Origin of the sequence: Streptomyces sp. PR69, assembly GCF_026420845.1 — a bacterium.
Taxonomy (GTDB): domain Bacteria; phylum Actinomycetota; class Actinomycetes; order Streptomycetales; family Streptomycetaceae; genus Streptomyces.
In genome coordinates this window covers 57,672-112,415 of record NZ_JAOWCB010000014.1, presented here as the reverse complement: position 1 = coordinate 112,415, position 54,744 = coordinate 57,672, and the positions used below count along the sequence as shown (strand labels likewise).

The window sequence follows — 54,744 nt, the reverse complement described above, 5'->3', positions numbered from 1 at the left end:
CCTGCAGGGCTTCGCGCTGCTCGGGAGACATCATGCCGAAGAAGGCGACAAGAGCGGCCGCGGCGTTGTCGCTCTGGGACCATGCTTCGTTCATCAGTGCGGCGGAGTAGGCGGCACGGGTGGAGACGGCGGTATATCGATAGGCGCGGCCCTCGACTTCCCTGCGCAGCCAGCCCTTCTGATGGAGATTGTCCATTACGGTCATGACCGTGGTGTAGGCGATGGACCGTTCCTGCTGAAGGTCTTCCAGGACTTCCCGGACGGTGACCGGACGGTTCCATTGCCAGATCCGCGTCATGACGGCGTCTTCAAGGTCTCCCAATTGACGGGGCACATCGCCACCATAGTGGGAGATGTCGGAATGTCAGGCCATTGACCTAACAGTCATGACAAATGGGACAAAAAGGATGTACGGCCGAGTGTCGGCCGTACATCCTGGGCTGCTCGGACGCCCGCGGGCGGGCCAGCGGCAGCTCAGTCGGCGCCGCCGGGCTGACGGGCGGACTCGGCGCGGGCGAGCGCCGCGTCCACGGCCGCGTCTTCCTTGGCCTTGTTGGGGCCGCCCTGGCTCTTGACGATCGTCACGACCAGCGCGGTGAAGAAGACGGCCATCACCACGGGCGGCAGGAGCGCGGATACGTAGTCCATGGCTCCCAGAGTAGCTATCCGGCGGCGCGCTGCGCGGGCGGGGGCGTGGGACGGCGGCGCGGCGGAAACACCTCGGACGGCTTGGGGACCGGGCGCTCGCCGGGCTGCGGCGTGGGTTTGGGGCGGGGCTGGGTCTGCGGCTGCGGCTTGGGCTTCTTGTCCCCGGCGGCCGCGCGTCCGCCGGGAAGCGCGAGCAGATGCGCGCGGCGGTCGGGGCGGGCGGCCGGGGCGGTGGCGGTGGCGGCGGTGGTGGCCGCGACCGCGGGCGCGATGGCGGCGGCAGCCGTGGCCTGGGCCGTGCGATGCGCCAGACGGGCCCGTACGGACTGCTCGGCGAGCGCCTGGCAGAGGTCCAGGAGAGCCGCCGCGGACGGCCGGCCGGCCAGGCCGCGCAGCCCGGCCAGATCCTCGGGGCGAGGGTCGTATCCGGCGGCCAGCGCGTCCTGGAGGAGCTCCAGATAGCCGGCCGCGGAGCCGGGGAGGGCCGCGCGGTAGCGGGCGAGGTCGGCGAGGAGGAAGTCACGCATCCTGCCGGCCTCGCGGACCGCCTCGTCCACGGATTCGGCCAGCCGCAGACAGTCCTGCACGTCCTCGTCGTCGAGGGAGACGGGATGGAGGGCGATGGCGAGGGCGCGTCGGAGCACACGTAGCTCGTCGGAGCCGAAGGCCATGCCGCCGCGGGATCCGTATGGCGTGGGCATGAACCGACGATACGAGCTAATCAGACAAAATCCGCTTAATTGGCGCGGCCGGGCGTGCCGGGCTCCTGTTGACCGGGGGCTCCGCCCCCGGTCAGAGGCGGGAGACGTTGCGGGCGTAGACCAGGCGGAGGCCGATCAGGGTGAGCCAGGGCTCGTGTTCGTCGATGGCGGAGGACTCGCCGAGGACCATCGGCGCCAGCCCGCCCGTGGCGATGACCGTCACGTCGTCGGGGTCCGCGGCCAGCTCCCGGCGCATACGGCCGACGACGCCGTCGACCTGGCCCGCGAAGCCGTAGACGATGCCCGCCTGCATCGCCTCGACCGTGTTCTTGCCGATCACGCTGCGCGGGCGGGCCAGCTCGATCTTGCGGAGCTGGGCGCCCTTGACGCCGAGGGCCTCGACCGAGATCTCGATGCCGGGGGCGATCACCCCGCCCGCGTACTCGCCTCGCGCGCTCACGGCGTCGAACGTCGTGGCCGTCCCGAAGTCGACGACGATCGCGGGCCCCCCGTACAGCTCCACCGCCGCGACCGCGTTGATGATGCGGTCCGCGCCGACCTCCTTGGGGTTGTCCATCAGAATCGGCACACCGGTCTTGATGCCGGGCTCGACGAGGACCGCCGGGACGTCGCCGTAGTAGCGGCGGGTGACCTCGCGCAGTTCGTGCAGCACCGAGGGAACGGTGGAGCAGATCGCGATGCCCTCGATGCCGTCGCCCAGCTCTTCGCCGAGCAACGGGTGCATGCCCATCAGGCCCTGCAGCAGCACGGCGAGTTCGTCGGCGGTGCGGCGGGAGTCGGTGGAGATGCGCCAGTGCTCGACGATGTCGTCGCCGTCGAAGAGGCCGAGCACCGTGTGGGTGTTGCCGACATCGATGGTGAGCAGCATCAGCGGTCAGCCTCACGCAGGTCGAGGCCGATGTCGAGGATCGGCGAGGAGTGGGTGAGGGCGCCGACCGCCAGATAGTCGACGCCGGTCTCCGCGTACGCGCGCGCGTTGTCGAGGGTGAGGCGGCCGGAGGACTCCAGCGCGGCGCGCCCGTGGTTGAGGGCCACGGCCTCGGCGGTCTCGGCGGGGGTGAAGTTGTCCAGCAGGATCAGATCCGCGCCCGCGTCCAGCACCTCGCGGAACTGGTGCAGCGTGTCCACCTCGACCTCGATGGGGACGTCCGGGAACCGCTCGCGCACCGCCTTGAACGCCTGCGCGACCCCGCCCGCCGCGACCACGTGGTTGTCCTTGACCAGCGCCGCGTCGGCCAGCGACATACGGTGGTTGACGCCGCCCCCGCAGCGCACCGCGTACTTCTCCAGGGCGCGCAGGCCCGGCGTGGTCTTGCGGGTGTCGCGCACCCGCGCCCCGGTGCCCTCCAGCAGATCCGCCCACGCGCGCGTGGCGGTCGCGATGCCGGACAGGCGGCACAGGATGTTGAGGGCGCTGCGCTCGCCGGTGAGCAGATCGCGGGTGCGCGCGGTGACGGACAGCAGCTTCCGGCCCGCCTCGACGCGCTCGCCGTCCTCGGCGTGCCGCTCCACCTCGAAGGACTCGGTGCACACGATGGACAGCACGGCCTCGGCGATGCGCAGCCCGGCGACGGTCCCGGCCTCGCGGGCGGTGAAGTCGGCGGTGGCGACGGCGTCCTCGGGAACGGTGGAGACGGTGGTGACGTCGACGCCGCCGTCCAGGTCCTCGGCGATGGCGAGATGTGCGATGTCCTCGACCTGGACGGGGTCGAGCCCGGCGTCCGCCAGGAGCTGGGCCAGGGCGGGGTCGAGCCCGCACTCGTACAGCTCGGAACCGGCGTCCCCGGACGCGCAGCCGCAGCCGTCGCCGCATCCGCCGCCGGCCTCGCCGGGGTCGGCGGCGGCGCCGATGTGGATCAGGGGTACGTCCACCGGCTCCGGGTGCGGACGTTCTTCCGGCGTCGGCGTACTGCTGCTGCTCACGGCTATCGCTCCCTGGGGGCTGGGGTGACGGTGGGGGCTGCGGGGACGGTCGGGGGGAAGGCGGTGCCCTCGGTGCGGGTGACGACCAGGCTGCGGTCGGGAGCGAGGCGTACGACGAGGTGGCGGCGCCAGGTCTCGTCGTCCCGCCCGGGGCGGTCGTCCCGCCAGTGGCAGCCGCGTGTCTCGGCGCGCTCCAGCGCGGCGGTCGCCAGCACCCGCGCCACGCACAGCAGATTGGACGTCTCCCAGGATTCGACGCCGGGCTCGGCGGACTTGCCGCCGAGGGCGCCGGCGCCGCTCGGAGCGCCCTGCTGCGCCAGCACGGCGTTCGTGTGGACGGCCTCCAGCTCCCGCACCGCCCCGGCCAGGCTCGCGGCGGAGCGCAGCACGCCCGCGCCGTGGGACATGATGCGCTGGATCTCGGCGCGGACCTCGGGCGCGATCAGGGGCAGCAGAGACGGTTCGGCGATCTCGGCAGGCCAGCGCCGTACGGGCCGTACGGGCCGTACGGCGGGTGTCGCAGCGGGTGTCGCGGCGGGTGCCACGGCGGGTGTCGCGGCGCGCTCCGCGGCGATGGACTCCGCGATCCGCTCGGCGAAGACCAGGCCTTCGAGGAGGGAGTTGGAGGCGAGGCGGTTCGCGCCGTGCACGCCGGTGCAGGCGACCTCCCCGCACGCGTACAGGCCGGGCACGGTGGTCCGGCCGTGCAGATCGGTGCGCACCCCGCCGGAGGCGTAGTGGGCGGCCGGGGCGACGGGAATCGGCTCGGTGACCGGGTCGACGCCATGGCCGCGGCAGGCGGCCAGGATCGTGGGGAAGCGCTGTTCCCACATCGCTGCGCCGAAGTGGCGTGCGTCCAGGTACATATGCGTCGCGCCCTGTTCCCGCATGCGGCGCATGATGCCCTTGGCGACGATGTCGCGGGGGGCCAGCTCGGCCAGTTCATGCTGCCCTGCCATGAAGCGGACGCCGTCGGCGTCGACAAGGTGCGCGCCCTCGCCGCGTACCGCCTCCGACACCAGCGGCTGCTGGCCCTCGGAGTCCGGCCCCAGGTAGAGGACGGTCGGGTGGAACTGGACGAACTCCAGATCGGAGATCTCCGCCCCGGCGCGCAGCGCGAGCGCCACACCGTCGCCGGTGGAGACGGCGGGGTTGGTGGTGGCGGAGAAGACCTGGCCCATGCCGCCGGTGGCCAGGACGACGTACGGGGCGTGCACCGCGCCCACGCCGTCGTGCTGGCCCTCGCCCATGACGTGGAGGGTGATGCCCGCGGTGCGGCCCTCCGCGTCCAGCAGCAGATCCAGCACCAGGGCGTTCTCGACCGTGCGGAGGCCCGCGTCGCGCACCGCGTCGACGAGGGCGCGGGAGATCTCCGCGCCGGTCGCGTCGCCGCCCGCATGGGCGATGCGGCGGCGGTGGTGGCCGCCCTCGCGGGTGAGCTCTATCTCGCCGGAGGCGGAGGTGTCGAAGCGCGCGCCGGAGGCGATCAGCCGGCGGACGGCGTCGGGCCCCTCGGTGACCAGCGTGCGCACCGCTTCCTCGTCGCACAGGCCAGCGCCCGCGACGAGGGTGTCGTCGAGGTGCTGCTCGGGGGTGTCGCCCTCGCCGAGGGCGGCCGCGATGCCGCCCTGCGCCCATCGGGTCGAACCGTCGTCGAGCCGGGCCTTGGTGACCACGACCGTGCTCAGCCCGGCCGCCGCGCAGCGCAGCGCGGCCGTCAGGCCCGCGACGCCGGAGCCCACGACGACGACGTCGGCCTCGATGGCCCAGCCGGGAGCGGGGGCGTTCAGCCGTATTCCGGTCACTGGAGGGCTCCAGGGGTCGAGGGGCCTTGGGGGTGCGGGGCGGCGAAAGAGAGGGGGATGTTGTCGATGAGGCGCGTGGTGCCGACCTTGGCGGCGACCGCGAGGATCGCCTCCCCCTCGTGGCCGTCGGGGACCTCCGTGAAGTCGGCCGGGTCGACGAGGGCCAGATAGTCCAGCACGAGCGGAGGGGTGGCTTTGGCGGCCTCGTCCAGGACGGACCGGGCGGCGGCGCGCACGGCGTCGGCCCCGCCGGGCGGGACCGCGTACGCCACCGCGTGCGCGTCGGCCGCCGCGCGCACCTCGCCGATCGCGGACAGCGCGGCCGCCCGGGCGGGCGCGGCCGGGACGGCCTCCGCGCGCGCGTGCAGAGCCTGCTGGGCGGCGAGCCGGTCGCGGGCCGCGAACAGGGCGCGGGACAGCGCGAGGGCGGTGCGGCGCTCGGCGGCCGAGAGATAGCGGTTGCGGCTGGAGAGCGCGAGGCCGTCGGCCTCGCGGACGGTCGGCGCGCCGACGATCTCCACGGGGAAGTTCAGATCGCGCACCATGCGGCGGATGAGCGCCAGCTGCTGGGCGTCCTTCTGCCCGAAGAACGCCACGTCCGGGCGGGTGAGGTGGAGGAGTTTGGCGACGACGGTCAGCATGCCGTCGAAGTGGCCGGGCCGGGACGCCCCTTCGAGGCGCTCGCCCATCGGGCCTGCCGCGATCCGCACCTGCGGCTCCCCGCCGGGGTAGACCTCGTCGACCGCGGGGGCGAACACGATGTCCGCGCCCGCCTCCTCGGCGGTGCGCAGGTCGGCGTCGAGAGTACGGGGGTAGCGGTCGAGGTCCTCTCCCGCGCCGAACTGGAGCGGGTTGACGAAGACGGTGACGGTCACCGAGCCGTCCGGCCCGACGCGGTCGCGCGCGGCGCGGACGAGGGCAGCGTGGCCTTCGTGGAGGGCGCCCATGGTCATGACGACGGCACGGCCCGCCGCCGTCCCGGACTCCGGCAGCCCGTGCCGGGCCCGCCGGGCGTGCGCGTCTTGCAGCGTGTGCAGGTCGCGCACGGTGCGGACGAGCGCGGGTCCCGCCCCGGACGGGCGGGGGCCTGCCTGACCGGCCCTGGCGGCGGGCTCAACTGCCGAAGACCCGGCGGCAGCGGACCCGGCGACCGCGGACTCGGCGGCAGCCGACGAGGCCGCCCCGGACGGGTGCGCCCCGGAACCGGCAGCCGCGGACTCGGCCGCCCCAGACCGGTCCGCCCCGGAACCAGCAACCGCAGACCCGGCGACGCCGGACTCGGCCGCCGAAGGCCCCGCAGCCGCGGACTCGGCCGCCCCGGGACCGGCGACCTCGCACCCGGCTGTCGAAGACCGGTGTGCCCTCGCTCCGGCATTCGCCGACTGCGCCCCGGACTCGGCGGCCGCGGGCCCGTTCGGCTCGGGTCGGCTTGACTCCGGTCGGCTCATGACGGGTCCCCTTCGGCGAGCACGCCGAGGAGGTCCTCGGCCAGCTCCGGCTTGAGCAGTCCATGGGCGAGCGCGCGGTCGGCGGTCGTACGGGCCATGGCGAGGTATCCGGCGACCGCTCCGGGCGCGTGCCTGCGCAGCTCCGCGACGTGCGCGGCGACCGTCCCCGCGTCGCCGCGGGCCACCGGCCCGGTGAGGGCCGCGTCACCGGAGCGCAGGGCGTTGTCCAGCGCCGCGCCGAGGAGCGGGCCGAGCATCCGGTCCGGCGCCCCCACCCCGGCGGTGCGCAGCAGCTCCATGGACTGGGCGACCAGGGTGACGAGGTGGTTCGCGCCGAGGGCGAGGGCCGCGTGGTAGAGCGGACGGGCCTCCTCCGCGATCCACTCCGGCTCCCCGCCCATCTCGATGACCAGCGCTTCGGCGGCGAGCCGCAGCTCCTCGGGCGCGGTCACGCCGAAGGAGCAGCCCGCCAGCCGCTGGACGTCGACGCTGGTGCCGGTGAAGGTCATGGCGGGATGCAGCGCGAGCGGCAGCGCCCCCGCGCGCGTGGCAGGGTCCAGCACCTTGGCCCCGTACCGCCCGGAGGTATGGACCAGGAGCTGTCCTGGGCGCACCGCCCCGGTCTCGACGAGCCCCTCGACGAGGCCCGGCAGCGCGTCGTCGGGGACGGTCAGCAGCACCAGCTCGGCCCGCGCGAGCACCTCCGCGGGCGGCACCAGCGGCACCTCGGGCAGCAGGGCGGCGGCGCGGCGCACGGAGGCGTCGGACACGCCGGAGACGGCGACCGGCCGGTGCCCGGCCAGCCGCAGCGACGCGGCGAGCACGGGCCCGACGCGACCGGCGCCGACGACCCCCACGGTGAGCCGTGCGGGCCGGTCCCGTGGGTCGAGCGGTTCCTGTGATGCTGTGGGGTTCACGCGGCGGGGCCTTCCGTTCCAGTCCGCGGCGGGTACCGGACGATTCCCCGTCATGCTACGCCAGCGTTTCCCCTGCCCCTTGCGTTGTCCACAGGCCGTGACGGCGCACGGGATTCCACAGCCTGTGGATACCGAAACCGCCGGTGCGCATCAGTCGAAGCGGATGTGCCGCACCCCTGTCCACGCCTTGCGCAGCCGGTGCCGCAGCGGGCTGTCGTCGTTCGGCAGCAGCCGCAGGCCGGCCGTCGCCGCGATGCGGTCCGCGACCTGGGGGACGCCGATCCGGTCGGTGTGGATATGGTGCGCGAACCGGGGCCCGTGCAGGCGCTCCAGGCAGTGGTCGAGCCGCCGCACCGCGAAACTGTCCCGCTTCAGCCCGCGGCCCCAGCCGCGCTCCGTCAGCCGCCGCAGCACCGTCTCGCGCTCCGCGAGCAGCGCGAAGTGGTGCACCACATGGCCGCTGTCGCGCAGCCCGCCGACGATCTCGTCAAAGTATCCGGGCTCCGTCAGCGTCATGGGCGCGATGACCACGCCCTCGTACTGCCGCAGCGTCAGATCCAGCACCTCGTACACGCCCTGCCGCCACGACGCCAGATCCTGGAAGTCCTCCCGCAGCTCGGGCGGCATCATGCGGTGCAGGCCGAAGCCGACATGCTCCGGGTCGCAGACCACGCTGCCGGGCAGCCTCCGCCGCAGCTCGTACGCGGTCTGGGTCTTGCCGCCCCCGAAGGGGCCGTTGATCCACAGCAGCGTCGCGTCGGACAGCCTGGTCATCGCCTCAGGCCGCCCCTCCGCCACCCGCCCGTACGAGGCCCGTCTCATAGGCGAGCACCACCACCTGCACCCGGTCCCTGAGGTCCAGCTTGGTGAGAATGCGGCCCACATGGGTCTTGACCGTCGCCTCGGAGAGCACCAGCCGGGCGGCGATCTCGCCGTTCGACAGCCCCTGGGCGACCAGCATCATCACCTCGCGCTCCCGGTCGGTGAGCTTCTGCAGCTCCTTGCGCGGCGGCTCCTTGCCGGTGCTGGGCAGCATGGGCGAGAAGCGGTCGAGCAGGCGGCGGGTGGTGGACGGCGCCACGACCGCGTCGCCGCTGTGGACGGAGCGGATCGCCCCGAGCAGCTCGCCCGGCGGCACGTCCTTGAGCATAAAGCCGCTGGCGCCCGCCTTCAGCCCGGAGAAGGCGTACTCGTCGAGGTCGAAGGTGGTCAGGATGAGCACCTTCGGCGCGTCCGGCTCGGCGCAGATGCGGCGGGTCGCCTCCACACCGTCCAGCCGCGGCATGCGTACGTCCATGAGCACCACGTCCACCGGTGTCGAGCGCAGCTGCTCGATCGCCTCGGCCCCGTCGCCCGCCTCTGCCACGACCTCCATGTCCGGCTGGGCGGCGAGGACCATGCGGAAGCCGGTGCGCAGCAGCACCTGATCGTCGACGAGCATCACGCGGATCGTCATATGCGGAATCCTCCAATGGATGGGCGGGGCGGCGCTCGGGCTGCGCGGCCGACGGAACGGGTGCCGGGACGAGCCGGGCCGGGGGTACGGGGCCGGGAGCGGTACGGGGCCGGGAGCGGTACGGGGCTTGGAGCGGTACGGGGCTTGGGCAGGCTATCCGGCGGGCTTGAGCGGAAGCAGCGCACTGATCCGGAATCCGCCGCCGGGCCGCGGCCCCGCGTCCAGCGTGCCGCCGACCATGCCGACCCGCTCCCGCATGCCGATCAGCCCGTGGCCCTTGCCGTCGGCCCCGCCGTCCTCGTACAGCTCATGGGACGAGCCGCGGCCGTCATCCTCGACCAGCAGCCCCAGGCCGTCGTCGAAGTACACCAGCCGGACGCTGGCGCCCGCCTCCGGACCGCCGTGCTTACGGGTGTTGGTCAGCGCCTCCTGCACGATGCGGTACGCCGTGAGCTCCACTCCGCTGGGCAGCGGCCGCGGCGTCCCCTCGACCTTGAAGTCCACGGTCAGGCCCGCGTTGCGCACCTGCTCCACCAGCTCCTCGATCTGCCGCACATCGGGCTGCGGGACATACTCGCCGCTCTCCGGGTCGTCCCCGGTGCGCAGTACGCCGAGCAGCCTGCGCATCTCCGCGAGCGCCTGGCGGCCGGTGGTCGAAATGGTCTCCAGCGCTTGTTTGGCCTGGTCGGGGGCGGTGTCCAGGACATATGCCGCGCCATCGGCCTGCACCACCATCACGGAGACGTTGTGGGCGACGACGTCGTGCAGTTCGCGGGCGATCCTGGCGCGCTCCGCCGCGACCGCTACCTTGGCCTGCGCCTCGCGCTCCTTCTCCAGCCGGGTGGCACGCTCCTCAAGCTGGGCGAAGTACGCGCGCCGGGTGCGCAGCGAGTCGCCGAGCACCCAGGCGAGCGCGAACGGCACGCTCAGAATGATCGTGATCACTACTCGGCTGAACGTCCCCGTGTCCGGCTCCGGCCAGCGGATCTGGGCGAGCGAGGCGGCGGAGAGACCGCCGATCAGCGCCAGCCGGGAGGCCCAGCGGGGGCCGTCGTGCGCGGCGACCGTATAGATGATCACCAGCATCGCGAAGTCGGCCGGGTTGATCGTGATATCCAGCGCCAGCTGGGCCACGCCCACCCCGACGGCGAGGAGCAGCATCTTCTCCGGCATCCGCCGGCGCAGTGCGACGACCAGGCACAGCAGCAGCACCGCCGTGGCTTCGGCGAGCAGGTCCAGGCCGCCGGCCGAGGTGCCGGACACCGACAGCGCGGAGAACCCCAGGAGCATGAGAGCCCAGAAGGTGTCGACGCCCGTCGGGTGTCTGCGGATGAAGTCATAGAGGCGCTGCACGTAACCCAGCGTAGGGAAGCCGGATAGGTGCAGGGGTCAACCGGAGGGGCGATACATGCGACAGGGCCGTACTCCGCAAGGTGGAGACTGGTGCGCGTGATGAACAACGGGGCCGGTGCGAGCGGCGGCGGCGGCGAGTGGCGAGGGTGGCGTGCGGCGACGGAGACGGCGCTGTACGGGCCGGGTGGCTTCTATCACCGCCCCGAGGGCCCGGCCGGCCACTTCCGCACCTCCGTGCACGCCTCCGGGCTCTTCGCGACCGCGGTGGCGCGGCTGCTGACCGACACGGCGCGGTCGCTGCCGCCGGACGCCGGCGTTCCCGCGTTCGTCGACGTCGGCGCGGGCAGAGGCGAACTGTTGACCGGGGTGCTCGCGGCGCTGCCGCCGGACTTCCCGGTACGGGCGTACGGGGTGGAGCGCGCCGCCCGCCCCGAGGGGCTCGATCCGCGTATCGAGTGGGTCCCGGAGCCGCCGGAGGGGGTCAGCGGGCTGCTCTTCGCCAACGAGTGGCTGGACAACGTGCCGGTGGACGTCGCCGAGATGGCCGGGGACGGGGTGGCCCGGCTGGTCGAAGTCCGCGTCGCGGACGGCGCGGAACGGCTCGGCGCACCCGTCGCCGACGCCCTCGGGGCCGCCGACGCGCGCTGGCTGGAGCGGTGGTGGCCGCTGCGGGAGCCGGGCGAACGGGCGGAGATCGGACGGCCGCGGGACGAGGCGTGGGCGCGGGCGGTCGGCACGCTCAGGGCGGGCCTGGCGGTCGCCGTGGACTATGCGCACACGCTGGACTCCCGGCCGTCCTTCGGCAGTCTGACCGGATTCCGGGAGGGCAGGGAGGTACGGCCCGTCCCGGACGGCTCCTGCGACATCACCGCGCATGTGGCGCTGGACGCCTGTGCCCTGCCCGGACCGCCCGGACTGCCCGGACTGCCCCAAGCGGAACTGATCACTCAGCGCGAGGCGCTGCGCCGCCTGGGCGTCAGCGGCGAGCGGCCGCCCCTGACGCTGGCGAGCTCCGACCCGGCGGCGTACCTCCGCGCGCTGTCCTGCGCTGGAGAGGCGGCCGAGCTGACGGCGCCCGGGGGCCTGGGCGGCTTTCTGTGGCTGCTCCAGCGGGTGCCGTAGACCGCGCGGTCCGCCCGCGCGGGCGCCGCGATCGCTCGGCGCGGGCGTCACGCGGACCGGCGGCGGGGGGTGCGGAGCGGCGGCGGGTGCCGTAGATCACGTCATACCCCTCTGAGAGACTTGACGCATGACGGAGACGACGGTCGGCATCGGCGGGGCGGCGGAGAGCACCGACATGGTGCTGAACATCGGCCCCCAGCACCCCTCCACGCATGGCGTGCTCCGCCTCCGTCTCGTGCTGGACGGAGAGCGCATCCGCAGCGCGGAGCCGGTCATCGGCTATATGCACCGGGGTGCGGAGAAGCTCTTCGAAGCCCGGGACTACCGGCAGATCGTGATGCTGGCCAACCGGCACGACTGGCTCTCGGCGTTCTCCAACGAGCTGGGCGTGGTGATGGCCGTCGAGCGGATGCTCGGCATGGAGGTCCCGGAGCGCGCGGTGTGGATGCGCACGCTCCTCGCCGAACTCAACCGCGTCCTCAACCATCTGATGTTCCTGGGGTCGTACCCCCTTGAACTGGGCGGAATCACCCCCATCTTCCACGCCTTCCGCGAGCGCGAAGATCTCCAGCATGTGATGGAGGAGATCTCCGGCGGCCGGATGCACTACATGTTCAACCGGGTCGGGGGCCTGAAGGAGGACCTGCCGGCCGGCTGGCTCGGCCGCGCCCGCGCCGCGGTCGCTCAGGCCCGCTCCCGGATGGACGTGTACGACAACCTCGTCCTCGGCAACGAGATCTTCCGCGGCCGCACCCGCGGCATCGGCGTCCTCCCGGCGGACGCGGTGCACGCGTACGGGGTCAGCGGGCCGATCGCCCGTGCGTCGGGCGTCGACTTCGACCTGCGGCGTGACGAGCCGTATCTGGCGTACGGGGAGCTCCAGGACACCCTGCGGGTCGTCACCCGCTCCAGCGGCGACTGCCTGGCCCGCTTCGAGGTGCTCCTCGACCAGACCCACAACTCCCTGGACCTCGCCGACGCCTGCCTCGACCGCCTCGACGCCCTCCCCCCGGGCCCCGTCAACCAGCGCCTGCCCAAGGTCCTCAAGGCCCCCGAGGGCCACACCTACGCCTGGACCGAGAACCCGCTCGGCATCAACGGCTACTACCTGGTCTCCAAGGGCGAGAAGACCCCCTATCGCCTCAAGCTCCGCTCGGCTTCCTTCAACAACATCCAGGCCCTGGCCGTCCTGCTGCCGAACACCCTGGTGGCGGACATGGTGGCGATCCTGGGCTCGATGTTCTTCGTCGTGGGCGACATCGACAAGTAGCGCGCCGGCACGCAACACACCCGCACGCGGCCGACTTGCGGGCCGCAGCCCGCCGGGGTCCGATGGGAAGGACCATGATCCCCGGCGGAGTGCGAGCGGACGATGACGGGTGCGAAAGACGGCGGCGGCCCCGGCCCCACCGGCCCTCCGCACCAGACCTGGGGCATCCCACCCCCGCCGCCGCACAACGGCTTCGGCATCACCGCGCTAATCGTCGGCATCGTCGGAGTCCTCACCGGGATGATCCCGCTCCTGTTCTGGATCGCCGCGGTGCTCGGCGTCATCGCGATCGTCTTCGGCATCCTCGGCTACCAGCGTGCCCGCCAGGGCTTTGCCACGAACGGCCGTATGTCCCTGACCGGGTCGGTGCTCGGCGGTGTGGCGATCGTGCTGGCCGTGGTCGGCGCGCTGATCATCGCCGACGTCTTCGAGGACATCGAGCGCGAGCTCGGCCCCACACGGACCACGGCCCCCGCAACGCCGGGCACGACGCCCCCCGAAGAAACCACGGCCACAGCCACAGCCGTCCCCGGCGCGCTCGCTTTCGGTGAGACTCAGCGGTACGAGGACGGGGTGGAGGTCAGGGTCTCGGAGCCGAGCGAGTTCAGCCCCTCGGATACGGCGGCCGGGCACTCGCCGGGCAATGTGGCGGTCGCGGTCGAGGTCATGGTGACCAACGGGGCGGACGAGAGCCTGGACCTCGTTCTCGTCCAGGTGCAGGCGAAAGACGCCGAAGGGCGCACCGCCGATCGCATCTTCGACAGCGCCCAGGATCTTCAGGACCTCAGCGGCACCCTGCTCCCCGGCAAAAGCTCGGTCGGCTCCTACGCCTTCGACCTGCCTTCCGACGCCGCCGGCAGCCTGGACGTCGAAGTCCGACCGGGCTTCACCTACGACTCCGCCATCTGGAGCGGGACCGCTCCCTGAGGGCGTGGGGGGGACCCCACTTCCGTAACTGGGGCTCCGCCCCAGACCCCGTTTCGGGGGCTCCGCCCCCAGCCCCCGCGCCTCAAACTCCCCCAGCTGCCTCCCCCAGACTCCGTCCGGGGGGTACCCCCACGGAGGTGCCCCCAGGCGAGGCTTGATTTCCGGCTCCCGCGCCTCAATCGCCGGCGGGGCTTGATTGCGCAACCCCTCGCAGACGCGGCTAGGAGATCGCCGTGCGCAGCTCCGCCACGTCCAGTTGTTCCGTCTCGTCGTGGGCCGTCAGGTCGATGACCTTGCCGACCTCGCGGGAGTCGTTGTCGCGGCGGTGGGAGGCGAGGGCCTCCTCGCCGACGACGTCTGCGAGGTCCTGCTCTTCCGCTGCCTCGATGTCGTTCCGCGGGGGTGTGTCGTTGCCCGTGCCGAAGAAGTCGAAGCTGCCTTGGGGGCCGGGCTTGGAGGGGCGGCGCTGGGGGCCGTAGGGGACGATCCCGACGGCGGGGGCCGGGCGGCGGGCGGGGAGGGACGGTTCGGCGCGCGGCTCGGGGGCGGGGGGTTCCGGGTCTTCGGCGGGCCGGGGCTCGTCACCGCTCCGTGCCCGTGCCTGCTCCGCCGCGTTCTTGGAGAGGTTCTCCAGGGCCTGCGCCGCGCGGAGATAGACCGACGCGGTGGGCGTGGACGGGGACGCCGGGAGCGCCTTGGCCGGGGCGGCGGCCTCCAGCTCCAGCCGGCGGCGGCCTTCGAGCGCGCTGGCGCGCTCGGTCTCCGCGGTGGCGTAGCGGCGCAGCAGCGCCGCGTGCTCGCCGCGGAGACCCGCCAGCTCGACGCGCTTGGCGCGCAGCTTCACCTCAAGCTTGGTCCGCAGCTCGCGGGCCTCCTCAAGGTCGGCCTCCAGCTCCGCGAGGCGCTCCTCGTTCTTCCACTGGTCGCTGGCGCGGGCGCGGGTGAGCTCCGCGACGCGCCGCCCGGCGGCCCGGTCCCAGCTCCGCATCAGCACGGAGCCGGTGACCGCCGCGGCCGCGGCGAGGGCGGCCAGCGAACGGAGCACGACCGGTTCGGCGACCAACCACGCGCCGGCGGCACACAGCACCGACGCTCCGGCGACCGCCGAGGGCGGCAGCATCCTGTGCAGGGGCGGGGAATGACGGTGGCGTCCACGTGGCATGGCCTGAAATTTACCGTGCGTAGACCCCGAATGGGGTGACGGGTCGGCAAATCTCCGAGGAAAGTGCGGGCCTTACTTCCGCTCCCGTTCCGCGCCGGTCAGTTGATCAGCCCCTTCGACTCCAGATATGCCTTCGCGGCGTCCTCCGGCTTCGCCCGCTCCGCATCCACCTTGCGGTTCAGCCCGGCGAGATCCTCGGTGGTCAGCACCTTGGTGAGTTTGCCGAGGATCTCGGCTATCTCCTTGTCTCCGGCGTCCTTGGCATTGACCACCGGCAGGACGTTGTCCGCGTTCTGGAGCTTCTTGTCGTCCTCCAGGAAGACCAGTCCGTCCATCACGGCGTCCGTGGTGGTGGTCAGCACCAGTTGGTCCTCGCCGTCCCTGACGGCCTGCTTGGACTGCGGGGTGCCCACGCCCTTGGGGTCAACGCCCGCCACGTCGATCCCGTACGTCTCCTTCAAACCCGGTGCGCAGAACGGGCGGACCTCGCACTCGTCCCCCGCCGCGATCTTCACCTTCAGCCCCGACTTCCCAAGATCGGAAAGGGTCTTGAGGTTGTGCTTCCGGGCGAATTCCTCGCTGACCGCGAACGCGTTCTGGTCGACCGCCTCACCCGCCGGGAGCACCTTCAGCCCCCGCGGCTCGGCCAGCTTGGTCAGCTCCGCGACCGTGGCGGCGACATCGCTGGAGGCGACGGGCTTGTCCTGCGGCGCGTCCGGCCCGTTCACCTTCGCGTTGAGGAATTCGGCGAGGGTGGCCGCGTATTCCGGAACGATGTCGATCTCGCCCTTCTCCAGGGAGGGCTCGTACAGCTCACGGTTCTTCACGGTCGTCACGGACGTCTGGTATCCAGCGTCGCCCAGCAGCTGCGCATACAGCTCCGCGAGCACCTTGGCCTCGGTGAAGGCGGCCGCGCCGACGACCAGCGTGCCCTTCTTCCCGGCGCCCGGGCCCGAACCGGCGCCGGGCTTTCCGGCCTCCAGGCTGTCCCCGCCGCAGGCGGCGAGAGAACCCGTCAGGGCTGCCACGGCGAGTACGGCTCCCGCGATCCGCGAGGTCTTTCTCATCAGGGTCTCCGTCCACATGTGTGTGTCAGCAGGCTGTCAAAAGAGCGTCAAAGAGTGGGACAAGGTGGAGAAACAGGGTCGATCACACCGAAGCGGTCTGCGTCGGCCGCCGGCGACGCCTCGGGTCCATCAGCCGGGCGCCCGCCGCCAGCGCGCCCTCCACCAGCAGCGCCAGACCGGCGGCCAGCAGCGCGCCGGCCACCACCTGCGGGGTGTTGTAGGTGTTGAAGCCCGCGGTGATGATGCGGCCCAGACCGCCCTGGCCGACCATCGAGGCGATCGTGGCGGTGGCCACCACCTGGACGGCCGCCGAACGCAGCCCGGTCATCAGCAGTGGATAGGCCAGCGGCAGCTCCACACGGAGGAAGACCTGGCCGCCCGACATCCCCATGCCGCGCGCGGCCTCCACGACCGAGCGGTCCACCTCGCGCATGCCCACATAGGCGTTGGTGAGCAGCGGCGGCACCGCGAAGAGCACCAGCGCGATGATCGTCGGCAGATAGCCCGCGGTGCGCAGCGGGGTGAGCATGAACAGCGCGAGGACCGCGAAGACGGGGATCGCCCGGCCCGCGTTGGAGACATTGACCGCGAGCGCGCCGCCCTTGCCCAGATGGCCGAGCCAGAGCGCGATCGGCAGGGCGATCGCGCAGGCGACGACGAGCGCGACCCCGCTGACGTATATATGCTCGCCCAGCCGGTGCCATGCGCCGCTCTCCCCGGACCAGTTGGAGCCGGTGGCGAGCCAGGTCCATGCGTCGGCGACGACCCCCATCAGACGGCCGCCTTCGATGCTGCCGCCATTGACGCCGCTGTCTTCGACCCCGCTGCCTTCGATCCCGCCGCTCGTGGCGCGCCGGCCGCCGTGCGTATTCGGGTCCAGGGCGTCAGCAGCCGCTGCGCGCCGAGAAGCAGCAGATCGGCCATGACGGCCAGCAGCACGCACAGCGCGGAGGCGGTCAGGACCTGCGCCTTGAAGGTGGTCTGCACGCCGTCGTCGATCAGATTGCCCAGACCGCCCTGGCCGACCAGCGCGCCGACCGTGGTCAGCGCGATCGTCGAGACGGTCGCGATCCGCACGCCCGCCATCAGCGCGGGCAGCGCGAGGGGCAGTTCCACTTCCCAGAGCATGCGCCATGGCCCGTATCCCATGCCGCGTGCGGCCTCCCGGGCGTCCTCGGGCACCGCGTCGAGACCCGCCACGATGTTCCGCACGAGGATGGTGAGCGAGTAGAGCACCAGGCCGGTCACCACCAGCGCCGCCGACAGCCCGAAGAGGGGCAGCAGCAGCGAGAACATGGCGAGCGAGGGGATCGTGTAGAGAAGCGTGGTCAGCCCCAGCACCGGGCCGGCGAACCGGGGCCGGGCGCGCACCAGCACGGCCAGCGGGAAGGCGACGGCCAGCCCGATCAGCACGGACGCGACCGTGATCCAGATGTGCTGGAGGGTGGCCTCGGTCAGCTCCTCGCTGCGGGTGCGCAGATACTCGCCGCAGATCCAGTCATTGGCCACCAGGCAGTTCTGCGCCGCCTGGTGCACGGCCTGCGGCACGGCATAGGTACTCATCGGGCGTCACCTCCCCCGCAATCCCGAACATATGTCTACCGTTTGCAGTGACCTTAGCGGCCGGCACTGACAATCGCCCTCCGGCCGCCGCCACCGCCGTCCCCGTCACCGCCCCCACGAGGAAACATGATTCGCTTCGAGCACGTCACCAAGCGCTACGCGGACGGCACCACGGCCGTCGACGACCTGTCGTTCGAGGTCGCCGAGGGCGAGCTGATCACGCTCGTCGGCCCGTCGGGCTGCGGCAAGACCACCACCATGAAGATGGTCAACCGCCTGATCGAACCCACCGGCGGCCGCATCCTCCTCGACGGCGAGGACATCGCGGCCGTCGACCCGGTGCAGCTGCGCCGCCGCATCGGCTATGTCATTCAGCAGGTGGGCCTGTTCCCGCACAAGACCGTGCTGGACAACACGGCGACCGTCCCCTGCCTCCTCGGCGTCAGACGCGCCAGGGCCCGCGAGCGCGCGGCCGAACTCCTCGACCTGGTCGGGCTGGACCCGGCCGTCTACGGCGACCGCTACCCCGAGCAGCTCTCCGGCGGCCAGCGCCAGCGCGTCGGCGTGGCCCGGGCGCTGGCGGCCGATCCGCCGGTGCTGCTGATGGACGAGCCGTTCGGCGCGGTGGACCCCGTGGTCCGCGAGCACCTCCAGAACGAGTTCCTCAAGCTCCAGTCCCAGGTGCGCAAGACCGTGCTGTTCGTCACCCACGACATCGAGGAGGCGGTGCGCCTCGGCGACCGGATCGCCGTGTACGGGCATGGCCGCATCGAGCAGTTCGACGCGCCGGCCGCCGTGCTGGGCGCCCCGGCCACCCCGTACGTCGCCGATTTCGTCGGCGCGGACCGCGGTCTGAAGAGGCTGTCGGTCACCCCCATCGAGGAGAGCGATCTGGAGCAGCCGCCGGTCGTGCACCTCGACGATCCGCTGCCCCGGCAGCTCAGCTCCCGCTGGGCGGTCGTCCTCGACCGGGACGACGAGCTGCACGGCTGGATCTCCGCCGAGCAGGCGTCGGAGGGCGGCGGCACGGTACGCGAGCACGCGCGGCGCATGGAGGCGTGGCTGCCGGTCGGGGCCTCCCTCAAGCAGGCGTTCTCGACGATGCTCCAGCACGACGCCGGCTGGATCGCGGTGATCGACGCGGAGGAACGGGGGCGCTTCCTGGGGGTGCTGACCCCGGCCCGGCTGCATGAGGCGCTGCGGCGTTCGATCGACGCGGACGCGCAGGACATTCCCCGCGCCGACGTGACGCTGGAGACGGTGAGTTAGCCCCGCCCACCCCGGGACCGGCCCTCACCCTTGCCAACTATTCTGAAATAGTGAATAGTCAAGGCTGTTGAATACATCAGGGGGTGCTCATGGGGACGGAGCAGTCGCCACAGCCGGCCTGGACGCGCGGCGTCCTGCCGCTGTGTCTGCTCTCGGTGCTGGACTCCGAGGACAGGAGCTATGGATACGCCCTGCTGAGCCGGCTGTCCGACGCCGGCTTTGAGAACGTGAAGGCCGCTGCCCTCTATCCGGCCCTGACCCGGCTGGAGGAGGAGGGCGCGGTCGAGGTCGAGTGGGGCGCCGGCGAGGGCGGGCCGGGACGCAAGTACTACCGCATCACCGACCGCGGGCGGGCCCGCCTGCGCGGCGAAGGGGCCGCATGGCGCGCCTTCGCCGCCACCGTGGAGTCCGTGCTGGAGGACCGCGTGCCGCGGAAGCAGAGGGAGCAGGGGGAAGAAGCGTGACCGCCAAGGAGAAACTGAACTGGCCTCGGGACGAGGACGAGAAATGGGCGGCCGCCGTCGAGCTGCGGCTCGCCCTCGCTCCGCACTCCCCGGACGGCCTGGCCGACCGCGTCCTGGCCGAGGTCTATGAGGCCGTGACCGAGACGGGCCGCAGCGCCCGCGAACTCTTCGGCGAGCCCGAGGCCCACGCGCGCGCCGCGGCCGACGAGCATGTCACCGAGGAAGCACGCGCGCGTACGGACCCTCAGGGCATGACGCCGGGCGAGCGGTTCACCGCGGCCGTCTGCACCCTCGGCGGCGCCGGGATCGTGATCAGCGTCATGCACTGGATACGCGAGGGCCTGTGGGCGACGCCCAGCTGGTCCTCCGTCGCCGGGTTCACGGGGATCTTCCTCAGCGCGCTCCTGTTCTGCGCGGGCATCGGGGCCTGGTCCGCAGGACGCGTCAAGGGCGCCGGGGGCTTCGGCGCGGCAGCCGCCGTGGCGCTCGGCAACGGCATCGCGGCCGCCGCGTATCTGCCGGAGCGCGAGCTGCTCACGATGCCCGTCCCCGTGCTGACCGCGGCGAGCGCCCTTTTCACCGCGGCCGCGGCGGGCATCCCGAACGCCGTCCTCGACCGCTGGTTCACCCCCTCCGTCCCCTACGGGGACGACGAGCGCTGGCTGGCCCGCCTGGACGGGCTGCTGCGCACCCGGCACGCGATGCGGGCCGCCGAGGCGCACAGCCATGTGCAGGAGGCCCGCCTCCATCTGGCGACCTCTGGCGAGAGCGCGACCGCCGCCTTCGGCGACGTGGAGGTGTACGCGCTGCGTCTCGCCGAGGGACCGCGCAGGGATGCCCGGCTGGAGCGGCGCAAGCTCTACGGCGCCACACTGCTCGCCGCCGCGATCCTGTGGGTCCTCGTCGACAAGCTTGCCGACCCCGAGCCGACGTCCTTCTGGTTCTGGCTGTATCTGGTGACAGCCGTCTACTGGGTGGGATACACCGCAGGCCAGTGGTACAAAGCGCTCAGGCGGCGCTGAGCCGGCCGCTGATCCACTCCAGGGTCGGCGGGATCTCCCGCCGCCAGGTGTTGAAGTTGTGCCCGCCGCTGTCCAGCATGATCGACGAGACGCGCGCGGGCCGCTTCACCTTCTTGATGAACTCCCGCGTCGCCTTGAGATTCCCCTCCCCCTGGTGCGAGCTGGTCACCAGGAACGACGACTTCCCCTGCGGCAGATGGTCCAGGCTCCACAGCAGATCGGCCCGCTTGCGGGCGCGGTCGTCGCCGCGGAAGAGGTCACCGGTGGTCACATCCTCGGCCGCCTTGTAGTACGCCGACAGGCCCGCGCCCGCCGCGAACTGCTCGGGGTGGTGGAGGGCGATCTTCAGGGCGCAGTAGCCGCCGGTGGAGTTGCCGATGAAGCCCCAGTTACGGGGCTCGGTCCCCACCCGGTACGTCTCCGCGACGGCCTGCGGAAGGTCCTTGGCGAAGAATGTCTCCGTCTGCGGCCCGCCCGGGATGTCCACACACTCGGTGTCCCGGGGCGGCGCCACGGTCGGCCGCAGCATCACCAGGATCATCGGCTGCATCTTGCCGTCCCTGGCCTGCTCGAAGGCCGTACGCGGATACCTCAGCCCCTTGAGGAGGTTCTCCGCGGTCCCGGGGTAGCCGGTGAGCACGACGGCAGCGGGGAAGTTCCGCTTCTCGTACTCCTTCTGGAAGTACTCCGGCGGCAGATAGACATACGCCGGGCTGTCGATCTTCGACTTCTTGCCCGCGATGACCACCTTCTGGATCTGCCCGCCGGTCGCGGGCGTCCCGCCCCCGGGGACGTCCAGCTTCTTCTTGCCGACCACCTTGATGTGCGAGGCGGCGGCCGAGTGGTCCACCACCACGCCCAGCTCCTGCTCCTGCCCGAACAGATCCGCCCAGGAGCCGTAGAAGAGGAAGGACTTGTTGGCCGCCAGCCCCAGGGAGGCGAACAGCGCGAGCTGGGTCGCCAGCAGCAGCCCGATCCGCCCGGCCACCGCCCGCCAGGTGCGCCCGGCCAGCCGGGGCCAGAGCCAGACGGTGGCCGCGAACAGCAGCACCGCCGCCACCACGGCCAAAGCCAGAACCTTGTTGCTGGTCAGACCCATGTGTCGAGTGAGCTTTCCGTGAGATTTTCCTGAGAGCGAGTGAACCCGCCCCCCGGAAGTGCCGTCCTAATGAGCGCCAGATCGTCCGGAGCCGACTGACCTGAGGCCCGGACACACGATCTTCGATCTCTCGCGGAGCCACGGGAAGCACGGGAAGCGATGTCTGCAACCAAAGATGGGGACAAATCAGGATTGGTTCCGGATCGGCTGGGACGAGTGCGGCGTGTTCTGCGCGGCCCCCGCCCCGAATCGGTCCCGGCTCTGGTCGGCACGGCCGCAACCGTCGTCGGCCTGATCGATGTCGCCGCGGGTGTCTTCCCGCGCTTCAGGCACAGCCGTCTCCACACCCTCGCCGAGGTGCTGCCCGGCGCCACCGGGCCCTTCGCCGCCGCCCTGTCCATCAGCGCGGGCGTGCTACTGCTTCTGCTCGCCCACGGCCTCAAGCGCCACAAGCGGCGCGCCTGGCGCGCCGCGGTGATCCTGCTGCCGGCCGGGGCGGTCGGACAGTTCTTCTACCGGCACTCCATCGTCGGCGTGCTGCTCTCGCTCGCCCTGCTGGCGCTGCTGCTGCGCCACCGGCGGGAGTTCGCGGCGCTGCCCGATCCGCGCAGCCGCTGGCGGGCACTCGCCAACTTCGTCCTGATGGGCGCGGGGTCCATCGCCCTCGGTCTCGTCATCGTCAGCGCCCACCCCGGCCGGGTGATGGGCAGCCCCAGCCTCAGCGACCGGCTGGAACACGTCCTGTACGGGCTCTTCGGCGTCGAGGGCCCCGTCGGCTACACCGGCAATGTCTCCTGGACCGTGGGCTATTCACTGGGCGCCCTCGGCATGCTGACCGCCATCACCACCATCTATCTGGCCTTCCGCCCCGAACACCCGGCCGCGCGGCTCACCGAGGACGACGAGGCCCGGCTGCGCGCGCTGCTCGCCAGGCACGGCGGCCGCGACTCACTGGGGCACTTCGCGCTCCGCCGCGACAAGGGCGTGGTGTTCTCCCCCAGCGGCAAGGCCGCCGTCTGCTACCGCGTCGTCTCCGGCGTGATGCTCGCCAGCGGCGACCCCATCGGCGACGTCGAGGCCTGGCCGGGCGCGATCGAGCGGTTCATGGACGAGGCCAAGGCGCACTCCTGGACCCCCGCCGTCATGGGCTGCTCCGAGACCGGCGCCGAAGTATGGACCCGCGAGACCGGCCTGGACGCCCTCGAACTGGGCGACGAGGCGGTGGTGGACGTCAAGGATTTCTCCCTGACGGGGCGCGCGATGCGCAATGTGCGGCAGATGGTCAAGCGCATCGAGCGCAATGGCTACGAAACCCGCGTACGGCGCGCCCGTGACCTCTCCGGGGAAGAGCTGGAGCAGATCCGCCGGGCCGCCGCCGACTGGCGCGGCACCGACACCGAGCGCGGCTTCTCCATGGCGCTGGGCAGGATCGGCGACCCGGCGGACGGCGACGCGGTCATCGCCACGGCGCACAGGGAGGCCGGCGAAGGCGCTGCCGCCTCCCCCTACGGGGACCTGAAGGCGATCATCCACTTCGTCCCCTGGGGGACCGACGGCATGTCGCTGGAGCTGATGCGCCGCGACCGCACCGCCGACCCCGGCATGAACGAGCTGCTGATCGTCGCCTCCCTCCAGGCCGCTCCGGAGCTGAAGATCGAACGGGTCTCGCTCAACTTCGCGATGTTCCGCTCCGCGCTCGCCCGCGGCGAGAAGATCGGCGCGGGCCCGGTGCTGCGGATGTGGCGGGGACTGCTGGTCTTTCTGTCCCGCTGGTTCCAGATCGAGTCGCTGTACAAGTTCAACGCCAAGTTCCGGCCGCGCTGGGAGCCGCGCTTCGTGGTCTTCCGCAGCACCCGGGATCTGCCGCGCATCGGCTTCGCCGCGATGCAGGCCGAGGGCTTCGTCAATCTGTCGCTGCCGCGGCCCTTCGCCCGCCGCCGGCAGGCGCGCGAGCCCCGGCCCTGCCCCCATGTCGTCGCCGCGGCCCCGGCCCCCGGCCGGGAGCGTGTGGAGCAGCAGACCCGGGCCGCCTGAGCAGCGGCCCCGGCAGGTCCGGCACGGAGCGCAGGCACGGCTCCGGGCGGGCAGCCCGCGGCAGCCGGTCCGGTCCCGGGGCACGCGGCCCCGGGAGAGCACGGGCCCTAGGCTGGGGCCATGAGTACGTTGCGCACACGGGGCACAGGCGGCGGCAGGGGCGTGGTGAGCGGGCTGCCGGAGTGGGACCGCTGCGCGGTCATGGGCGTGATCAATGTCACGCCCGACTCCTTCTCCGACGGAGGACGCTGGTTCGACACCACCGCCGCCGTGAAGAGGGGCCTGGACCTCGTCGCCCAGGGGGCGGACCTCGTCGACGTCGGCGGTGAGTCGACCCGGCCCGGCGCCACCCGGGTCGAGGAGGACGAGGAGCTGCGCCGTGTCATCCCCGTGGTCCGCGGGCTGGCCGCCGAAGGCGTCACCGTCTCCGTGGACACGATGCGCGCCTCGGTCGCCGAGCAGGCCGTCGCGGCCGGCGCCGTACTCGTCAACGACGTCAGCGGCGGACTCGCCGACCCCCGCATGGTCCCCGCCGTCGCCGACGCCCGGGTGCCCTTCGTCGTCATGCACTGGCGCGGCTTCAGCCGGGACATGAACAGCCGGGCCGTGTACGAGGACGTCGTCGGCGAGGTGCTGGCGGAGCTGCGTGAGCGCATGGACGCCGTCGTCGCGGGCGGCATCGCCCCGGAACGCATCGTCGTCGACCCCGGCCTCGGCTTCGCCAAGCAGGCCGAGCACGATCTGGCGCTCGTGGCCCATCTGGACGAGCTGCACACCCTCGGCCGGCCGCTGCTGATCGCCGCCTCCCGGAAGCGGTTCCTCGGCCGTGTCCTGGCCAAGGAGGAGGGCGCGCCGCCGCCCGCGCGGGAGCGGGACGCGGCCACCGCCGCGGTCTCCGCGATCGCGGCGCACAGGGGCGCGTGGGCGGTACGCGTCCATGAGGTGCGGGCGACCGCGGACGCCGTCAGGGTCGCCCGGGCCGTCGAGGGCGCCCGGTGAGCCGTACCGACGTCGAACTGGTCGAGGAGGCCAACACCGCCTTCTACGAGACGATGGAGCGGGGCGACTTCGAGCGGCTCTCCGAGCTCTGGCTCGACGACGACATCTCCTGCGTCCATCCGGGGTGGCCGATGCTGTCGGGCCGGGGCGAGGTGCTGCGCTCATACGCCCTGATCATGGCGAACACCGAGTACATCCAGTTCTTCCTCACCGATGTGAAGGTGAGCGTGGCCGGCGACACGGCGCTGGTGACCTGTACGGAGAACATCCTCAGCGGCGGCCCGGCCGAGGAGGCCGGGGAGCTGGGGCCGCTCGTCGGACAGCTCGTCGTCGCCACCAATGTGTTCCGCCGCACCTCGGACGGGTGGAAGCTCTGGTCGCACCACGGTTCACCCGTACTGACGGAAAGCGACGAGGAGCAGGGCGACGAAAGCCCCGCGTAGCCCCGGCGTGCCCCCTCGGCGGCTCGCCCGTAGGCCCCCTCATAAGTGGGTACGCGGCCCGGTAGAGGTTGGGAAACCAGGGCCTCGGGTATAGGCGGCTACCAGCCGTACGGGGTTTTGTCCATGCCCCCCCGTGGGCGGGCGCTGTCAGTGCTCGCAGGTAGATTCGATTACCGACACCGCTCGCCGTCCGCACGCGGCCGCGTGTCCGCAGCCCGCAACAGATGAATGAGCAGGAGTGATTCGCGTGGATCGTGTCGCGCTGCGCGGCCTCAAGGCCCGCGGGCACCACGGCGTCTTCCCACGGGAGCGCGAGGAAGGCCAGACCTTCATCGTGGACCTGGTGCTCGGCCTCGACACCCGTCCCGCGGCGGCGGACGACGACCTGGCGAAGACCGTGCACTACGGCGTGGTGGCGGAGGAGGTCGTGGCCGTCGTCGAGGGCGAGCCCGTCGATCTGATCGAGACGCTCGCGGAGCGCATCGCCCAGCAGTGCCTGAAGCACGAAGGCGTCGAGGAGGTCGAGGTGATCGTGCACAAGCCCGACGCCCCGATCACGGTGCCGTTCGACGATGTGACCGTCACGATCACCCGGAGCCGAGTATGACTGCGTTTTCATCGTCTTCACCGTCGTCGCCTTCGTCGTCGTCTTCGGGGCTTCCCTCCAACGGCGCGCAGAGCGACCCCACCGTGCAGCCGGTGCCGGCCTCCGTGGTGGAGCAGGTGGACGCGGCGGATGTCACCCTGTCCAATCCGAAACAGGCCGTGCTGTCCCTCGGCTCCAATCTGGGCAACCGCCTGGAGACGCTCCAGGGCGCGGTCGACGCCCTGGAGGACACGCCCGGCCTGCGGGTGAAGGCGGTCTCCCCGGTGTACGAGACGGAGCCGTGGGGCGTCGAGCCCGGCTCTCAGCCCTCGTACTTCAACGCGGTCGTGGTGGTGAAGACGACCCTGCCGCCGTCTTCGCTGCTGGAGCGCGGGCAGGCGATCGAGGAGGCCTTCGACCGGGTGCGGGAGGAGCGCTGGGGCCCGCGCACCATCGACGTCGACATCGTGACGTACGCGGACGTGGTCTCCGACGACCCGGCGCTGACCCTGCCCCACCCCCGCGCCCATGAGCGCGCCTTTGTCCTGGCGCCCTGGCTCGATGTGGACCCCGAGGCCCGGCTCCCCGGGCGCGGCCCGGTCTCCGAGCTGCTGGCCGAAGTGGGGCGCGAAGGCGTGCGGACCCGCGAGGACCTGGAACTCCGTCTGCCCGAGTAGTCGTTAGGCTCGTCGGAGCATGGCCGATGCCCCGTGGTCGGTGATCGGTGTGGTCGGTGGTCAGAGCGTGAAAGGGCGGCTCTCTCGGTGAAGCAACTACGGCTCGGGGTACTGGCCGGTCTCTTCGCCGTGGCCGGTGTGCTGTCCTGGGGCGGGGTACGGCTGTGGGACACGTTTGGCACACTGCCGAGCGTGCCGCTGGCCGCGCCGATCGTCCTCGCGGCGATCGCCGCGATCCTGACCGCGACCGCGCTGTCGCTCCGCGCCCGTCTCAAGGCCCAGCGCGAGCGCCGGCCAGACGCCAAGGGAGTGGAGCCGCTGATGGCGGCCCGTGCCGTGGTCTTCGCTCAGGCGAGCGCGCTGGTCGCGGCCCTGGTGGCCGGGATGTACGGCGGCACGGCCGTGTTCCTGCTGGGCTCTTTGGACATGCCGCCCCGCCGGGAGCAGGCGATCTATGCCGGCTTCTCGGTCCTGGCGGGCATCGCGGTGATCGCCGCGGCGCTGTTCCTGGAGCGGGTGTGCAAGCTGCCGGAGGACGGGGACGAAGGCGAGAGCGGGGGCGGCGGCCCGGCGCGGGCGTCCTGACCTGCTGGGGCTCCGCCCCCGGCCCCGTTTGAGGACGCTCAGTGCGCCATGATCAGGCTCATCGCCTCGTTGCGGGTCGCCACATCCCTCAGCTGTCCCCGCACCGCAGAGGTGATCGTCTTCGCGCCGGGCTTGCGGATGCCCCGCATCGACATGCACATGTGCTCGCATTCGATGACGACGATCACGCCGCGCGGCTCCAGGATCTCCATCAGCGAGTCGGCGATCTGCGTGGTCAACCGTTCCTGCACCTGGGGGCGGCGGGCGTAGACGTCGACCAGGCGGGCCAGCTTCGACAGGCCCGTGATCTTGCCCGTGGTCGACGGGATATAGCCCACATGGGCGACGCCGCGGAACGGCACCAGATGGTGTTCGCAGGTGCTGAAGACCTCGATGTCCTTCACCAGGACCATCTCGTCATGGCCCAGGTCGAAGGTGGTGGTCAGCACGTCCTCCGGCTGCTGCCACAGCCCTGCGAATATCTCCTTGTACGCGCGCGCCACCCGCCCCGGCGTCTCCCGCAGGCCCTCGCGGTCCGGGTCCTCGCCGACCGCGATCAGGAGCTCGCGTATGGCGTTCTCGGCGCGCTTCTCGTCGAACTCGCCGATCGTGCCTTCGCCGTCCAGCGTCACCGGGTCGGTCATGTGGTGCCTCGTTCCTCTGCTCTGAAGTGCACGCATGCAGAATGCCGCGCCCCCAGGCTAAAACCTTACGGGGCGCGGCATTCATTCCGGGGCAGGCCCGGGACGTGCGCAAGGGCCGGGCGGCGGCCCGGAAAGCCCGGGTGTCAGGCCTCCGGGCGCTCCTCCGCGGCCGCCTCGACGGCCGGAGCCTTCTTCGTCGTGTCCGTCGACGGCGGCAGGGCGCCATTGGCGTTGGAGCCGTTCGCGCCGTTCGTCAGGGCCAGCTCCTTCGGCGAGAGCACCGGAGGACGCGTGGAGGGCGTACGGCGAGAGGAGCCGGTCCACGCCGGGCGGGCCGGGCGCTTGATGACCGGGGCGAAGATCTCGGCGATCTCCTCCTTGCCGAGGGTCTCCTTCTCCAGCAGCTGGAGCACCAGGTTGTCGAGCACGTCACGATTCTCGACGAGGATCTCCCAGGCCTCGTTGTGCGCGGCCTCGATGAGCTTCTTGACCTCTTCGTCGACCAGCGCGGCGACCTCTTCCGAGTAGTCCCGCTGGTGCGCCATCTCCCGGCCCAGGAAGGGCTCGGTGTTGTCGCCGCCGAACTTGATCGCGCCGAGGCGCTCGGTCATGCCGTACTGGGTGACCATCGCGCGGGCCGTGGCCGTGGCCTTCTCGATGTCGTTCGCCGCGCCGGTGGTCGGGTCGTGGAAGACGAGCTCCTCGGCCGCCCGGCCGCCCAGCATATAGGCGAGCTGGTCGAGCATCTCATTGCGCGTGGTCGAGTACTTGTCCTCGTCCGGCAGGACCATCGTGTAGCCGAGGGCGCGGCCGCGCGACAAGATCGTGATCTTGTGGACCGGGTCGGAGTTCGGCGAGGCCGCCGCGACCAGGGCGTGACCGCCCTCGTGGTACGCGGTGATCTTCTTCTCCTTGTCCGACATGATCCGCGTCCGCTTCTGCGGACCCGCGACCACGCGGTCGATCGCCTCGTCCAGCGACTGGTTGTCGATCAGCTTCTTGTCGGTGCGCGCGGTGAGCAGCGCGGCCTCGTTGAGCACGTTCGACAGGTCGGCGCCGGTGAAGCCGGGCGTGCGGCGGGCGACCGCGCCCAGGTCGACGTCCGGAGCGACCGGCTTGCCCTTCTGGTGGACCTTGAGGATCTCCAGCCGGCCCTGCATGTCCGGGCGGTCGACGGCGATCTGCCGGTCGAAGCGGCCAGGGCGCAGCAGCGCGGGGTCGAGGATGTCGGGCCGGTTGGTGGCGGCGATCAGGATGACGCCGCCCTTGACGTCAAAGCCGTCCATCTCGACGAGGAGCTGGTTCAGGGTCTGCTCGCGCTCGTCGTGGCCGCCGCCGAGGCCCGCGCCGCGGTGCCGGCCGACAGCGTCGATCTCGTCGACGAAGACGATCGCCGGCGCGTTCGCCTTGGCCTGCTCGAACAGGTCGCGGACGCGGGAGGCGCCGACGCCGACGAACATCTCGACGAAGTCGGAGCCGGAGATCGAGTAGAACGGCACCCCGGCCTCGCCCGCGACGGCGCGCGCCAGCAGCGTCTTGCCGGTGCCGGGCGGGCCGTACAGCAGCACGCCCTTGGGGATCTTGGCGCCGACGGCCTGGAACTTCGCCGGCTCCTGCAGGAACTCCTTGATCTCGTGGAGTTCCTCGACGGCCTCGTCGGACCCCGCCACATCGGCGAACGTCGTCTTGGGGGTGTCCTTGGTGATCAGCTTGGCCTTGGATTTCCCGAAGTTCATCACTCGGGAGCCGCCGCCCTGCATCTGGTTCATCAGGAACAGGAAGACCAGGACGATCAGGACGAAGGGCAGCAGCGACAGCAGCACCGAGACGAACGGCGACTGCTTCGACGGCGAGACGGTGTAGCCCTTGTCGATTTCACCGGCCTCGTACTTCTGCTGCAGCTTGTCGGCCAGATCGGACCCCTGGGTGCCGATGTAGCTGGCCTGAATCTTGTCGCTGCCCTTGACCTCGACGCCGTCCTTGAGGTCGACCTTGATGATCTGTTCGTCGCCGGTGGTCAGCTTGACCTGTTCGACCTGGTTCTTGTCGATCGTCTGGACGACCTCACCGGTGTCCACCGTCTTGTAGCCGCCGGACGAGCCGACGACCTGCATCAACACGACCACGGCGAGGACGGCCAGCACGATCCACATGACCGGCCCACGGAAGTATCGCTTCACGTCCATCCATACGGAGCGATTACGCCCCGTCCCTCCTGCCCGTAGGTAAATGCTGCTGTGAGAAAAGACTGTTCTTCGGACGGTACCCCAGCATCGTCACTGCGACCGCATGGTACGGGTGACATACCCGCCCTCCCATCCTTCAACGGCGGGAGGGGGGCTGGGGTTCCCGGGCCGGCGGCGGCTGCGGCCAGGTCCTGGCCTAGCCGCCGTAGACGTGCGGCGCGAGGGTGCCGACGAACGGCAGATTGCGGTACTTCTCCGCGTAGTCAAGGCCGTAGCCGACGACGAACTCGTTCGGGATGTCGAAGCCGATCCACTTCACGTCGATGGCGACCTTTGCGGCATCCGGCTTACGCAGCAGCGTGCACACCTCAAGGGAGGCGGGCTCCCGCGAGCCGAGGTTGGACAGCAGCCACGACAGGGTGAGCCCCGAGTCGATGATGTCCTCGACGATCAGGACGTGCTTGCCCTTGATGTCGGTGTCCAGGTCCTTGAGGATCCGCACCACGCCGGAGGACTGGGTGCCCGCGCCGTAGGAGGAGACGGCCATCCAGTCCATGGTGGCGGGGGACGACAGCGCACGCGCCAGATCCGCCATCACCATGACGGCCCCCTTGAGGACGCCGACGAGGAGCAGGTCCTTGCCCGCGTACTCCGCGTCGATCTTCGCGGCCAGCTCGGCCAGCTTCGCGTCGATCTCTTCCTTGGTGATGAGCACCGACTGCAGGTCGGCGCCCATGTCCTTCTCGTTCACGCGGTCGCTCTCTGTCGTCTTTCCGGCTGTCTGTCGGGGGTCGGCGTCAGCTCTGCCGGATGACCAGTGTGCCACCCTGCCGGCGCGCTTCGACGCGGCCCGGCAGATTGATGGCCCGCTGGCCCCGCCAGCCGGTGATCAGACGGTCGACTTCCTCGACATGGCGGGCGAAGAGCGAGCCCGCGGGGGCGCCGGCCGCGATGACGGCCTTGCGCAGCACGCGGCGGCGGACAGCGGCGGGCAGGGCGTAGAGCTCGGCGCAGACCAGGCGCCCGGCGTCGTCCCGTACGGAGGCCTCGGCGGCGGCCGCCCAGGAGTCGAGGGCGTCGGCGTCGTCGCGGGAGAGCTGCGCGGTGCGGGCGAGGGCCTCGACGACGCCCTTGCCCAGCGCCTTCTCCAGGGCGGGCAGCCCTTCATGGCGCAGCCGGGAGCGGGTGTAGGCCGGGTCGGCGTTGTGCGGGTCGTCCCAGACGGGCAGCGACTGGACCATGCAGGCCTTGCGGGCGGTCTGCCGGTCGAGCTGGAGGAAGGGGCGGCGGTAGCGGCCGGCGACGCCGGAGACGGCTGCCATGCCGGCCAGCGAGCGGATGCCGGAGCCGCGGGCGAGGCCGAGCAGGACGGTTTCGGCCTGGTCGTCGCGGGTGTGGCCGAGCAGGACCGCGGCGGCGCCGAGGCGCTCTGCGGCGTCGTCGAGGGCGGCGTAGCGCGCGTCGCGGGCCGCGGCCTCGGGCCCCCCGTCACGGCCGACGCGCACGGCGACGGTCTCGACGGGGTCGAGGTCCATGGCGGTCAGGCGGGCGGCGACCTCGGCGGCGCGCTGCGCGGAGCCGTCCTGGAGGCCATGGTCGACGGTGACGGCGCCGGCGCGGATGCCCAGCTTGGGGGCCTCGAAGGCGAGAGCGGAGGCCAGTGCCATGGAGTCGGCGCCGCCGGAGCAGGCGACGAGGACCAGGGGGCCGTCGAGGGCGCGGGGGGCGCGGAGGCCGGGAGCCCCGAGCGGGGCCGGGGGAGCGCCGGGGCCGCTCTGTGTCTGCGGGGGGTGGCTGGGCCGGCTGTTCTGCCGCCGGTCCTGTTCGGTCGGATCGGCCGGATCGGCCAGGTGGTCGGTCAGGTCGGTCAGTACGTCGTGGAGTACGCGGCGGACCGCCAGGCGTATCGCCGCGACCGCAGGATGGGGACCCATGTCCGGTGCCCTTCGTGAAAAGTTGGGGGGTGCCTCGGTGGAGTCTGAATCGGAAGGTTCGGTCACTCAGAGTGCGTCGATGGTGACAGAACCGGGCCGTTCCCCGAGCATTGCACGCCTACCCATTGGCTACGGTCCCTCGGATGGGTGATTGAGGGGGCTTTCTTCTGCCGCTGATCGCCCGCACTTCACGACTCTGCTTTACGGTGCACCCGCGCGACCCAGTCCGCCGGTTTGGCGATCTCCGCCTTGGTGGGGAGGGTGTTCGGGGACGTCCAGACGCGATTGAAGCCGTCCATGCCGACCTCGTCGACCACAGCCCGGACGAAGCGCTCCCCGTCACGGTACTGGCGCAGCTTGGCGTCCAGTCCCAGGAGCTTGCGCAGCGCCTGGTCCAGCCGGCTCGCACCGCGCGCCCTGCGCTGCTGGAACTTCTCGCGGATCTCGGAGACGGACGGCACCACATCGGGCCCCACGCCGTCCATCACATAGTCCGCATGCCCTTCGAGCAGCGACATCACAGCGGTCAGCCGGCCGAGGATCTCCCGCTGCGCGGGGGTCTGCACCAGCTCCACGATGGAACGCCCGCCGCCCTCCTCGGCCTCCCCCTCGGGGCGGGCCCCGGCGAGCGACTGGGCGGCCTCCCGGAACCGCTCCAGCACGGTCATGGGGTCGACGTCGGTCTCGGCGAGGAATGCCTGGATCTCGCCCTCAAGATGGTCCTTGAGCCAGGGCACGCCGGTGAACTGGGTGCGGTGGGTCTCCTCGTGGAGACAGACCCAGAGCCGGAAGTCGTGCGGGTCGACGTCCAGTTCCCGCTCCACGTGGACGATGTTGGGGGCGACCAGGAGCAGCCGCCCGCCGCCCTCGCCGCCGGGCTGCGCGGGGTCGCCCGCGGGCAGATCGCGGCTCGCCGGGGCGAAGGTCTCGTACTGGCCGAGGACGCGGGAGGCCAGGAACGACAGCAGCATGCCCAGCTCCACGCCGGTGACCTTGCCGCCGACCGCGCCGAGGACGGCGCCGCCGGGGGTGCCGGCACGGCGCTCCTGCATCTTGTCCAGCAGCGGTTTCAGCAGCTCGCGGAAGCCCGCGACATTGGCCCGGACCCAGCCGGGCCGGTCCACGATCAGGACGGGGGTGTCCCGGGCCGCCGTCCCGTCCGGGATCATCCGGGTGAAGGAGCGGACGTGCTCCTCGGAGGCCAGCGCATGCCGCCGCAGCTCGGTGACGACGGCCCGCGCCTCGTCCCGGCTGACGTCGGGGCCTGGCCGCACGAAGCGGGTCGCGGTCGCCACGGCGAGGTTCCAGTCGACCATCTCGGCACCACCGATGCTCGTCATGCGTCAACCGTACGTGCTCGCCCGGGAAGGCGGAGTGCCATTGGCCGCCTGCCTGGGGGCTCCGCCCCAGACCCCTGCGCCTCAATCTCCCCCAGACTCCGTCCGGGGGTACCCCCACGGGGCTGAATTGTGCAGCCCCTTGCGCCTCAAACGCCGGCGGGGCTGAGTGTGCGGGCCCTCCCGCCGTAGACGCCGGCGAGGCCGAGCTTCCGGCCTCCGCACCGCAGACACCGGCCAGGCCGAGTTTCAGGCCCCCGCACCGCAAACGCCAGCGAGGCCGAGTGTGCGGGCCCTCCCGCCCCAAACTCCCCCAGACTCCGTCCGGGGGGGACCCCCAGGCGGGGCTGGATATGCGGGGCCTCGCGCTTCAGTCGCCGATGGGCTGAGTTTTCGGTCTCCGCGCCGCAAGACGTCGGCGGGGGTGGAGTTGGGGGCAGCCCGATCAAGCCTGTTGGGGGCACTTCCATGGGGGTACCCCCGGACGGAGTCTGGGGGAGGAGTCCGGGAGAGTTTGAGGACACGGGCCGCACAGCCCCTTCCCCCCGAAGGGGGGTCTGGGGGCGGAGCCCCCGGATTCAAGACGCCAGCGCGGCGGCGAGGCGGTCGAGGGCCGGGCGGGTCGTGTACGGGGAGGGGCTGTCGCCGGTCATGAAGGCGAAGGCCAGCAGACGGCCGTCCGGGGTGGCGACGGCGCCCGCGAGGGTGTCGACGCCGGTGAGGGTGCCGGTCTTGGCGCGTACCAGCCCGGTGCCGGCCGCGGTGGCGGGCGGACCGCCTGCGTAGCGGTCCTCCAGGGTGCCGCTGAACCCGGCGACCGGCAGCCCTGTGAGCACCGGGCGCAGCTCGGGCCGGCCCGGCTCCGCGGCCCGGGCGAGGAGGGCGGTGAGCAGCCCCGCGGAGGCCCGGTCGCGTCGGCTGAGCCCGCTGCCGTCGGCGAACCGCGCGCCCTTGACGTCGATCCCGAGGGCGGCGAGCTGTGCGGTGACGGCCCGCTCGGCGCCCGCGAAGCTCGCCCGTTCGCCCGCGGCCAGGGCGGTCTGGCGGGCGAGCGCTTCGGCGAGGTCGTTGTCGCTGTTCGTCAGCATCCGTTCGACCAGCGCAGACAGGGGCGCGGAGGCGACGGCGGCCAGCGGCTGCGCGGCGGCGGGCGCCCGGCCCGGCTTGGGGTCGGCGGCTTCGACGCCGTGCTCGCTCAGCAGCCGTACGAAGGCGTCGGCGGTGTCCCGCGCGGGGTCGGCGCTGCGCGGGGCGGGCCCGCGCAGCGAGTCGTCGAGCCGTCCCTGGTTCAGTGTCAGGGCGCTGACCGGGGCGATGTTGCTGTTGGGGCCGATGGGGTGGCGCGCGGGCCCGGAGTAGCGCGAGGCGTCGTAGACCAGCCGTACGGAGGCGGTCCCGCGCCCCCGCAGGGCCGTGGCCGTCCGCTCCGCGAGCGTGCGCAGCCGCTTGTCGTCCAGGGTGGCGTCGCCGCCCCCGACCAGCGTGATCTCCGTGGCGGCGGAGCCCCCCGGACGCGGCGGGGGCGCGACGACCGTCGTCTCGATGCGGTGGTCCGGGCCGAGGGCCCCGAGGACCGCGGTCGCCGTGGCGATCTTGATGGTGGACGCGGGCGTCATCGGGGTCCGCGCCCCGCGGGCGTACAGGCTCTCGCCGGTGGCGACGTCGACGACCGACGCGGTGCGCAGCGGACCGAGAGCAGGGTCGGCGAGGAGCGGGTCCAGCTTCCGGGACAGCTCTTGGGCAAGCTGCCGGGACGGTTTCCGCTCGGGGTCTGCGGGGGCGTCGGCCGGCGGGGTCTGCTGCCGCGGCGCGCGCAGCGCGGCGGCGTCGGGGACGCCGAGGGCGGTGAGGACGCCAGGGGCGCTGGGGGCGGGTTCGGGCCGCCCCCGAGGGGGCCCCGCCGCCGTGCCGTCGTGATGTGCGCCACCTGCGGGGCTGTAGGCCGCCGCCCACTCCCGCTCGGCCTTACGCTGACCGGAGTCCCATGGACCCGCCGCGGCCACCGCCCCGGCTGCAAGGACGCAGCCGACCGCGGCCGCGCCCGTCGCGAGCTGCCATGTCCTGACCTTCGGCCTGACCGACGGCACCTCGCATCAGCCCCTTTCGCGATCACACATCTGCGTGAGGGACACTTAACCACCAGACGTATGTGTTGATCATGGAGGAGCCACCCGTGGAGTTCGACGTCACCATCGAGATCCCGAAGGGTTCGCGGAACAAGTACGAGGTGGACCACGAGACCGGTCGGATCCGCCTGGACCGTCGACTCTTCACCTCGACCAGCTACCCGGCCGACTACGGCTTCGTCGAGGACACCCTCGGCGAGGACGGCGACCCGCTGGACGCGCTGGTCATTCTTGACGAGCCGACCTTCCCCGGCTGCCTGATCAAGTGCCGGGCCATCGGCATGTTCCGGATGACGGACGAGGCCGGCGGCGACGACAAGCTGCTGTGCGTGCCGGCCTCCGACCCGCGCGTGGAGCACCTGCGCGACATCCACCATGTCTCGGAGTTCGACCGCCTGGAGATCCAGCACTTCTTCGAGGTCTACAAGGACCTGGAGCCGGGCAAGTCCGTCGAGGGCGCGAACTGGGTCGGCCGCACCGAGGCGGAGGCGGAGATCGAGGCCTCCTACAAGCGCTACGAGGCGCAGGGCGGCCACTGAGACACGGCGCTTCACGGCCATGGGCGGGGCACCTCTTGCGGGGTGCCCCGCCCTCGTCGTATGCCAGGCCATGCCCATACTGAGCTGAGACGACGCCGAGTCGACGCCGAGTCGACGCTGAGACGACCACATCAGCCGGCGAGCAGACAGGAACGGGGAGCCTGGACAGGGAGCGAGGAACAGCCAGTGGTGGCGGAACCGGAGGGTCCGGAAGACCGGAAGCCTCACTCCGATGAGGCGCACAGCGCGTTCACTCCGCCGGATGGATTCGAGCAACCGGAACCGCCCGCGGAAGAGTCGCCGACCTCGGAGTTCGCCGTACCGCAGGGCATGGCCGCCCCCTTCGACACCCACCCCGACTCCGAGGGCTCCGCCTTCGCGACCCCCCTCACCTATCGCGCCAAACAGTCCCCGCCCGCCTTCACCCCCGCCCAGGGCGTCCCCGCGGTGCGGCTCGCCCGCCACACCCCCTGGCAGGACCGGATGCGCACCGTGCTGCGGATGCCGGTCGGCGAGCGCCCCGTGCCGGAGGCGATGCAGCGGCACGAGGACGAAGGCCCCGCGGTGCCGCGCGTGCTGGACCTCAGCCTGCGCATCGGCGAGCTGCTGCTCGCGGGCGGTGAGGGCGCGGAGGACGTCGAGGCGGCGATGTTCGCCGTCACCCACTCGTACGGTCTCGACCGCTGCGAGCCGACCGTCACCTTCACCCTGCTGTCGATCACCTATCAGCCGTCGCTGGTCGACGACCCGGTGAGCGCCAACCGGACCGTACGGCGACGGGGCACCGACTACACCCGGCTGGCCGCCGTCTACCAGCTGGTGCACGACATCAGCACCGAAGAGGAGCAGGTCTCCCTGGAGGAGGCCTACCGCAGGCTCGCGGAGATCCGCAGGAACCGCCACCCATACCCCGGCTGGGCGGTCACCGCCGCCGCCGGTCTGCTGGCCGGCTCCGCGTCCGTGCTGGTGGGCGGCAACACCATCGTCTTCATCGCGGCGGCGATCAGTGCGATGCTCGGCGACCGGCTGGCCTGGCTGCTCGCCGGCCGCGGGCTGCCGGAGTTCTACCAGTTCGTCGTGGCCGCAATGCCGTCCGCCGCGATGGGCGTGGGGCTGTCGCTCACCCCGCTGGACGTCCGCGCCTCCGCGGTGATCACCGGCGGTCTCTTCGCACTGATCCCCGGGCGGGCGCTGGTCGCCGGCGTCCAGGACGGGCTGACCGGCTTCTACATCACGGCGGCCGCGCGACTGCTGGAGGTCGTCTATCTGGTCGTCGGCATCGTCGTGGGCGTGCTGCTCGTGCTGTACTTCGGGGTCGCGCTGGACGCGGGGCTCACCCCGGAGACGGAGCTGCCCAGCAGGGAGCGCGCGGAGGTGCAGACCCTGGCGGCGATGGGGCTGTCACTGTGCTTCGCCATCCTGCTCCAGCAGGAACGCTCCACGGTGCTGCTCGCCACTCTCAACGGCGGCGTGGCCTGGGTGGTGTTCGGGGCGATGGCGCACACCGGCGATCTCTCCCCGGTGCTGTCGACGGCCGCGGCGGCGGGCCTGGTGGGGCTGTTCGGGCAGATGCTCTCGCGCTATCAGTTCACCTCGGCCCTGCCGTATGTGACCGCGTCGATCGGGCCGCTGCTGCCGGGCAGCGCGATCTACTTCGGGCTGCTGGAGATCGCCAGGGACCAGCTGAACCACGGACTGGCCTCCCTGAGCAAGGCGGCCGCGCTGGCGCTGGCCATCGCGATCGGGGTGAACCTCGGAGGCGAGCTGTCGCGTCTGTTCCTGCGGGTGCCGGGGCTCGGCGCGGAGGGCGGTCCGGGGCGGCGCGCGGCCAAGCGCACGCGCGGCTTCTGACCTCTGCGCCTTCGCTGCGCCTTCTCCGCGCCCTGGCCGTTTCCCGGTTCCCGGGCGTTCCCGTACGGCGCATAGGATGAACCCTCCTTCTGGGGTTCGCACGGTTCTGGGCTCGCACGACGAAAAAGCAGGAGATCATGGCGAAGTCGCCCGGCGGTCACGCCTTCAACGCCTTCCGCGGCACTCTCATCGGGGCCGCCGAGGTGGTCCCCGGCATCAGCGGCGGCACCGTGGCCCTGATCACCGGGGTCTACGAAAAGCTCATCGGCGGCGCGGGTTTCATCACCAGCGGACTGCGCATGGCCGCGGCCGACCTGCCGCGCGGCCGGGGCATGTCCCGGGCGGCCGCCGAGATGAAGAAGGCCGAATGGGGGACGCTGCTCCCGCTGCTCATCGGCATGGCGGCCGCGCTGGTGCTGGGCGCCAAGCTGCTGGCCCCGGTGATCGAGGAGCATCCGCAGTTCGCGTACGCCCTGTTCTTCGGGCTGGTGCTGGCCTCGCTGTGGGTGCCGTACTCCGGCTCCGGCAGGCGCTGGACCGCGGGGAACTACCTGCTCGGACTGCTCGTCGCGGCAGGGGCGTTCGTGCTGACGGGCCTGCCGCCCGCGCAGATGCCGACCCACCCCGCGATCGTCGGACTGGCCGGGGCGGTGGCGATCTGCGCGCTGGTGCTGCCGGGCGTCTCCGGCTCGTTCATCCTGCTCACACTGGGGCTGTACGAGCCGACGATGGACGCGGTCAACGAGCGCGACCTCGGCTATGTCGCGGTCTTCGGCACCGGGTGCGTCGTCGGTCTCGCGCTCTTTGTGAAGCTGCTGAAGTGGCTGCTGGAGAACTACCACCACATGACGCTCGTCGTGATGACCGGGCTGATGGCCGGTTCGCTGCGCGCCCTGTGGCCCTGGCAGGACGACGACCGCCACCTGCTCGCGCCGAGCGGCTCGGTCGGCCTCACCTTCGCGCTGATGGCCGTGGGCGTCGCCGTCGTGGTCGCGGTGCTGGTCGTGGAGCGCCGTGCGCACGCCAAGCGGGAGCGGACCGAGCAGCGCGGCGGCGGACGCGGGCGGCACGCGCGCGTGTCCGTCGGCGCGAACGACTGACCCCCGTCCGACCCCCGTCCGGCCTCCGTCCGACGCCTGTCCGCCCCTCGTCCGGGGCGTCCGGGATGCGCGGTCACCGGCGGCGCGTGAAGCTGCCGGTGGAGGTGGATGCGCATGGGCATCGACGAATACGGCGGCGGGCAGGGGCCCGGCTCCGAGGTCCTGGTCGTCACCACGAACGACATCCCCGGCCACCAGGTGCAGCAGGTGATCGGCGAGGTCTTCGGCCTGACCGTCCGCTCCCGCCATCTGGGCAGCCAGATCGGCGCGGGGCTGAAGTCCCTGGTCGGCGGTGAGCTGAAGGGCCTCACCAAGACCCTCGTCGAGACCCGCAACCAGGCGATGGAACGCCTCGTCGAACAGGCGCGGGCCCGCGGCGCGAACGCCGTGCTGATGTTCCGCTTCGACGTCGCGGAGGCGGCGGACGTGGGCACGGAGGTCTGCGCGTACGGCACGGCGGTCGTCATCACCCACGCGTAACGCCTCCGGCGCGGCCGACAGCTCCCCCCTGACGGCCCCCCGTCACGGGGCCCGCCCCCGGGGCATCACGTGTGCCCCACCCACCGTCAGGCCAACGCACCCGCACGGCGTACGACACCCCACACGCGACGCCCCAGCACTGCCGCACACACCGGACGCGCCAAGCATCCGCGGCCCTGCCACGGGGCCGACTCCCGGCATCGCGCGTGCCCCGCCGCCATCGTGCCCACGCACCCGAACGGCGTACGGCACCCGACCACGCGTCGGAGCCAGCGCGGCGCACACCGACACGTCAAGTACCCGCAGCCCAACGCCCCGCACAGCAGCCCCCTGACAGCACCCCACACCCCCGCCACGCGGCCCACCCCCCGGCATTGCGTGTGCCCCACCAGCCATCGTGCCCACGTACCCGGCCACGCGGCCCCCAGCACCACCGGACGCCGGACGCGCCCAAGCGCCCGCAGCCCAATGCGCCGTACAGCAGTCACCCGGCGAGCCAGCGCACCTGAAGGCTCAGTCGCCGCGGCCCACACACCAGCAGTCGCAGCCCGCCACCTGCCCCCGCGGCGAACGGCGCAAGCGCCCGAAGCGCACCGGGGATCCGGCCGCACGGCGGAAGCCGCACGCGGCACCGACGCAGTCTCCGATGCGAACACCCGTGACAGCAGCGGAGACTCCGCCGCACGGCGAAGCCGACGCGACGCACGGAACCCAAGATTCAACCGCACGGCGAAGCCTGCACAGCACCGGAGGTCCGGGGGGCTCCGCCACCCGCCGAGGCCGACGCGGCGCCGAAAGGGCCAGGGGCTCCGCCGCGTGGCGGAGCCTGCGTGGCGTCGGGGGCGGGGGTACGCAGTACCCCCGCCCTGCCAAAGGGCGGGCGGGTGGGAGAAGGCCCCCCGGGCCCGCGGACCGCTCAGGCCCCGTGCCGTGCCGCATTCGCGCGGATCGCCGCGCGTTCGTACACCGCCAGCCCCGGCCTCGCCTTGTCGATGTTCTCCGTGAAGCGGACGTCGTCGACGTACATGTCACCCAGACACCGGTGCATCTCGTGCGAGCACTCGTAGTGGTTGCGGCTGATCCACTCCCGGTGCCCCTCCGCCGCGTCCATCGCCGCCTCGGACTCCGCCGGCTCCCCCGCCTCCATCAGCGCCACAAAGCGCCGTGTGACCTCCTCGGCCTCGGCCTGGATGCGCTGCCAGTCCTCCTTCGTATAGCGCGCGGCCCTGCGCTGGGACTCGCGGTACTCCTCCGTGCCGCCCCAGCGCTGCTGGACCTCCTCCTCATAGGCGTCGGGGTCGAAGTCTCCGAAGACCTCGAACTTCTCCTCGGGCGTGAGATTGATGCCCATCTTTCTCGCCTCCATGGCCAGTTCGACGGCGGCGGCCATCTCCCGCAGCTTGGCGATCCGTCCGGTGAGCAGCGTGTGCTGCCGCCGCAGATGCTCCTGCGGGTCCGCGTCCGGGTCGTCGAGGAGCGCCGCCACCTCGTCGAGCGGGAAGCCGAGCTCCCGGTAGAACAGGATCTGCTGCAGCCGGTCCAGGTCGGCGTCGTCATAGCGCCGGTGGCCCGCGTGGCTGCGCTCGCTCGGGCAGAGCAGCCCGATCTCGTCGTAGTGGTGCAGGGTGCGCACCGTCACTCCGGCGAACGCGGCGACCTGTCCCACGGGGTAGCTCATCGCCTTCCGCTCCTTCGCTTTCTCGGTACGCCCTTCAGCCTGGGTCCTCACGCCACGTGAGGTGCAAGCCCGCTTTCCCGCACGCGCGCATCCCTATGGATCACCCAATGAGCTATTCGCCCCATTTATCCGTATGGTCGCGTGTGGAGATGGTCGCGTGTGCAGCCGCGCGGCCGGACCCGGCTGCGGGTCGAGTCCAACCCGCCCGGCGGGCTGTCGCCGGCGGAAACCGAGCGGAAATGTGAGCGGAAACGCGAGCGGAGGGCCGGAACGACCATGGTGCTCTACAAGGGTACGGAGAAGAACCCCGCACACGACTCCGCACGCGCCGCCGCGGCACAGCGCTCACGCTCGGAGCCGTCCGCCGCCGTTTCCCGGCTCTCCCCCAACCCCTTCTACGGACCCGCGGACCCGGTCGGCGGAATGACCTCGGCGCCGCCGGTGCACCGGCTCCCCGACGGCCCGATGGCGCCGGCCACAGCGCACCGTCTCGTCCGTGACGAGCTGATGCTCGACGGCAACTCCCGGCTGAACCTCGCCACCTTCGTCACCACCTGGATGGAGCCGGAGGCCGGGGCGCTGATGGCGGAGTGCCGCGACAAGAACATGATCGACAAGGATGAGTACCCGCGCACCGCCGAACTGGAACGGCGCTGTACGGCGATGCTCGCCGACCTCTGGAACGCCCCGGACCCCGACTCCGCGGTCGGCTGCTCCACCACCGGCTCCAGCGAGGCCTGCATGCTGGCGGGCATGGCGCTCAAGCGGCGCTGGGCGGCCCGCAACCGGGACCGCTATCCGGCGTCCGCCCGGCCCAATCTGGTCATGGGCGTCAACGTCCAGGTGTGCTGGGAGAAGTTCTGCGCCTTCTGGGAGGTGGAGCCCAGGACGGTGCCGATGGAAGGCGAGCGGTTCCATCTCGACCCGCAGGCGGCCGCCGACCTCTGCGACGAGAACACCATCGGCGTGGTCACGGTGCTCGGCTCGACCTTCGACGGGTCGTATGAGCCGGTGGCCGAGGTGTGCGCCGCGCTGGACGCGCTGCAGGAGCGCACCGGCCTCGACGTCCCCGTCCATGTCGACGGCGCGTCCGGCGCGATGGTCGCGCCCTTCCTCGACGAGGACCTGGTGTGGGACTTCAGGCTGCCGCGGGTCCGCTCGATCAACACATCGGGGCACAAGTACGGGCTGGTCTATCCGGGCGTCGGCTGGGCGCTGTGGCGCTCGCCGGACGAGCTGCCGGAGGAGCTCGTCTTCCGGGTGAACTACCTCGGCGGCGACATGCCGACCTTCGCGCTGAACTTCTCCCGGCCGGGCGCACAGGTCGTCGCCCAGTACTACACCTTTCTGCGGCTGGGCAGGGAGGGTTACCGGGCCGTCCAGCAGGCCTCCCGCGATGTGGCCCGCGCCCTGGCGGAGGGCATCGCGGCCCTGGGCGACTTCCGGCTGCTCACCCGCGGCGATCAGCTTCCGGTGTTCGCGCTGACGACCGCGCCCGGCGTGGAGAGCTTTGACGTCTTCGACGTGTCGCGGCGGCTGCGCGAACACGGCTGGCTGGTGCCCGCGTACACCTTCCCGCCGAACCGCGAGGATCTGTCCGTGCTGCGCGTGGTGTGCCGCAACGGCTTCTCGGCCGATCTGGCGGAGCTGCTGCTGGAGGATCTGCGCCGGCTGCTTCCGGAGCTGCGGCGGCAGCCGCATCCGCTGAGCCAGGACATCGAGCAGCCCACGGCGTTCCACCACTGACCGCGTCGCGCACCGCTCAGGCGTCGTCCTCGGGGTGCGGGACGCCGGTGGCGTACGGGTTGTCCTGCCCCTCCCCCAGTACGCCGGCGAACGGCTCGCCCTCCCCCGCGAAGGTGTGCGCGCCGCTCCCGATGCGCTCGATCAGCCCCCGCGTCCACTGGGCTCCGGCGTCCGCGGAGTGCACGCACAGGTGGCTCCCAGGACCAGCAGCCGGATCGCCGAGGCCGCCATGGCGCCTTCTTCCCAGTCAAGTTTGACTAGGCTGCCCGCGGCTGCCCTCGCGCGACTCCCCTCGCACTGCCGTCGTCAGAACGGGAACTGCGAGCGCCCGTGCTGCACCGAGATCCACTTCTGCGTGGTGAACGCCTCCAGCATCGAGTCGCCGTTCAGCCGCCCGACGCCGGAGTGCTTCTCACCGCCGAACGGCACGATCGGCTCGTCGTGGACCGTGCTGTCATTGATGTGGATCATGCCGGTGTGGATACGCCGGGCGAGCCGTACGCCCCGCTCCACATCGCCCGTGTGCACGGCCCCGCTGAGCCCGTACGGGGTGTCGTTGGCGATGCGGACCGCCTCCTCCTCCCCGTCGAACGGCACGATCAGCGCGACCGGCCCGAAGATCTCCTGCCGCAGGACTGGGGAGTCGGCGGGCAGCCCGGCAAGCACCGAAGGGGAGACCAGATTGCCCTGCGCACCGCCCTGCACCAGCGGTGTCGCCCCCGCCTTCACCGTCTGCTCGACAAGCGAGGTGACCGCCTCCGCCTGCGAGGAGTTGATCAGCGGCCCGATGTGGGTGGCGGGGTCCGCCGGGTCGCCGACGCGCAGGGTCCTGACCTTGGCGGTGAACTTCTCGGTGAACTCCGCCTCCACGCTGCGGTCCACCAGGATGCGGTTGGCGGCCATGCAGACCTGGCCCTGGTGTACGTACCGGCTGAAGACCGCCGCGTCCACCGCGTAGTCGACGTCCGCGTCGTCGAGCACGATCAGGGCGCTGTTGCCGCCCAGTTCGAGGATGGCGCGTTTGAAGTTCGCGGCGCAGACGGTCGCGACATGGCGGCCGACCCGGTCGGAGCCGGTGAAGGAGATCGCCTTGGGGACCGGGTGGGCGATCAGCGCGTCCCCGATCTCCGCGATGTCGGTGATGACGACATTGAGCAGTCCGGCCGGCAGCCCCGCGTCCGCGAGCACCTTGGCGACCAGCGCACCGCCGCAGATCGGGGTGTTCTGGTGCGGCTTGAGGACGACCGCGTTGCCCAGCGCCAGCGCCGGCGCGACCGACTTCAGCGAGAGGAGGAAGGGGAAGTTGAAGGGGCTGATCACGCCCACGACGCCGACGGGCAGCCGGTAGACGCGGTTCTCCTTGCCGTCGGAGGGCGAGGGCAGGATACGGCCCTCGGCGCGCAGCGCCAGCTGGACCGCCTCCCGCAGGAACTCCTTGGCGAGGTGCAGCTCGAAGGCGGCCTTGAGGTGGGTGCCGCCCAGCTCCGCGATGATCGCCTCGGTGATCTCCTGCTCACGGTCCTCGATGATCCGCAGCGCCCGCTCGAAGACCAGCCGGCGGGTGTACGGGTTGGTGTCCGCCCAGGCGCTCTGTGCCCGCTCGGCGGCGCGGTATGCCTGGTCGACCTCGTCGGCGGTGGCCACCGTGATGGAGGCCAGCTTCTCTCCGCTGTAGGGATTGAAGTCGATGATGTCCCAGGAGCCGCTGCCGGGCTTCCACTCGCCGTCTATGTACTGATGGGCCAGTTCGGTGAAGAAGGACATGATCGGATCCCTACTGCCGGTCGTCTGGGGGAACTGCCGGGTGGTGCCGTCTGCCGTACGTACCCACGACTGCTCAGCCATACGTACGTCCGGTGGCGCTGTCGCCGTTCACGGCTGCGACCGACCGCGCACGGCAACTGTCTGATGCCGTGTCATCGTACTGCTGTTTCAGATGAGTTGGAGTAGACCACGAAGAAGATCGCGGCTTCCCGCCGGATCGGGGCTGTCCTGCTGGAGCCGCTCCATCACCCGCTCGTACTGGGCGACGTCCTCGCGCTTGTCGAGGTAGAGGGCGCTGGTGAGCTGTTCGAGATAGACGAGGTCGGAGAGGTCCGACTCGGGGAAGCGCAGCATGGTGAACGCCCCGCTCTCGCCCGCGTGCCCGCCGAAGCTGAACGGCATCACCTGGAGGGTGATGTTGGGCTGCTCGGATATCTCGATCAGATGCTTCAACTGGGCCTGCATCACGGCCCGATCGCCGTACGGACGGCGCAGCGCCGCTTCGTCCAGCACGGCGTGGAAGTGCGGGGCGCGCTCGGAGACCAGGGTCTTCTGCCGTTCCAGACGCAGCGCGACCCGGCGGTCTATCTCGGCGGCCGGGGCGCCCGGCATGCCGCGCGCGACGACGGCATGGGCGTATGACTCCGTCTGCAGCAGACCGTGGACGAACTGCACCTCGTAGATGCGGATCAGCGAGGCCGCGCCCTCCAGGCCGATGTATGTCTGGAACCAGCCGGGCAGCACATCGCTGAAGCTGTGCCACCAGCCGGCGACATTGGCCTCCTTGGCGAGTCCGAGCAGCGCCTGGCGCTCCGTGGCGTCGGTGACGCCGTAAAGCGTGAGCAGGTCCTCGACATCCCTCGCCTTGAAGCTCACCCGTCCCAACTCCATACGGCTGATCTTGGATTCGGATGCGCGGATCGAGTATCCGGCGGCTTCACGGGTGATGCCGCGGGTCTCGCGCAGCCGGCGCAGCTGCGAACCCAGCAGGATGCGCCGTACCACGGAACCCCCGCCCGGCCCTTCGGACCGGGGGAGTCCCCACGCCCCGCCTCCAGCGTCGACACCGGTCACGGTCTCCGCCCTCCCCATCGCTGCTCGGCCTGTCCGTCTGTCTCTTGTACCTCCCCGGAGTCCCCCGAGCCCCGACTGCGGTGGATTCTGCCATCAAACGCTTCAGCGTGTACTCGTTCGATTACGGAAATGAGCCGCACTGAGCCAGCTCTCGGGCAGCAAAGGGCGGGAGAGCCGTGGAAGACCTGTGGAAGACCCGCGGAAGGCCCATGGAAGAAATGGTTAAGAAACGGCACGGGGCCGGACAGTGCGGGCGCGTGCACGTGCATCTGCCCTTGCATCTGCCCTGCGCATTGGGAACGATGGTGCCCGCGCACCTGCGTGCTCGTTCGTGTTGTCACACCACAACCGCGATTCCCGGGGAGTGCCTCGCATGGGGACGAATGGATCGACCATGCTCGAGCCGTTGCGGCAGGGGCTTCCTCCTTTCGACCCCTCCACTGTCTCCAGCTCGGCTTCGTGCGCACTGCCCGCCCGCTATGAAGCGGTCCGCGGGGCACGGCAGTTCACCAAGGCGACGCTCGGCCAGTGGGGTCTCGGAGAGCGTTTCGACGATGTGGCTCTGGTCGTCTCCGAACTGGTCACCAATGCGCTGCGGCACGCCCTGCCGCCGGCGGCGGACACGGCCTCGGGGCCCCAGGACCCGCCCGTACGACTGCACTTGATGCGCTGGACTGGCCGCCTGGTGTGCGCGGTGCGCGATCCCAGCGAAGAGAGCCCGGAGCCGGGCGAGCTGTCCGATGACACGCCCTTCCCTCCCGACCCGAGCGGTTCGGCTGAGTCCGGGCGGGGGCTGTTCCTGGTGGACTCCTTCAGCGACGGCTGGGGCTGGCATCCGCTGGCGGGGACGCTGCGGGGCAAGGTGGTCTGGGCGCTGTTCCGGCTGACTTAGCGGGAAACGCCGGGGCCTCACGGCAGCAGAGGGCTCGGCATAAAGGTGAGGGCTCGGCCGGACGGCCGAGCCCTCTGTGCGCTGTACGGCCGTCAGCCTCCCGCGACCAGATGGTCGAACTCGCCGTCCTTGACGCCCAGCAGCAAGGCTTCGATCTCTGCGGGCGTATAGACCAGGGCGGGCCCGTCCGGGTGCCGTGAATTGCGCATCGCCACATGCCCGCCGGGCAGTTTGGCGAACTCCACGCACGAGCCCTGCGAGTTGCTGTGCCTGCTCTTCTGCCAGACGACCCCTTGAAGCTCCGTGGCCGCCATGCCGTTGTACACGTCGTGCACAGTCGCTCCCGGGATACAAGGTGCAAGGGTCAACTGTTCCCGGATCATAGCCGCGTTCACGTGCGGATGCATGGACGGATGCAGACGCAGATGCACGTGCACGGAGGGTGCTCCCGCGGTCACCTCCTCAGGAGAAGACGCACGACGGGCTCCGGAAGCTCCCGGAGAGCACGGAATTCAGCCGTTCAGCTGCTGTCGGCGATCAGCGTCCCGTGGAGGAGTAAGGCAACAGCGCCATCTCCCGGGCATTCTTGATCGCCCGAGCGAGCTGCCGCTGCTGCTGCGCCGAGACACGGGTCACCCGGCGGCTGCGGATCTTGCCGCGGTCGGAGATGAATTTCCGCAGCAGATCGGTGTCCTTGTAGTCGATATAGGTGATGTTCGCCTGGTCCAGCGGATTGGGGCGGGACTTGGCGGGCTTGCGCGCATCGGGGCGGCGGGGCATGTCAGACCTCCAGGAGGTTGTCGAAGGCGGGCGGCAGCCGCTTCCAGGCCTCACGGCCGGCGGCGTACTCGGCGTCGGTCAGCAGGCAGGACTCCAGGAGCCGCGTCAGACCGTCCCGGTCCAGACCGGGTGAGGTGAAAACCAGGTGCTGGCAGCGGTCCCCGTGCTCGAAGTCCCAGTCCAGCGCGGCCGCGGCCCTGCGGACCGGCGGCACCATCTCCCAGGCGGCGTCCGGGAGCGATGCGAGCCAGGGGCCCGCGCTCTCCACACAGAGCGCACCGCCGGCGGCGTCCCAGGCCAGCAGGGTGTCCGGCCGGTCGGCGAGCCAGAAGCGGCCGCGGCTGCGGGCGGCCGCGCAGGTCAGATCCTCCAGCGCGGCATACAGCCGCCCCGGGTGGAAGGGGCGGCGGCGGCGCCAGACAAGGGTGCCGACGCCGCTCTCCTCCGCGTCCTGCGGCAGCAGCGCACAGGCCGGATGCTGGGCGGCGGCCGCCGCCTCGACATCGAACCCGGCGAACGCGGCGGCGGCCAGACCGTCGCCCGCCACGGGCGTCTGACGGGCGGTGGGATGGAGCTGGGCGAGCAGCGCCCGGTCTTCGTCGTCGGCGGCATCCGCCTCCTCGCCCTCTGCGATCGCCAGCACCGGCGCATACTCCAGCTGGCGCGCCCAGGTGTCGGCGACGGTCCGCTGGTCGGTCGAGGCCGCGGCGAGTCCCGCCTCCATCAGGTCGTCGCCGTTGCCGAGGTAGGGCAGCAGCAGAGCCGGGTCGACGGCCGTGATCACCGAGGTGACGGCGAGGTCGTCCCCGCCGTGTGCGGCGACGACCTCCGCCATCGCCTTCGGCTCGACCGAGTCCCAGAGCTCGACGATCGCGAGCCGCGTCATACGGCCGTGCGCCAGCCGCTCCAGCTCCGGCACGAGATCCTCGCGCAGCGCGCAGCAGGCGCAGTCGTTGACCAGCGGGGTCTCACCGGTGTCAAGGACCTCGCGGGCGTCGCGCACGGTGCGGAGGACCGTGCCGCGCTCGGCGGCGCCGGACAGATCGTGGTGGAGCGCGACGCTGCCGGGCACGGTGTCGAGGAGCCGCTGTACGGCGGCCCTGCGGGCGTCGGAGTGCAGTCCGGCGACGACGGCGACGGGCAGCACTCCGTCCGGCAGCGCCTTATCCGGCCGCGCCCTGTCCGGCCGCCCGTTGTCCGGCCGCTCGCTTCGGGACGACGAGCCGTCCATCAGCGGGCCTCGCCCTTGTCGCCGGTCCGGCGTCCGCGTCCGTAGCGCTGCTCGAAGCGCTCGACGCGGCCGGCCGTGTCAATCACCCGTGCGGTCCCCGTGTAGAAGGGGTGGCTCGCGGAGGAGATCTCGACGTCGACGACCGGGTAGGTGTTGCCGTCCTCCCATTCGATCGTCTTGTCGCTCGTCATGGTCGAGCGGGTCAGGAAGGCGAGGCCGCCGGACTTGTCGCGGAAGACGACGGGTCCGTACGGGGGATGAATGCCGGGCTTCATGGTGCTCAGCGCTCCTCTCGGAAGTCGACGTGGCGGCCGGCGACGGGGTCGTACTTGCGCAGGGTCAGCCGGTCGGGGTTGTTACGGCGGTTCTTCCGGGTGACGTAGGTGTAGCCGGTGCCCGCTGTGGAGCGGAGCTTGATGATCGGGCGGAGTTCGTTGCGGGCCATGGGAGGTAGAGTAAATGGAAATGGTTTCCATTACCAAACCATGGTCCATACCCACGACCGAGAGGTAGGTCACCCTTGTCCGCCCACTGCCAGCTGACCGGCGCCAAGCCCGGCTTCGGCAATGCCGTCTCCCACTCCCACCGGCGCTCCTCGCGCCGCTTCGACCCCAACATCCAGCGCAAGCGCTACTGGCTGCCGAGCGAGGGACGGCATGTCCGGCTCACCCTCAGCGCGAAGGGGATCAAGACCATCGACTCGATCGGGATCGAGGCCGCCGTCGCCCGGATCCGCGCCCGCGGGGTGAAGATCTGATGGCGAAGAAGAGCAAAATCGTCCGCAATGAGCGGCGTATGGAGATCGTCGCCCGGTACGCCGAGCGGCGCGCCGAGCTGAAGGAGATCATCCGCAGGCCCGGCGCAAGCGAGTCGGAACGGCTCGCCGCACAGCGCGAACTGAGGCGTCAGCCGCGCGACGCGAGCGCCACGCGCGTGCGCAACCGGGACGGCGTGGACGGCAGGCCGCGCGGTCATCTGCGGAAGTTCGGCCTCTCCCGGGTACGGATGCGCGAACAGGCGCACGCCGGATTCCTGCCGGGGGTTCGCAAGTCGTCCTGGTAGCTTGCGCAGTTGGGCAGCCGCCCGCGCCAGCCGTCACGAGAGGATGAGCCGTGCTCAGATCCGTACGTACGCCGGTACGCACGCCCAAGCGGGTGCCCGCGCCCATGCCGGTGCGCATGTCGGTGTGCATGTCGACGCGGATGCCGGTGCGATTTCCGGTTCGTCTGCCGGTTCGTCTGCCGGTGCGCATGTCGGTGCGCATGTCAGGGGTCGCCGCGGCCGTCGGTCTGCTGACGGCCTCGCTCGCCCTCGCCGGATGCGGCGGCGGAGGCGGCGGCTCCGACACGTCAGAGCCCTCCGGCACTCCGACGGCATCCACGGCCGGGACAGGCGCCGCGTCGCTCAGCAGCCTGGAGGGCAGCTGGTCCGGGAAGACGGACGGCAGGCCCGTCGCCCTCTCGGTCACCGGCACGCTCGCGGTGGTCGTCGCGGGCGGCCAGGTCTGCACCGGCCAGGTCACCGACGCGGGCGCCTCGTCCTCGGGCAAGCCGACGCTCACGCTCACCTGTGCGAGCGGCGGATCGGAGCGGACGGCGGGCACGGTCGAGTCCAATGACGGCGAAACCCTCGTCCTCGCCTGGGAGGCGGGGACGAGGGACACGCTGGTCAAGACCGACCCGGGCGAGCTGGATGACGCGAAGCTCCCGGACGGGACGCCGCTGAACACGCCGACGGGCATTCCGACGCCCTGAGAACCCTTTCGGACGCTTCCCGGCCTCCGAGGCCGGGGCGGGGTGCGGGTGCGGATGCGGGTGCGGGGTGCGGGGTGCGGGTGCGGGGTGCGGGTGCGGGTGCGGCCAGGCGTCAGCCGCGCGTCAGCTGTCGCCGCCTTCGTCGATCAGACGGCGTACCTCGCGGTCGATCAGGCCCAGACGGGCCTCCGCCACCAGCGGGACCGAGCGGCGCTGGCGGCGCGCCTCGTGGGCGTCGATGTCGACCGTGACCAGGCCGGGCTCCCACTTGGGGGCCTGCGCCACCACCGTCCCCCGCGGGTCCACCACCCGGGAGCCGCCCCAGAACGACGCGCCGTTCTCATTGCCCACGCGGTTGACGAAGACCACCCAGCACTGGAGCATCCGCGCCGTGTAGACGAGCAGGCTGTCCCAGTACAGCCCGGTGTCCATGGCCTCGGGGTCCAGACTGGCCGCGCTGTTCGCCGGGACGATCACCACCTCCGCGCCGTCCTGCACGGCGATCCAGGGGAGCACCGGCTGCCAGGCGTCATTGCACACGAGCGTCGCCGCCCGGCCGTGGCCGCGCGGCAGCTCGTAGGCGCGCAGATGCTGCCCCGGGCTGACGTGCTTGCGCTCCTCCCAGGCGAGGTAATTGGGCAGATACAGCTTGCGGTGGGCGTGCAGCAGCTCCCCGCCCGTGTAGTACGCACAGGTGTTGTACGCACGCAGGGCCGTGTGCTCATGGAAGCCGATCACGACATCCGTGCCGAGGGTTCCCAGCTCCAGCAGCCGCGGATCGCGCGCCTCGACCGAGGTGTCCCTCCTGAGCGCGCCCAGGTGGTAGCCGTTGAGGTGCAGCTCCGGGAAGACGACGAGGTCAGCGCCCTGGGCGACGGCCTGCGACACCTGGTCCCGCGCCGTTTCGAGGTTGCGCTCCACCTCTCCCAGTTCGCACTCCATCTGTGCCAGTGCCACTCGCATGGGGCCGAGCCTGACAGCGTGCGGCCCCGACGGCACGCGGAGGGCCGCCGTTCGGCAGGGGAGGCCGCCCGGGGGCCTTGGGGGCGGGGCCTTGGGGCGGGGTCGGTCAGCCCGCGGTCGTCGTGGCCCGGAGGGTCCGCTTGGCCAGCTCATAGGCCGGGAGCATCTCCTCGTGCTCCTCGGTGTCCAGCCCGCCCAGATGCAGCACGACCAGGCCACCGGGGGCCGAGACGGCCAGCGCGCGCTCCTTCTTCGGCTCGTCCAGGAACTCGCTGGTGTTGAGATAGCGCACCTCGGCCGCCGGGAAGCCGCCCGCCTTCGTCTCGGTGAACGTCACGGCGTCCCGGCTCTTCGCCTCCTCCGCGACGAACGCCTCAAGCGCCGCGCGGGCGTCGCCGCCGCCCTTGCCCTCGGCCGTCCAGACGCGCAGGAAGCCGATGTTCCCCGCCGGCTTGGCGTCGATCTCGCAGACGAGGGTGACGGGTCCGTGCGTCAGCGCTCCGAACTCCGTGTCAAGCTTCACCGCCTCCGGCTCCCAGGAGGCGGCGAGGCCGAAGGTCACGGGCAGCTCGCACGCGGCGCCCCGTGCACCGAGGGAGCGGCCGTCGGCGGTCGGAGTCGAGGGCGGGGCCGAGGTCTTGGTCGGGGTCGTGGTCGGGGTCGGCGAGGACGCCGCCGTCGCCTCTGCCTGCTCCGTGCCAGGCTCCCCGGAGCAGCCGCTCAGCACCCCGGCGGCCAGCACCGCGGCGGCCAGCATCGCGCCCGAACCGCGCAGCTCCGGCGCTCTTCTCCCGCGACGCTCGCTTCGCATGGTCGGCCCCCGCTCTGTTCTGCGTTCCGTGCTTCCGTCGACCGGCCAACCATAGAGAGTGCGCGCCGAGCGCCGTCATCGGCCCTGTTGTCAGACCCCGCTGCCACACTCGCATCCATGAGCGAACGATGGGCCGTGACGGCGGCCGAGGGTGCGGGCGACGGCGCCCGGCTCGTCCCCCTCGGCCCTGACGGGCTGCCCGCAGGCCCGGTCGTGGAGGAGCCCGATCTGATCACGGCCGTCCGGTCCCGGCCGCATGTCACACGGTGGGTGTGGCGCTCTGCCGCGGAGCTCTATCCACATGTCCGCCAGTAGTGGCAAACGAGATCGGGGAGCTCCCGGCGGAGCCTGCATGCGGAAGACGCAGTGACGGCCTGTACGAATTTCTCATCGATGCCCATGTACCGACTGTGTAGCGTGATCCGTGTGCAGCTTCGGTACAGCTTCCGCCTGTACCCGAGCGCCGGTCAGCGCACGGCGTTGGCACGGGCGTTCGGGTGCGCGCGGGTGGTCTACAACGACGCCCTCAGGGCTCGGGAGACCGCGCGCAGCCAGGGCCTGCTGTTCCCAAAGGTCGGCGAGTTGTCCAAGCGGCTCATCACCGGGGCGAAAAGCACCCCAGAACGGGCCTGGCTCGGCGAGGTCTCAGCCGTCGTACTCCAGCAGTCCCTGCGCGACCTGGACACCGCGTACCGGAACTTCTTCGACAGCTTGAAGGGCAAACGCCCGAAGATGGGTGCGCCCCGGTACAAGTCCCGCAAGGACACGCGGCAGGCCGTCCGGTTCACCGCCAACGCCCGCTGGTCCATCACGCCAGGGCGGAAGCTGCGTCTGCCGAAGATCGGCGATCTCAAGGTGAAGTGGTCGCGCACGCTGCCCTCCACACCGTCCACCGTGACGGTGATCAAGGACGCCGCCGGGCGGTACTTCGCGAGCTTCGTCGTCGCGACGGACGCCTCGGAGGTGCTGCCGGAGAGGGCGCCCGAGGTGGGCGTCGACCTCGGGCTGGGGCACTTCGCGGTCCTGTCGGACGGCACGAAGATCGACTCTCCGCGCTTCCTGCGCCGGGCGGAGAAGCGTCTGAAGAAGGCGCAGAGGGCGCTCTCCCGCAAGGAGAAGGGCTCCAGCAACCGGGACAAGGCCAGGGTCCGCGTCGCACGGGCACACGCCCGTGTCGCAGACGCGCGCCGCGACTTCCACCACCAGCTCTCCACCAAGTTGATCCGCGAGAACCAAGCGGTCGCCGTGGAAGACCTCGCGGTGAAGGGACTCGCCCGCACGCGCCTGGCCAAGTCCGTCCACGACGCCGGATGGTCCGCGTTCGTGAGCATGCTGGAGTACAAGGCCGCCCGGTACGGGCGCACCTTTGTGAAGATCGGCCGCTTCGAGCCCACGTCTCAGGTGTGCTCACAGTGCGGTGTGCAGGACGGCCCCAAGCCCCTGCACGTCCGTGTGTGGACGTGCAGGGCGTGCGGAGCGGCCCTAGACCGGGATGTCAACGCGGCGGTCAACGTCGCCAAGGCGGCCGGACTGGCCGTGTCAGCCCGTGGAGCGCAGGTAAGACCAGGATTCGTCCCGGCGCAGCGCAGCGAAGCGGGAACCCACCCGACACCGCAGCCTTCAACCGCGCGGTAGGCGGAGATCGCCCCCCTCAGGGGGAGAGGATGTCAATCCGACGCCAAGTAAGCCCCGGCGCCGGTCACCTGAAAGTCAGCCAGTGGTCCTCCAGGGCGATGGCCTTGAGCTGCTCCATGGTCAGGGCGGGTGCGGTCCGGGTGGCGTCCTGGCTCTGGCTTCTGGTGTTGAAGGCGGTGATCACCACACGGAAGCCGTCCGTCCGGAGTGTGTCGACCGTCCAGCCCACCGTGCCCCTGCCGCCCTTTCCGTCGGCGCCCAGGTCGTCGTCCAGCATCACCTTGGTGCCGTCGGGCAGGGTGGTGACGTCGTCGGCGCGCGCCTCCAGTTCCCCGGCGACGTCGCCCATGCCGCGCTGCACGTTGATCTGGACCAGGCTCGCCCCCTTGCCGTTCTCCTTCTCCTCCACGACGGCGAAGCCGTATCCCTCCTGGCCGCCCTTGTCCATCACCGAAAGGCTCTCAGGGAGCAGCCGCACCAGTCCGTCCCTGACGGCGTCCGGGCCGCTCGCGTCGGTGCCTGTCGCGCCCGTGCCTGTCGCGTCGGGCCGCTCCTCCTTTTCCGGCTTGTCCAGCTTCTTCGTCAGCGGCTGCCATGCCTTGTCCATGACCAGGGCCTTCATCTGCCGTGGAGTCAGCGGGGGCGTCGGCCGGGACACCTCGGCGCCCTTCTGCGCGGGCGCGTTGTACTCGCTCGCGTCGATCAGCACACCCTCCGGGGTGAGCAGCGCGGCCCGCCAGCGCCGGGTCTCCTCACGCCTGTCCGGGTACTCGTACCCCTGGAACATCAGATACCGAGAGCCGTCGGCCAGCGTCTCGGCGACGCAGGAGTCATGGGCGACCAGCGTCTGGGAAGGGCAGGTGACATGGCCGGCCGCGGCCGCGCCCTCGGGGTCCAGCGAGGTCAGGCCGACGGCGATCGCCGCCGCGCCGTCCCCGTCGTCGAAGACGACGGAGGCGTACGGCATGGTGGGCGTACCGGGCGCCGTGGTGCCGTTGCCGCGGCCCTCCTCATGCATGACCTTCCCCTCCGGGAGGAGGCCCTTGAGGGTGTCGAGCATCTGCCGCCCGGTGATCGAGCCGTCCGAACCGGCGGCTGCGGCGGGCGCGGTCGGCGAGGCGGGTCCTGCCGCCGAAGAGGCGCGGTCCCCCGCATCGGACCCGCCGAGCACCCCGCCCCCGTACGCCCCGCCGAGGCCGACCGCCGCCAGGGCGAGCACGCTCCCGGCGACGGCGGCGGCTCTGCGGCGCGCCAGCCTCCGGCGCCCGCGCCGGATGCCCCCCTCCACCAGTGCGGAACGGTCCGGAGGCCGGAAGGAGTCACCGGTGCGGCGCAAGGCGTCGCCGAACTCGTCTTCAAAAGGCATGGGAAGCCACACTCTCCGCAATAGATGGGTTGAAAACGACAGAAATGCTGATTCAGCAGAACTACTGCTTCAGCAGAACTACTGCTTCAGGAGGCGGCGAACTCGGCGATGCCGCCGCCGAGCTGCTCCCGGAGCTGTGCGAGCGCCCGCACGGATCTGGTGCGGACGGCGGCGGAACTGACGTTCATGGCGTCGGCGGTCTCCTCCACACTGCGGTCCTCCCAGTACCGCAGCACCACCACGGCGCGGTCCTTGGGCGCGAGCCGCGCCAGGGCGCCCAGCAGCGCGACGC

The 54,744-nt window shown here is 71.5% G+C and carries 56 protein-coding genes and 2 pseudogenes (2 of these 58 running past the window's edge); 23 read left to right on the top strand and 35 right to left on the bottom strand.

Going from position 1 to position 54,744, the window contains the following annotated elements; all coding sequences use genetic code 11:
• The 11 genes from OF819_RS16070 to OF819_RS16020 all read right to left on the bottom strand — a co-directional run.
• Window positions 1–334 carry the 5' portion of a BlaI/MecI/CopY family transcriptional regulator gene (locus OF819_RS16070; RefSeq protein ID WP_267244204.1) on the bottom strand. 62 nt of this gene lie to the left of the window's left edge, so the window shows 334 of its 396 coding nt (coding positions 1–334); its start codon is at window positions 332–334; its stop codon lies off the left edge, out of view.
• A gap of 140 nt (window positions 335–474) precedes the next feature.
• Window positions 475–648, bottom strand: a complete 174-nt coding sequence (locus OF819_RS16065; protein ID WP_267244203.1) for a hypothetical protein — start codon at window positions 646–648, stop codon at window positions 475–477.
• Window positions 649–662: 14 nt separating this feature from the next.
• Window positions 663–1,319: a hypothetical protein gene (locus tag OF819_RS16060; protein ID WP_267244268.1), complete on the bottom strand. Its 657-nt coding sequence runs from the start codon at window positions 1,317–1,319 to the stop codon at window positions 663–665.
• A 121-nt stretch (window positions 1,320–1,440) separates the two neighbouring features.
• Complete coding sequence (locus tag OF819_RS16055) at window positions 1,441–2,238, bottom strand: type III pantothenate kinase (protein ID WP_240134265.1); 798 nt, start codon at window positions 2,236–2,238, stop codon at window positions 1,441–1,443.
• On the bottom strand, window positions 2,238–3,293 hold the full coding sequence (nadC, locus tag OF819_RS16050; protein ID WP_267244202.1) for a carboxylating nicotinate-nucleotide diphosphorylase: 1,056 nt from the start codon (window positions 3,291–3,293) through the stop codon (window positions 2,238–2,240). Before nadC ends, OF819_RS16055 begins: the two co-directional genes overlap by 1 nt.
• Window positions 3,294–3,295: 2 nt before the next feature.
• Window positions 3,296–5,098, bottom strand: a complete 1,803-nt coding sequence (locus OF819_RS16045; RefSeq protein WP_267244201.1) for an L-aspartate oxidase — start codon at window positions 5,096–5,098, stop codon at window positions 3,296–3,298.
• The gene (panC, locus tag OF819_RS16040; RefSeq protein ID WP_416370551.1) at window positions 5,095–6,126 is read right to left on the bottom strand and encodes a pantoate--beta-alanine ligase; all 1,032 of its coding nucleotides are present in this window, start codon (window positions 6,124–6,126) and stop codon (window positions 5,095–5,097) included. Before panC ends, OF819_RS16045 begins: the two co-directional genes overlap by 4 nt.
• Before the next feature lie 416 nt (window positions 6,127–6,542).
• Entirely contained in the window at window positions 6,543–7,463 is a 921-nt protein-coding gene (locus OF819_RS16035; RefSeq protein WP_267244200.1) for a Rossmann-like and DUF2520 domain-containing protein, read from the bottom strand.
• A gap of 150 nt (window positions 7,464–7,613) precedes the next feature.
• The gene (locus OF819_RS16030; protein WP_267244199.1) at window positions 7,614–8,237 is read right to left on the bottom strand and encodes an AAA family ATPase; all 624 of its coding nucleotides are present in this window, start codon (window positions 8,235–8,237) and stop codon (window positions 7,614–7,616) included.
• A gap of 4 nt (window positions 8,238–8,241) precedes the next feature.
• On the bottom strand, window positions 8,242–8,919 hold the full coding sequence (locus tag OF819_RS16025; protein WP_267244198.1) for a response regulator transcription factor: 678 nt from the start codon (window positions 8,917–8,919) through the stop codon (window positions 8,242–8,244).
• Between the two features lie 153 nt (window positions 8,920–9,072).
• Entirely contained in the window at window positions 9,073–10,272 is a 1,200-nt protein-coding gene (locus OF819_RS16020; protein ID WP_267244197.1) for a sensor histidine kinase, read from the bottom strand.
• A 99-nt stretch (window positions 10,273–10,371) separates the two neighbouring features.
• On the opposite strand from OF819_RS16020, the gene OF819_RS16015 reads away from it, so the two are divergent.
• The 3 genes from OF819_RS16015 to OF819_RS16005 all read left to right on the top strand — a co-directional run bounded on the left by OF819_RS16015 (window position 10,372) and on the right by OF819_RS16005 (window position 13,591).
• Window positions 10,372–11,394 (top strand): SAM-dependent methyltransferase, encoded by a 1,023-nt coding sequence (locus OF819_RS16015; RefSeq protein ID WP_267244266.1) that lies wholly within the window; start codon window positions 10,372–10,374, stop codon window positions 11,392–11,394.
• A 127-nt stretch (window positions 11,395–11,521) separates the two neighbouring features.
• On the top strand, window positions 11,522–12,664 hold the full coding sequence (locus tag OF819_RS16010; RefSeq protein ID WP_267244196.1) for an NADH-quinone oxidoreductase subunit D: 1,143 nt from the start codon (window positions 11,522–11,524) through the stop codon (window positions 12,662–12,664).
• A gap of 102 nt (window positions 12,665–12,766) precedes the next feature.
• Window positions 12,767–13,591, top strand: coding sequence for a DUF4190 domain-containing protein (locus tag OF819_RS16005; RefSeq protein ID WP_267244195.1), 825 nt, complete (start codon window positions 12,767–12,769; stop codon window positions 13,589–13,591).
• A gap of 220 nt (window positions 13,592–13,811) precedes the next feature.
• On the opposite strand, the gene OF819_RS16000 is transcribed toward OF819_RS16005, so the two are convergent.
• From OF819_RS16000 to OF819_RS15985, 4 genes are all read right to left on the bottom strand, one after another.
• Entirely contained in the window at window positions 13,812–14,753 is a 942-nt protein-coding gene (locus OF819_RS16000; RefSeq protein WP_267244194.1) for a hypothetical protein, read from the bottom strand.
• 98 nt (window positions 14,754–14,851) lie between these two features.
• Complete coding sequence (locus OF819_RS15995; RefSeq protein ID WP_267244193.1) at window positions 14,852–15,820, bottom strand: ABC transporter substrate-binding protein; 969 nt, start codon at window positions 15,818–15,820, stop codon at window positions 14,852–14,854.
• 82 nt (window positions 15,821–15,902) lie between these two features.
• Window positions 15,903–16,592 carry an ABC transporter permease gene (locus OF819_RS15990; RefSeq protein WP_267244192.1) on the bottom strand — a complete coding sequence of 230 codons (690 nt, stop codon included), beginning with the start codon at window positions 16,590–16,592 and terminating at the stop codon, window positions 15,903–15,905.
• Window positions 16,592–17,383, bottom strand: coding sequence for an ABC transporter permease (locus tag OF819_RS15985; RefSeq protein WP_267244191.1), 792 nt, complete (start codon window positions 17,381–17,383; stop codon window positions 16,592–16,594). The genes OF819_RS15990 and OF819_RS15985 overlap by 1 nt, the downstream gene beginning before the upstream one ends.
• Before the next feature lie 126 nt (window positions 17,384–17,509).
• Here OF819_RS15985 and OF819_RS15980 point away from each other — a divergent pair, with 126 nt between their 5' ends.
• From OF819_RS15980 to OF819_RS15970, 3 genes are all read left to right on the top strand, one after another.
• Window positions 17,510–18,652 carry an ABC transporter ATP-binding protein gene (locus tag OF819_RS15980; RefSeq protein ID WP_267244190.1) on the top strand — a complete coding sequence of 381 codons (1,143 nt, stop codon included), beginning with the start codon at window positions 17,510–17,512 and terminating at the stop codon, window positions 18,650–18,652.
• Between the two features lie 89 nt (window positions 18,653–18,741).
• The gene (locus OF819_RS15975; protein WP_267244189.1) at window positions 18,742–19,116 is read left to right on the top strand and encodes a PadR family transcriptional regulator; all 375 of its coding nucleotides are present in this window, start codon (window positions 18,742–18,744) and stop codon (window positions 19,114–19,116) included.
• Window positions 19,113–20,138: a hypothetical protein gene (locus OF819_RS15970; protein WP_267244188.1), complete on the top strand. Its 1,026-nt coding sequence runs from the start codon at window positions 19,113–19,115 to the stop codon at window positions 20,136–20,138. Before OF819_RS15975 ends, OF819_RS15970 begins: the two co-directional genes overlap by 4 nt.
• On the opposite strand, the gene OF819_RS15965 is transcribed toward OF819_RS15970, so the two are convergent.
• Window positions 20,125–21,237, bottom strand: a complete 1,113-nt coding sequence (locus OF819_RS15965; protein WP_267244187.1) for an alpha/beta hydrolase — start codon at window positions 21,235–21,237, stop codon at window positions 20,125–20,127. The two genes, OF819_RS15970 and OF819_RS15965, sit on opposite strands and share 14 nt — an antisense overlap.
• Before the next feature lie 159 nt (window positions 21,238–21,396).
• Here OF819_RS15965 and OF819_RS15960 point away from each other — a divergent pair, with 159 nt between their 5' ends.
• The 6 genes from OF819_RS15960 (at window position 21,397) to OF819_RS15935 (ending at window position 26,561) form a co-directional block, all read left to right on the top strand.
• Entirely contained in the window at window positions 21,397–23,271 is a 1,875-nt protein-coding gene (locus tag OF819_RS15960; RefSeq protein ID WP_267244186.1) for a phosphatidylglycerol lysyltransferase domain-containing protein, read from the top strand.
• Window positions 23,272–23,391: 120 nt separating this feature from the next.
• Entirely contained in the window at window positions 23,392–24,270 is an 879-nt protein-coding gene (folP, locus tag OF819_RS15955) for a dihydropteroate synthase (protein ID WP_267244185.1), read from the top strand.
• Entirely contained in the window at window positions 24,267–24,713 is a 447-nt protein-coding gene (locus OF819_RS15950) for a nuclear transport factor 2 family protein (protein ID WP_267244184.1), read from the top strand. The genes folP and OF819_RS15950 overlap by 4 nt, the downstream gene beginning before the upstream one ends.
• Window positions 24,714–24,960: 247 nt before the next feature.
• Window positions 24,961–25,320 (top strand): dihydroneopterin aldolase, encoded by a 360-nt coding sequence (folB, locus tag OF819_RS15945; protein WP_267244183.1) that lies wholly within the window; start codon window positions 24,961–24,963, stop codon window positions 25,318–25,320.
• On the top strand, window positions 25,317–25,976 hold the full coding sequence (folK, locus tag OF819_RS15940) for a 2-amino-4-hydroxy-6-hydroxymethyldihydropteridine diphosphokinase (RefSeq protein ID WP_267244182.1): 660 nt from the start codon (window positions 25,317–25,319) through the stop codon (window positions 25,974–25,976). Before folB ends, folK begins: the two co-directional genes overlap by 4 nt.
• Before the next feature lie 87 nt (window positions 25,977–26,063).
• Window positions 26,064–26,561, top strand: a complete 498-nt coding sequence (locus OF819_RS15935) for a DUF3180 domain-containing protein (protein WP_267244181.1) — start codon at window positions 26,064–26,066, stop codon at window positions 26,559–26,561.
• A 38-nt stretch (window positions 26,562–26,599) separates the two neighbouring features.
• Here OF819_RS15935 and folE read toward each other — a convergent pair whose 3' ends face one another.
• The 6 genes from folE to dacB all read right to left on the bottom strand — a co-directional run bounded on the left by folE (window position 26,600) and on the right by dacB (window position 34,749).
• Window positions 26,600–27,205 (bottom strand): GTP cyclohydrolase I FolE, encoded by a 606-nt coding sequence (gene folE / locus OF819_RS15930; protein WP_267244180.1) that lies wholly within the window; start codon window positions 27,203–27,205, stop codon window positions 26,600–26,602.
• Between the two features lie 143 nt (window positions 27,206–27,348).
• The gene (gene ftsH / locus OF819_RS15925; RefSeq protein ID WP_267244179.1) at window positions 27,349–29,391 is read right to left on the bottom strand and encodes an ATP-dependent zinc metalloprotease FtsH; all 2,043 of its coding nucleotides are present in this window, start codon (window positions 29,389–29,391) and stop codon (window positions 27,349–27,351) included.
• A 196-nt stretch (window positions 29,392–29,587) separates the two neighbouring features.
• The gene (hpt, locus tag OF819_RS15920; protein WP_267244265.1) at window positions 29,588–30,127 is read right to left on the bottom strand and encodes a hypoxanthine phosphoribosyltransferase; all 540 of its coding nucleotides are present in this window, start codon (window positions 30,125–30,127) and stop codon (window positions 29,588–29,590) included.
• 61 nt (window positions 30,128–30,188) lie between these two features.
• Complete coding sequence (gene tilS / locus OF819_RS15915) at window positions 30,189–31,325, bottom strand: tRNA lysidine(34) synthetase TilS (protein ID WP_267244178.1); 1,137 nt, start codon at window positions 31,323–31,325, stop codon at window positions 30,189–30,191.
• Window positions 31,326–31,513: 188 nt separating this feature from the next.
• Entirely contained in the window at window positions 31,514–32,665 is a 1,152-nt protein-coding gene (locus OF819_RS15910; RefSeq protein WP_267244177.1) for a zinc-dependent metalloprotease, read from the bottom strand.
• Between the two features lie 575 nt (window positions 32,666–33,240).
• On the bottom strand, window positions 33,241–34,749 hold the full coding sequence (dacB, locus tag OF819_RS15905) for a D-alanyl-D-alanine carboxypeptidase/D-alanyl-D-alanine-endopeptidase (RefSeq protein ID WP_267244176.1): 1,509 nt from the start codon (window positions 34,747–34,749) through the stop codon (window positions 33,241–33,243).
• 86 nt (window positions 34,750–34,835) lie between these two features.
• Here dacB and OF819_RS15900 point away from each other — a divergent pair, with 86 nt between their 5' ends.
• From OF819_RS15900 to OF819_RS15885, 4 genes are all read left to right on the top strand, one after another.
• Window positions 34,836–35,327 (top strand): inorganic diphosphatase, encoded by a 492-nt coding sequence (locus tag OF819_RS15900; protein WP_267244264.1) that lies wholly within the window; start codon window positions 34,836–34,838, stop codon window positions 35,325–35,327.
• Between the two features lie 186 nt (window positions 35,328–35,513).
• Window positions 35,514–37,178: a threonine/serine exporter family protein gene (locus tag OF819_RS15895; protein ID WP_267244175.1), complete on the top strand. Its 1,665-nt coding sequence runs from the start codon at window positions 35,514–35,516 to the stop codon at window positions 37,176–37,178.
• Between the two features lie 137 nt (window positions 37,179–37,315).
• Window positions 37,316–38,278 carry a DUF368 domain-containing protein gene (locus tag OF819_RS15890; RefSeq protein WP_267244174.1) on the top strand — a complete coding sequence of 321 codons (963 nt, stop codon included), beginning with the start codon at window positions 37,316–37,318 and terminating at the stop codon, window positions 38,276–38,278.
• A 114-nt stretch (window positions 38,279–38,392) separates the two neighbouring features.
• On the top strand, window positions 38,393–38,758 hold the full coding sequence (locus tag OF819_RS15885) for a YbjQ family protein (RefSeq protein ID WP_267244173.1): 366 nt from the start codon (window positions 38,393–38,395) through the stop codon (window positions 38,756–38,758).
• Between the two features lie 916 nt (window positions 38,759–39,674).
• Here OF819_RS15885 and OF819_RS15880 read toward each other — a convergent pair.
• The gene (locus OF819_RS15880; RefSeq protein ID WP_267244172.1) at window positions 39,675–40,436 is read right to left on the bottom strand and encodes a MerR family transcriptional regulator; all 762 of its coding nucleotides are present in this window, start codon (window positions 40,434–40,436) and stop codon (window positions 39,675–39,677) included.
• Window positions 40,437–40,712: 276 nt separating this feature from the next.
• Between OF819_RS15880 and OF819_RS15875 the strand changes: the two genes are divergently transcribed.
• Window positions 40,713–42,182, top strand: coding sequence for a glutamate decarboxylase (locus OF819_RS15875; RefSeq protein ID WP_267244171.1), 1,470 nt, complete (start codon window positions 40,713–40,715; stop codon window positions 42,180–42,182).
• A 16-nt stretch (window positions 42,183–42,198) separates the two neighbouring features.
• Here OF819_RS15875 and OF819_RS15870 read toward each other — a convergent pair.
• From OF819_RS15870 to OF819_RS15860, 3 genes and pseudogenes are all read right to left on the bottom strand, one after another.
• Window positions 42,199–42,372: pseudogene (locus tag OF819_RS15870) on the bottom strand (PadR family transcriptional regulator); the annotation flags it as partial.
• Window positions 42,373–42,488: 116 nt separating this feature from the next.
• Window positions 42,489–43,946 carry an aldehyde dehydrogenase family protein gene (locus tag OF819_RS15865; RefSeq protein WP_267244263.1) on the bottom strand — a complete coding sequence of 486 codons (1,458 nt, stop codon included), beginning with the start codon at window positions 43,944–43,946 and terminating at the stop codon, window positions 42,489–42,491.
• 168 nt (window positions 43,947–44,114) lie between these two features.
• Complete coding sequence (locus OF819_RS15860) at window positions 44,115–45,038, bottom strand: helix-turn-helix domain-containing protein (protein ID WP_416370548.1); 924 nt, start codon at window positions 45,036–45,038, stop codon at window positions 44,115–44,117.
• Window positions 45,039–45,393: 355 nt separating this feature from the next.
• Here OF819_RS15860 and OF819_RS15855 point away from each other — a divergent pair, with 355 nt between their 5' ends.
• Entirely contained in the window at window positions 45,394–45,912 is a 519-nt protein-coding gene (locus tag OF819_RS15855) for an ATP-binding protein (protein WP_267244170.1), read from the top strand.
• Between the two features lie 92 nt (window positions 45,913–46,004).
• Here OF819_RS15855 and OF819_RS15850 read toward each other — a convergent pair whose 3' ends face one another.
• From OF819_RS15850 to rpmG, 5 genes are all read right to left on the bottom strand, one after another.
• Window positions 46,005–46,247 carry a DUF397 domain-containing protein gene (locus OF819_RS15850; RefSeq protein ID WP_240134301.1) on the bottom strand — a complete coding sequence of 81 codons (243 nt, stop codon included), beginning with the start codon at window positions 46,245–46,247 and terminating at the stop codon, window positions 46,005–46,007.
• A gap of 202 nt (window positions 46,248–46,449) precedes the next feature.
• A complete protein-coding gene (gene rpsR / locus OF819_RS15845; RefSeq protein ID WP_267244169.1) occupies window positions 46,450–46,692 on the bottom strand; it encodes a 30S ribosomal protein S18 in 243 nt (80 codons plus the stop codon).
• A gap of 1 nt (window position 46,693) precedes the next feature.
• Window positions 46,694–47,923 carry a CobW family GTP-binding protein gene (locus tag OF819_RS15840; protein ID WP_416370547.1) on the bottom strand — a complete coding sequence of 410 codons (1,230 nt, stop codon included), beginning with the start codon at window positions 47,921–47,923 and terminating at the stop codon, window positions 46,694–46,696.
• Window positions 47,923–48,198 (bottom strand): type B 50S ribosomal protein L31, encoded by a 276-nt coding sequence (locus tag OF819_RS15835; protein ID WP_267244168.1) that lies wholly within the window; start codon window positions 48,196–48,198, stop codon window positions 47,923–47,925. Before OF819_RS15835 ends, OF819_RS15840 begins: the two co-directional genes overlap by 1 nt.
• 5 nt (window positions 48,199–48,203) lie before the next feature.
• On the bottom strand, window positions 48,204–48,368 hold the full coding sequence (gene rpmG / locus OF819_RS15830) for a 50S ribosomal protein L33 (protein ID WP_014150502.1): 165 nt from the start codon (window positions 48,366–48,368) through the stop codon (window positions 48,204–48,206).
• A gap of 75 nt (window positions 48,369–48,443) precedes the next feature.
• Between rpmG and rpmB the strand changes: the two genes are divergently transcribed.
• The 3 genes from rpmB to OF819_RS15815 are packed head-to-tail and all read left to right on the top strand — an operon-like array spanning window position 48,444 to window position 49,677.
• Complete coding sequence (gene rpmB / locus OF819_RS15825) at window positions 48,444–48,680, top strand: 50S ribosomal protein L28 (protein WP_267244167.1); 237 nt, start codon at window positions 48,444–48,446, stop codon at window positions 48,678–48,680.
• Window positions 48,680–48,985, top strand: a complete 306-nt coding sequence (gene rpsN / locus OF819_RS15820) for a 30S ribosomal protein S14 (protein ID WP_267244166.1) — start codon at window positions 48,680–48,682, stop codon at window positions 48,983–48,985. Before rpmB ends, rpsN begins: the two co-directional genes overlap by 1 nt.
• Window positions 48,986–49,035: 50 nt before the next feature.
• Window positions 49,036–49,677, top strand: coding sequence for a hypothetical protein (locus tag OF819_RS15815; protein ID WP_267244165.1), 642 nt, complete (start codon window positions 49,036–49,038; stop codon window positions 49,675–49,677).
• 123 nt (window positions 49,678–49,800) lie between these two features.
• Here the strand turns inward: OF819_RS15815 and OF819_RS15810 are convergent, their stop codons facing one another.
• Window positions 49,801–50,640, bottom strand: a complete 840-nt coding sequence (locus OF819_RS15810) for a nitrilase-related carbon-nitrogen hydrolase (protein ID WP_267244164.1) — start codon at window positions 50,638–50,640, stop codon at window positions 49,801–49,803.
• A 106-nt stretch (window positions 50,641–50,746) separates the two neighbouring features.
• Window positions 50,747–51,451: a lipoprotein gene (locus OF819_RS15805; protein ID WP_267244163.1), complete on the bottom strand. Its 705-nt coding sequence runs from the start codon at window positions 51,449–51,451 to the stop codon at window positions 50,747–50,749.
• 117 nt (window positions 51,452–51,568) lie between these two features.
• On the opposite strand from OF819_RS15805, the pseudogene OF819_RS15800 reads away from it, so the two are divergent.
• Window positions 51,569–51,757 (top strand): annotated as a pseudogene (locus OF819_RS15800) (bifunctional 3'-5' exonuclease/DNA polymerase); the annotation flags it as partial.
• Between the two features lie 120 nt (window positions 51,758–51,877).
• Window positions 51,878–53,086, top strand: coding sequence for an RNA-guided endonuclease InsQ/TnpB family protein (locus OF819_RS15795; protein ID WP_267244162.1), 1,209 nt, complete (start codon window positions 51,878–51,880; stop codon window positions 53,084–53,086).
• 64 nt (window positions 53,087–53,150) lie between these two features.
• Here the strand turns inward: OF819_RS15795 and OF819_RS15790 are convergent, their stop codons facing one another.
• Window positions 53,151–54,452: a hypothetical protein gene (locus OF819_RS15790; RefSeq protein WP_267244161.1), complete on the bottom strand. Its 1,302-nt coding sequence runs from the start codon at window positions 54,450–54,452 to the stop codon at window positions 53,151–53,153.
• 86 nt (window positions 54,453–54,538) lie between these two features.
• A protein-coding gene (locus tag OF819_RS15785) for a SigE family RNA polymerase sigma factor (protein WP_267244160.1) crosses the window boundary here: on the bottom strand, window positions 54,539–54,744 show its 3' end. It continues 304 nt past the right edge of the window; the window shows 206 of its 510 coding nt (coding positions 305–510); the start codon falls outside the window, past its right edge; it ends in the stop codon at window positions 54,539–54,541.

What these genes read in the sequence shown, in the direction of transcription:
- ftsH (WP_267244179.1), bottom strand. Translation starts at nt 29,391, where the DNA reads ATGGACGTGAAGCGATACTTCCGTGGGCCGGTCATGTGGATCGTGCTG.
- OF819_RS15990 (WP_267244192.1), bottom strand. Translation starts at nt 16,592, where the DNA reads ATGGGGGTCGTCGCCGACGCATGGACCTGGCTCGCCACCGGCTCCAAC.
- folE (WP_267244180.1), bottom strand. Translation starts at nt 27,205, where the DNA reads ATGACCGACCCGGTGACGCTGGACGGCGAAGGCACGATCGGCGAGTTC.
- OF819_RS15790 (WP_267244161.1), bottom strand. Translation starts at nt 54,452, where the DNA reads ATGCCTTTTGAAGACGAGTTCGGCGACGCCTTGCGCCGCACCGGTGAC.
- OF819_RS15995 (WP_267244193.1), bottom strand. Translation starts at nt 15,820, where the DNA reads ATGAGAAAGACCTCGCGGATCGCGGGAGCCGTACTCGCCGTGGCAGCC.
- folP (WP_267244185.1), top strand. Translation starts at nt 23,392, where the DNA reads ATGAGTACGTTGCGCACACGGGGCACAGGCGGCGGCAGGGGCGTGGTG.
- OF819_RS16060 (WP_267244268.1), bottom strand. Translation starts at nt 1,319, where the DNA reads ATGGCCTTCGGCTCCGACGAGCTACGTGTGCTCCGACGCGCCCTCGCC.
- OF819_RS15885 (WP_267244173.1), top strand. Translation starts at nt 38,393, where the DNA reads ATGGGCATCGACGAATACGGCGGCGGGCAGGGGCCCGGCTCCGAGGTC.
- OF819_RS16015 (WP_267244266.1), top strand. Translation starts at nt 10,372, where the DNA reads ATGAACAACGGGGCCGGTGCGAGCGGCGGCGGCGGCGAGTGGCGAGGG.
- OF819_RS15835 (WP_267244168.1), bottom strand. Translation starts at nt 48,198, where the DNA reads ATGAAGCCCGGCATTCATCCCCCGTACGGACCCGTCGTCTTCCGCGAC.
- OF819_RS15880 (WP_267244172.1), bottom strand. Translation starts at nt 40,436, where the DNA reads ATGAGCTACCCCGTGGGACAGGTCGCCGCGTTCGCCGGAGTGACGGTG.
- OF819_RS15855 (WP_267244170.1), top strand. Translation starts at nt 45,394, where the DNA reads ATGGGGACGAATGGATCGACCATGCTCGAGCCGTTGCGGCAGGGGCTT.
- OF819_RS16065 (WP_267244203.1), bottom strand. Translation starts at nt 648, where the DNA reads ATGGACTACGTATCCGCGCTCCTGCCGCCCGTGGTGATGGCCGTCTTC.
- OF819_RS15865 (WP_267244263.1), bottom strand. Translation starts at nt 43,946, where the DNA reads ATGTCCTTCTTCACCGAACTGGCCCATCAGTACATAGACGGCGAGTGG.
- folK (WP_267244182.1), top strand. Translation starts at nt 25,317, where the DNA reads ATGACTGCGTTTTCATCGTCTTCACCGTCGTCGCCTTCGTCGTCGTCT.
- OF819_RS15860 (WP_416370548.1), bottom strand. Translation starts at nt 45,038, where the DNA reads ATGGGGAGGGCGGAGACCGTGACCGGTGTCGACGCTGGAGGCGGGGCG.
- OF819_RS16055 (WP_240134265.1), bottom strand. Translation starts at nt 2,238, where the DNA reads ATGCTGCTCACCATCGATGTCGGCAACACCCACACGGTGCTCGGCCTC.
- OF819_RS15910 (WP_267244177.1), bottom strand. Translation starts at nt 32,665, where the DNA reads ATGACGAGCATCGGTGGTGCCGAGATGGTCGACTGGAACCTCGCCGTG.
- OF819_RS15975 (WP_267244189.1), top strand. Translation starts at nt 18,742, where the DNA reads ATGGGGACGGAGCAGTCGCCACAGCCGGCCTGGACGCGCGGCGTCCTG.
- OF819_RS15965 (WP_267244187.1), bottom strand. Translation starts at nt 21,237, where the DNA reads ATGGGTCTGACCAGCAACAAGGTTCTGGCTTTGGCCGTGGTGGCGGCG.
- OF819_RS16005 (WP_267244195.1), top strand. Translation starts at nt 12,767, where the DNA reads ATGACGGGTGCGAAAGACGGCGGCGGCCCCGGCCCCACCGGCCCTCCG.
- rpmG (WP_014150502.1), bottom strand. Translation starts at nt 48,368, where the DNA reads ATGGCCCGCAACGAACTCCGCCCGATCATCAAGCTCCGCTCCACAGCG.
- OF819_RS16010 (WP_267244196.1), top strand. Translation starts at nt 11,522, where the DNA reads ATGACGGAGACGACGGTCGGCATCGGCGGGGCGGCGGAGAGCACCGAC.
- OF819_RS15875 (WP_267244171.1), top strand. Translation starts at nt 40,713, where the DNA reads ATGGTGCTCTACAAGGGTACGGAGAAGAACCCCGCACACGACTCCGCA.
- OF819_RS15840 (WP_416370547.1), bottom strand. Translation starts at nt 47,923, where the DNA reads ATGGACGGCTCGTCGTCCCGAAGCGAGCGGCCGGACAACGGGCGGCCG.
- tilS (WP_267244178.1), bottom strand. Translation starts at nt 31,325, where the DNA reads ATGGGTCCCCATCCTGCGGTCGCGGCGATACGCCTGGCGGTCCGCCGC.
- OF819_RS15960 (WP_267244186.1), top strand. Translation starts at nt 21,397, where the DNA reads ATGTCTGCAACCAAAGATGGGGACAAATCAGGATTGGTTCCGGATCGG.
- hpt (WP_267244265.1), bottom strand. Translation starts at nt 30,127, where the DNA reads ATGGGCGCCGACCTGCAGTCGGTGCTCATCACCAAGGAAGAGATCGAC.
- rpsN (WP_267244166.1), top strand. Translation starts at nt 48,680, where the DNA reads ATGGCGAAGAAGAGCAAAATCGTCCGCAATGAGCGGCGTATGGAGATC.
- OF819_RS15980 (WP_267244190.1), top strand. Translation starts at nt 17,510, where the DNA reads ATGATTCGCTTCGAGCACGTCACCAAGCGCTACGCGGACGGCACCACG.
- OF819_RS15810 (WP_267244164.1), bottom strand. Translation starts at nt 50,640, where the DNA reads ATGCGAGTGGCACTGGCACAGATGGAGTGCGAACTGGGAGAGGTGGAG.
- OF819_RS15985 (WP_267244191.1), bottom strand. Translation starts at nt 17,383, where the DNA reads ATGAGTACCTATGCCGTGCCGCAGGCCGTGCACCAGGCGGCGCAGAAC.
- OF819_RS16000 (WP_267244194.1), bottom strand. Translation starts at nt 14,753, where the DNA reads ATGCCACGTGGACGCCACCGTCATTCCCCGCCCCTGCACAGGATGCTG.
- OF819_RS16030 (WP_267244199.1), bottom strand. Translation starts at nt 8,237, where the DNA reads ATGACCAGGCTGTCCGACGCGACGCTGCTGTGGATCAACGGCCCCTTC.
- OF819_RS16025 (WP_267244198.1), bottom strand. Translation starts at nt 8,919, where the DNA reads ATGACGATCCGCGTGATGCTCGTCGACGATCAGGTGCTGCTGCGCACC.
- OF819_RS15805 (WP_267244163.1), bottom strand. Translation starts at nt 51,451, where the DNA reads ATGCGAAGCGAGCGTCGCGGGAGAAGAGCGCCGGAGCTGCGCGGTTCG.
- rpsR (WP_267244169.1), bottom strand. Translation starts at nt 46,692, where the DNA reads ATGCCCCGCCGCCCCGATGCGCGCAAGCCCGCCAAGTCCCGCCCCAAT.
- OF819_RS15890 (WP_267244174.1), top strand. Translation starts at nt 37,316, where the DNA reads ATGGCGAAGTCGCCCGGCGGTCACGCCTTCAACGCCTTCCGCGGCACT.